Genomic DNA, 57671 nt, shown 5'->3' on the forward strand with positions numbered 1-57671 from the left:
CCAGACCCGCGAACTGGACCCGACCCTGTGGCAGGGCGATTACGAAAACGATCCGGCGTTTCGCGAGAAGGTCCAGAACTGGGTCAACCAGCTCTGGACCCTCAAGGATCAGCGCATCGCCGAACTCAAGGGCGAGCGCCGCTGAGTCAACCGTTGGTGCCGGTGCCCCAGATGCTGCCCAGGCTTTGCAGCAGCGAACCGCCGACACCCTGCTGACCGAGGTATTGCAATAGGATCGGGGCAAACTGGCCGACCATCCCGCTGTCCATGCCCAACGCACCGAAGGCGTTGTTCAGGTCATTGGTGTCCTTGACGTTGCCCAGCGCATTTTCCAGCCCGGCGGACTTGCCGGACGAGCCGAGCAAGCCGCTCAACGCCGCCAGATTGCCGCTGCCGCCCGACAGTTTGTCGATGCCCGGCACTTCCTTGGCCAGCTCGGAATAATCCGTGTTGCTGAGCTGGTTTTTCGCCAACCCCAGCATGGCACTGGTGCCGCCGACCGCTTGCTGCGGCGTGACGTTCAGCGCGCTCAGGGCACTCAACAGACCGGCGGTTTCCGACGTCGGCGCCGCAGCGGCAGCCTTGTCCCCACCCTGCATGCCCGATACCGCACCGGCCACGTCACTCAAACTGAAACCGGCAAACACCGGCCCTGCCGCCAGGGTCAGGAGCGATGCCAGGGCAAAACCGCGTGAAATCTTCATTCAGACATCCTCTTGTGGCGTGAAGACCGCTTGGATACAGGCGATCAAACTGCCGGTTTGACCGAGCAGGCGGCAGCATGTTCCGGCGTGCACTGGATATTCACATCCTGTTTGTGAAGGAAGCGTGAGGCATGGTTACCCACTTCTGCAATCCGTTATTTCTCCCCTTTATAAAAAGTAATTATTTGATGCCGAAGGGATTTAAAAACCTGTCAGATATGACAGTTAACAGCTCCTCGGGACTGGAATACATTGGTGTTGCATTAATGAATCGGAACAGTGAAGGGCAGGCGCCAGCCATTTAAATGGGAGATACGGCGATGGAAAAGCAATGCGTACAGCGCAATGAACTGCTTGATCCGGGCATCCCGTCGATCATCTTCTGCATCAGTCCGGACGATCCGATCATCAAACACATCAAAGCGGGGCAGAAGGTGACTTATGACCTTGTGCGTGGTGATAACGGCCAGTTTTATGCAGTCGACATCAGACTGGCTCAAGAAGAGGAAATACCCAATCCCATCCAAGCTTCTGCTTTTTTACTGTGAAGTTTTAACCAATCAATAGAAACAGGAAGCACGAACATGGCAGGCGAAAGAGAGCCGGGTATAGTCAAATGGTTCAATGATGAAAAAGGATTTGGCTTCATAACCCCAGAAGGTGGAGGCGATGACCTTTTTGTTCATCACAAAGCCATTGATATAGATGGATTCAGAACTTTGAAAGAAGGACAGAAAGTCACTTTCATCGCTGAAAAAGGGCAGAAAGGAATGCAGGCGGCACATGTGAAACCCGAATAAGGTATTTGCCGCACCGCCCCCTTGTCTATCAAAAAAAACGGCGCTCAAGAGCGCCGTTTTTCATTTGGATATGTTTACGCCGCACTAAACAACTTGTGCGTATCAATCACAAACTTCTTCGGCACGCCTGCATCGAACTCGCCGTAACCTTCCGGCGCCTGGTCGAGGCTGATGACCTGCACGCCCACCACTTCGGCAATGTTGATGCGGTCCCACATGATTGCCTGCATCAGTTGGCGGTTGTACTTCATTACCAGTGGTCTGCCCCGTGTGGAAGCTGTGGGACTGGTCCAGGATTGCCTGCGCCGCCCGACCAGGAAAGATGCCAGGGCAAAACCGCGTGAAATCTTCATTCGGACATCCTCTTGTGGCGTGAAGACCGCCCGGATACAGACGATCAAACAGCCGGTTTGACCGGGGGGACTTCCTGCATGTTCCAGACTGCAAAGATCATTTTCCGTCTATAAACATTCAGCTAGCCGTGCGCTTAGATCAGTAACCTCTGAATTATGAAGCAACTATTTCAAATAGAACTTAAAGACTGACATATATGACAGTTGTCGCGAAAACAACGGACAGAGAGTATGGCTACTCCAATAACCGTGTCGGAGTACAACTGATGTTAAAAAAACCATTTGCTGCCGCGCTGCTGAGTATCGCCCTCGCAAGCACCGCTTATGCTGATTGCCCGAACGCCACTTCGATTACAAAAAAGTCCAACGGCGATTTCGTTGTGACTACCCCGGAGGGTACGTTTCCGGTGACGGTCGATCCAGCCACCGCCTCTCAGTTTGATGTTCAAAAAATGTTTTTTACAGCAGCCCGTCTCAAGGACAAAGAGCAAGCCACTGCCAGAGCAGCCTGCCAGTACGAGGATGGAAAGAAACCTTCACTGCTCGGAGCGTCATTGGTCATCAAGACCGGGAACCCGATCCAACCAGCTGGCTCGAACTGGCAGGGTGATGATTGCGTGACCAAAGACAGCGACGTGACGAAGTGCGCGTTCAAGTGATGTGAAAATTATTTACCGCAATGAATCTATACAACGGGAAAGGGCAACCCGACGGGCTGCCCTTTTTCATCTGCGCAACTTACGCCGCACTGAACAACTTATGCGGATCAATCACAAACTTCTTCGGCACACCCGCATCGAACTCGCCGTAACCTTCCGGCGCCTGGTCGAGGCTGATGACCTGCACGCCCACCACTTCGGCGATGTTGATGCGGTCCCACATGATCGCCTGCATCAGTTGGCGGTTGTACTTCATCACCGGGGTCTGGCCGGTGTGGAAGCTGTGGGATTTGGCCCAGCCCAGACCAAAGCGGATGCTCAGGCTGCCCATTTTCGCGGCAGCGTCCACAGCACCCGGATCTTCGGTCACGTACAGGCCCGGAATACCGATCTTGCCAGCTACGCGCACCACGCCCATCAGCGAGTTGAGCACAGTGGCCGGGGCTTCGGATTTGACGCCGTCGTGACCATGACCACGGGCTTCGAAGCCGACGCAGTCCACCGCGCAATCCACTTCAGGCTCGCCCAGCAGCGCGGCGATCTGTTCGTGCAGCGGGGTGTCTTTCGACAGGTCGACGATTTCAAAACCCTGAGCCTTGGCGTGGGCCAGGCGGACGGTGTTGACGTCGCCGACGATCACCACCGCAGCGCCGAGCAAACGGGCGGAGGCGGCAGCGGCGAGGCCGACCGGGCCTGCGCCCGCGATGTAAACGGTGCTGCCCGGACCGACGCCCGCGGTAACGGCGCCGTGGTAACCGGTCGGCAGAATGTCGGAGAGGCAGGTCAGGTCACGGATTTTCTCCATGGCCTTGTCGCGGTCCGGCAGTTTCAGCAGGTTGAAGTCGGCATACGGCACCAGCACGTATTCGGCCTGGCCGCCGGTCCAGTCGCCCATGTCGACGTAACCGTAGGCACCGCCGGCGCGGGCCGGGTTGACGGTCAGGCAGACGCCGGTGTGTTGCTCCTTGCAGGAGCGGCAGCGCCCGCAAGCCACGTTGAACGGAACGGAGACCAGATCGCCGATTTTCAGGCTTTCGACGTCGCTGCCCTTCTCGATCACTTCACCGGTGATCTCGTGTCCCAGCACCAGACCGACCTGAGCGGTGGTACGGCCGCGCACCATGTGCTGGTCGGAGCCGCAAATGTTGGTTGAAACCACACGCAGGATGACACCGTGCTCGATCTTCCTGCCGCGCGGATCCTGCATTTTCGGATAGTCGATTTTCTGTACTTCGACCTTGCCAGCGCCGAGATACACCACACCACGATTGCCAGACATGCTTTCACCTCGCTGTTGTTTTTATGGAACCGCGCCGCCCAGGCAGGCAGCGCGTAAATGCTCGGGTTATTGCTTGTTGGTTTTGCGTTGTCAGTTATGACCCCTTCGCGGGCAAGCCCGCTCCCACATTGGCTCTCTTGGGTGCATGCCATCTTGCTCACACCAAAAATCCCGTGTGGGAGCGAGCCTGCTCGCGATGGCGATCTAAAGAACGACGGTTCTGTTGGCGTTCAAAAAAACCCTTCTTTCAATGTGATACCCAACAGCCCGGGCCAGGGTCAGGCCTTCGATGTCGCGGCCCTTGGCGATCAGGTCTTCGGGGTAATGACTGTGATCCACCGCCTCGACGCCCTGGGCGATGATTGGCCCCTCGTCGAGGTCATTGTTGATGTAGTGCGCGGTTGCGCCCACCAGCTTCACGCCCTTGTTGTAGGCCTGGTGATACGGCTTGGCACCCTTGAAGCCCGGCAGCAGCGAGTGGTGAATGTTGATCGCCTTGCCATCGAGCTTGCGGCACAGCTCCGGCGACAGCACCTGCATGTAACGGGCGAGGATCACCAGTTCGGCGCCGGCCTCCTCGATCACCTGCCACACCTGCCGCTCCTGGGCCGGTTTGTCGTTGGGATCGAGGGGGAAATGGTAGTAGGGAATCTGGTGCCAGTCGGCCAGCGGCTTGAGGTCCGGGTGGTTCGACACCACCGCCGCCACGTCCATCGACAACTGGCCGATGCGCTGGCGGTAGAGCAAGTCGTTGAGGCAGTGATCGGCCTTGGAGACCATGATCACCACTTTTGGCCGGTAGTTCGGCGCAGTCAGCTCGAAGATCATGCCGAACGCCTGACCGCGTTCGGCGAGGCCGGCGCGGAAGGATTGCTCGTCGAAACCGTCGGGCTGACGGAACTCCACCCGAATGAAGAACCGGCCCGAGAGCCGATCATCGAACGAATGGTGTTCAGTGACATAACAGCCCTGCTCGAACAGAAAACGCGTCACCGCGTCCACGGTGCCGAGAACGCTGGGGCAGTCGGCGGTCAGAATCCATGTATCCGGGGCGCGGCTCATCGTTTTCTCCTGATCAGGCCTGAACGCTCAGGCCGTATTCGGCGGACGCATCCTGCAACCACAACCACCAGTAATCCGAGAAGCTGCGACGGATCAGCAGTTCCCAGGTGTCTTCGGCGGTGTGGCGGATCATCAGCTGCGACTTGGCGAACACCGTGCCGACCGCCTTGCCGACCGGGAAGTTGTTCGGGTGCACGTCGTAGCTGGTGGATTTCATCAGCACCTGACGCACGTTCGGGCCGCTCAATTCGAGCACTTGCTGGCCGCCGCTGACGTTGACGATGGCGATGTGCAGATCGCCCAGCGCTTCGCGCAGTTTCTGCTCGGCGGCGAACTCTTCACCGCTCGGCACGATCAGCAGCCACTCATCCGGTCCCATCCATTGCAGGCTGGTTTCGCCTTTGACGATGACGCTCAGGGCGCCCGGCAACTCGATGCCCAGGGCCTTGTGCACGCCGGCAGCGAACGCGGCATCGTGGCCGTCGCCACGAATGGTCAGGTGACCGAGGAGTTTTTTCTCGCGCACGGTCACACCGGCGGTCTTGCGGCCCTTGCCGACCAGGCTGGCGAGGTCGGCGTGGTGCAGCGACGACTCGGCCTTGGCCCCGGTGGTCGGGCGTTGTTGGTAAACGTTGGCTGCGGTCATAAAACACCTTCCTGAATTCTGTTGATTACGGCCCTTGTGGTGGCTGTACCGCCGCCTTCGCGAGCAAGGCGAACGTCGCACCGCCGCTCCCACATTCGACCGCATTCCCCTGTGGGAGCGGGCTTGCTCGCGAATGGGCCGACTCGGTGTCATTGCCCACTCACAAGTCCTGAAGCCACTAGATGTTCTGGCGATCGCCTTTCGGATCGAAGAACACCGAAGAAACGATTTCCGCCTCGATCACGCTGCCATCCGCCAGCGGTGCGAACACCCGCTCGCCCATGCGCTTGAGACCGCCCTTCACCACGCCCATGGCAAACGAATAGCCGAGGGAGTTGTGCGCGTAACTGGAGGTCACGTGGCCGACCATGGTCATCGGGATCGACTGCTTGGTGTTGAACACCAGCTGTGCACCTTCCGGCAGCCAGACGTTCGGATCGATCGGCTTCAGGCCCACCAGCTGTTTACGCTGGTCACGCACGCAGTCTTCACGGTTCATGCCGCGCTGGCCGATCCACGAGAACGGTTTGGTGCGGCCGACGCACCAGCCCATGTTCAGGTCGTCCGGGGTCATCGAGCCGTCGGTGTCCTGGCCGACGATGATGAAGCCCTTCTCGGCCCGCAGAACGTGCATGGTCTCGGTGCCGTACGGCGTCAGGTTGTACTGTTTGCCCGCCTCGACGATTTTTTCCAGCACGCCCATCGCGTAATCGGCCTGAACGTTGACTTCGTACGACAGCTCACCGGTAAACGAGATACGGAACACCCGCGCCGGCACACCGCCGACCAGACCTTCTTTCCAGGTCATGAACGGAAACGCTTCGTTGGCCAGGTCGATGTCGGTCACGGCGCTGAGCAGCTTGCGGCTGTTCGGGCCGGACAGGGTCATGGTCGCCCAGTGGTCGGTGACGGAGGTGAAGTAGACCTTCATCTCTGGCCATTCGGTCTGGTGGTACAGCTCCAGCCACTGCAGGACGCGAGCCGCGCCGCCGGTGGTGGTGGTCATGACGAAATGGTTGTCGGCCAGACACGCCGTCACCCCGTCGTCGAAGACCATGCCGTCTTCCTTGCACATCAGGCCGTAACGGGCCTTGCCCACGTCGAGCTTGGTCCAGGCGTTGGTGTACACGCGGTTGAGGAACTCGCGGGCGTCCGGGCCCTGGATGTCGATCTTGCCCAGGGTCGAAGCGTCCAGCAGACCGACGCTGTCACGCACAGCCTTGCATTCGCGTTTGACGGCCGCATGCATGTCTTCGCCGTTTTTCGGGAAGTACCAAGGACGTTTCCACTGGCCGACGTCTTCGAACTCGGCGCCGTTTTTCAGGTGCCATTGATGCAGTGCGGTGTAACGCACAGGTTCAAAGATGTGCCCGCAGTGACGGCCGGCTACCGCGCCAAACGTCACCGGCGTGTAGTTCGGACGGAACATCGTGGTGCCCATCTGCGGGATGGTCACGTTCAGCGAGCGGGCGGCAATCGCCAGGCCGTTGACGTTGCCGAGCTTGCCCTGATCGGTGCCGAAGCCCAGCGCCGTGTAGCGTTTGACGTGCTCGACCGACTCGAAACCTTCGCGGGTCGCCAGTTCGATGGCGGCGGCGGTCACGTCGTTCTGCAGGTCGACGAATTGCTTCGGTGCCCGCGAAGTGCCCTTCTCGTGCGGCACCTGGAACAGCGCCAGGGTTGGTTCTTCGAGACGGCTCAGGGCTTTCGGCAACACGGCTTCAACGGCCTGGAAACCGGCTTCGGACGCAGCGCGCACGCCGCCTTCAAAACCGTCAGCCAGAGAATCGCCGAGGCCGTAGACACCATTGATGCCACCGACGCACACACGTTTCTGCGGTGCTTCGCCCGGTACGAAACCGAGGATGTCTTCGCGCCAGATCGGCTTGCCGCCCAGGTGCGACGCCAGGTGAACCACCGGGCTGTAACCGCCGGAGCTGGCGATCAGGTCGCAGTCGAGCCATTCGCCCGGGCTGGTGACCTTGTGGCCTTTGACATCGATCGCCGCCACGCGGGCAGCGGTCACGTGCTTGCTGCCACGGGCTTCGATCACGGCGCTGCCGGTGAGGATGCGAATGCCTTTGGCCCGCGCCTCTTCAACCAGTGCGCCACGCGGATTGCTGCGGGCGTCGGCGATGGCGACCACTTGCAGGCTGGCATCGAGCCAATCCAGCGCCACGCGGTAGGCGTGATCGTTGTTGGTCGACAGCACCAGTTTTTTGCCCGGAGCCACGCCGTAACGGCGCACGTAAGTCGACACCGCGCCGGCGAGCATGTTGCCCGGCACATCGTTGTTGCCGTAGACCAGCGGACGCTCGTGAGCGCCGGTCGCCAGCACCACACGCTTGGCGCGGACGCGGTGGATGCGCTGACGCACCTGGCCGATCGGCGCGCGGTCACCGAGGTGATCGGTGAGGCGTTCATGAATGGTCAGGAAGTTGTGGTCGTGGTAGCCGTTGACCGTGGCGCGCGGCAACAGCAGCACGTCCGGAGTACTCTTCAATTCCGCGATGACGCCGGCCACCCATTCCATCGCCGGTTTGCCGTCGAGGCTTTCGCGGGAATCGAGCAGGCTGCCGCCAAACTCTTCCTGCTCATCGGCGATGATCACTCGCGCACCGCTGCGCGCAGCCGCCAGTGCAGCGGCCAGACCGGCCGGGCCGGCGCCGACGATCAGCACGTCGCAGTGCTGGTTCATGTAGTCGTAGGTGTCCGGATCGACTTCGGTCGGCGAACGACCAAGACCTGCGGCCTTGCGAATGTATTTCTCGTAAGTCATCCAGAACGATTGCGGGTACATGAAGGTTTTGTAGTAGAAACCCGGCGGCATCAGCTTGCCGCCGACCTTGCCAAGAATCCCCATCATGTCGTTGTTGACGCTCGGCCAGCCGTTGGTGCTGGTGGCGACCAGGCCCTGGTACAACGCCTGTTGCGTGGCGCGCACGTTAGGGATCTGGGTGGCTTCGGTAGCACCGATCTGCAGCACAGCGTTCGGCTCTTCGGCACCGGCGGCAAAGATGCCGCGCGGACGCGAATACTTGAAGCTGCGGCCAATGATGTCGACGCCGTTGGCCAGCAGGGCGGCGGCCAGCGAGTCGCCTTCAAAACCTTTGTAGGTCTGGCCGTTGAAGGTGAAGCTCAGCACTTTGTTGCGGTCGATCCGTCCACCGTTGGACAGGCGATTGGTCTGGCTCATACCTTCTCTCCCAGCGCCGTCGTGGCTGTTTTCGCAGTGTCAGCCTTGTCGGTGAATTGCGGCTTGGTGCCGATCTTGTAGGTTTCGAGAATTTCGTAGGTCACGGTGTCGCGGGTGACGTTGAAGTACTGGCGGCAACCGGCGACGTGATCCCACAACTCGTGGTGCAGACCGCGCGGGTTGTCGCGGAAGAACATGTAATCGCCCCACTCCTCGTCGGTGCAGCTGTTCGGATCCAGGGGACGCGGGATATGCGCCTGACCGGATGCATGGAATTCCTCTTCGGAGCGCAGTTCGCCGCAGTGAGGACAGAAGATATGCAACATGGGGATTTCTCCTGTTAGTGGGCGACAGCCGCAGCGCCGTGTTCGTCGATCAACGCACCGTTGTGGAAACGGTCGATGGAGAAAGGTGCGGCCAGCGGGTGCATTTCACCCTTGGCCAGGCTTGCGGCAAACACGTTGCCCGAGCCAGGTGTGGCCTTGAAGCCACCGGTGCCCCAACCGCAGTTGAAGAACATGTTCGGGACCGGGGTTTTCGAAATGATCGGGCAGGCGTCCGGCGTGGTGTCGACGATGCCGCCCCACTGACGGTTCATGCGCACCCGCGACAGCACCGGGAACATCTCGACGATGGCCTGGATGGTGTGCTCGATCACCGGGTACGAACCGCGCTGGCCGTAGCCGTTGTAGCCGTCGATACCGGCGCCGATCACCAGGTCGCCCTTGTCGGACTGGCTGATGTAACCGTGCACGGCGTTGGACATGATCACGCTGTCGATGATCGGTTTGATCGGCTCGGACACCAGTGCCTGCAACGGGTGGGACTCGATCGGCAGACGGAAACCGGCGAGCTTGGCCATGTGCCCGGAGTTACCGGCGGTGACCACGCCGACGCGCTTGGCGCCGATGAAGCCCTTGTTGGTTTCAACACCGATGCACACGCCGTTTTCCTTGCGGAAACCGATCACTTCGGTCTGCTGGATCAAGTCCACGCCGAGGGCGTCGGCGGCACGGGCAAAGCCCCAGGCCACGGCATCGTGACGGGCCACGCCGCCGCGACGCTGAACGGTCGCGCCCATCACCGGGTAGCGGGTGTTTTTCGAGCAGTCGAGGTACGGAATTTCGTCCGCGACCTGCTTGGCGTTGAGCAGTTCGCCGTCGACGCCGTTGAGGCGGTTGGCGCTGACCCGACGCTCGGAATCACGGATGTCCTGCAGCGTGTGGCACAGGTTGTAGACGCCGCGCTGGGAGAACATCACGTTGTAGTTCAGGTCCTGAGACAGGCCTTCCCACAGTTTCATCGCGTGTTCGTACAGGTGCGCCGACTCGTCCCACAGGTAGTTGGAGCGAACGATGGTGGTGTTGCGCGCGGTGTTACCGCCGCCCAGCCAGCCCTTCTCGACCACGGCCACGTTGGTGATGCCGTGCTCTTTCGCCAGATAGTAGGCCGTCGCCAGACCGTGCCCGCCGCCGCCGACGATGACCACGTCGTAGACCTTTTTCGGGGTCGGCGTGCGCCACATGCGCTGCCAGTTTTCATGGTGGCTGAGGGAGTGTTTGAAGAGGCCGAAGCCCGAATAGCGTTGCATAGTCATGTACTCCAGAACGCTCAGCGATAAACCGGGAAGTCAGCGCACAGGGCCGAAACCTGCTGGGCGACGTTGGCCTCGACATCGGCATCGCCGAGGTTGTCGAGGATGTCGCAGATCCAGCCGGCCAGCGTCACGCACTGGGTCACCTTGAAGCCGCGAGTGGTCACCGCCGGGGTACCGATGCGCAGGCCGGAGGTCACGAACGGCGACTGCGGGTCGTTCGGTACGGCGTTCTTGTTGACGGTGATGTGCGCGCGACCGAGGGCGGCGTCGGCGTCCTTACCGGTGAGGCCCTGACGGATCAGGCTGACCAGGAACAGGTGGTTGTCGGTGCCGCCGGACACTACATCGTAGCCACGTTTGATAAATACGCTCGCCATCGCCTGGGCGTTGTCGATCACTTGTTGCTGATAGGCCTTGAAGCCTGGCTCCAGCGCTTCTTTGAAGCACACGGCTTTACCGGCGATGACGTGCATCAACGGGCCGCCCTGGGCGCCGGGGAATACCGCCGCGTTGAGCTTCTTCTCGATTTCTTCGTTGGACTTGGCCAGGATCAGGCCGCCACGCGGACCGCGCAGGGTCTTGTGAGTCGTGGTGGTGACCACGTCGGCGTACGGCAGCGGGTTCGGGTACAGACCGGCAGCCACCAGACCGGCGACGTGGGCCATGTCGACGAACAGCAGCGCACCGACCTTGTCGGCGATCTGACGGAAGCGCGGGAAGTCGAGGGTTTTCGAGTAGGCCGAGAAACCGGCGACGATCATTTTCGGTTTGCACTCGACGGCCAGACGCTCGACTTCGTCGTAATCGATCAGACCGGTCTTGGTGTCGATGCCGTACTGCACGGCGTTGTACAGCTTGCCCGAGGACGAGACCTTGGCGCCGTGGGTCAGGTGACCGCCGTGGGCCAGGCTCATGCCGAGAATGGTGTCGCCCGCTTGCAGCAGCGCCAGGTACACGGCGCTGTTGGCCGAGGAACCGGAGTGCGGCTGGACGTTGGCGTAATCGGCGCCGAACAGTTGCTTGGCGCGTTCGATGGCCAGGGCTTCGACCTTGTCGACGTGCTCGCAGCCACCGTAGTAGCGCTTGCCCGGATAGCCTTCGGCGTATTTGTTGGTCAGGCCGCTGCCTTGCGCTTGCATCACGCGTTTGCTGGTGTAGTTCTCCGACGCGATCAGCTCGATGTGATCTTCCTGACGTTGCTCCTCGGCATTCATCGCCGCCAGCAGTGCATCGTCGTAACCCTGGATCTGGTCTTGCTTGCTGAACATCGCGTCTCTCCCAGCGGCATCTGTGCGCCATTCGTCTCGGTAAGGCACGGCGTTCAGCCAATGCCCTTTGATGCGATGGTATGGCCGGCGCAGGGAGGTCAAATGCCTACGGACGCCACGCAAAGGTGCGTTTACGACATGGCGGCGGCGACGGACTCAAACAAGCAGCTGGCGCAAGGCCAGAAGAACCATGAAATGCGCGGGATAGAGCGCATACGCCCAGCGCCGCATGGGTGGCGCGTGGAGGCAAGTGGCGTGTCGCAACAGGAACATTCCGAGCAGTGGCGCGATCAGGCAGGTCGCAATCCCGAGGATGGCGACGAAGTTGCCGAACTGCGCGGATTCGTAGAGCACCCGCCATTGATTAGCGGCCAGACACAGCAGGCCCGGCAACAGGCTGAAAAACCAGGGTTTGCGAAACACCAGCAACATCGCCAGCGGCAGCAGGACACCGAACAAACCGAACATCAGTCGCTCCGGGAACAGCGCGGCCACCAGCAAAGCACTGACGCCCAGCAGTCGCGAAATCAGCGCTCGATCCTGCCAGCCCCGCGCCACCAGCAGGCCCAGCGCCAGCGTCGGCATCACGTTCAACGTGTCGGGCTCTGGAATGTACAAACGGTAGGGAATCTCGCTGAGCAGACTGAACAGCAACAACCAGCCCAGATAACGCCATTCGGTCTTGCGCGCGCCGTCCCGTGCCAGGTTCGCCGCCATCGCCAGACAGAACCACGGGAAGGCCAGCCGTCCCGGCCCATACAGCCAATCGGCGCTGATCCCGACATATCGCAGGTGATCGAGCAGCATGCTCAGCAACGCCAGCCACTTGAGCAGATCGAGTGCGCCGTCACGCTGGCTCAGGTGCATAATCGGCTCGCATCCCTGTAATGTTCTGACAGCGACATCCCGTGTGCTCCCCGGATGATCTTCGGTAAAGTGCGCACCATCATTGACCAACGGAGCGCCACAAGCGCGCCGACCACGGAAGCCGGCCATGACCGACAAGAGCCAACAATTCGCCAGCGACAACTATTCCGGTATCTGCCCTGAAGCCTGGGCTGCCATGGAACAGGCCAACCACGGCCACCAGCGCGCCTATGGCGACGATGAATGGACAGCCCGCGCCTCGGATGATTTCCGCAAGCTGTTCGAGACCGACTGCGAAGTGTTCTTCGCCTTCAACGGCACCGCCGCCAACTCCCTCGCGCTGTCATCGCTGTGCCAGAGTTACCACAGCGTGATCTGCTCGGAAACCGCCCACGTCGAAACCGACGAATGCGGCGCACCGGAATTCTTCTCGAACGGCTCGAAATTGCTGATCGCCGGTACTGAAAACGGCAAGATCACCCCGGCCTCGATCCGCGAAGTCGCCCTCAAGCGCCAGGACATCCACTACCCGAAACCGCGCGTCGTGACCCTGACCCAGGCCACCGAAGTCGGCAGCGTCTACACCCCGGAAGAAGTCCGCGCCATCAGCGACACCTGCAAGGAGCTGGGCCTGAACCTGCACATGGACGGCGCGCGTTTCTCCAACGCCTGCGCCTTCCTCGGCTGCTCGCCGGCAGACCTGACCTGGAAGGCCGGCGTCGACGTGCTGTGCTTCGGCGGCACGAAAAACGGCATGGCGGTGGGTGAGGCAATCCTGTTCTTCAACCACAAACTGGCCGAAGACTTCGACTACCGCTGCAAACAGGCCGGGCAACTGGCCTCGAAAATGCGCTTCCTGTCGGCGCCGTGGGTCGGCATCCTGGAAAACGACGCCTGGCTCAAATACGCCCGCCACGCCAACCACTGCGCGCAACTGCTGGCCGAACTGGTCAGCGACATCCCGGGCGTGGAACTGATGTTCCCGGTCCAGGCCAACGGCGTGTTCCTGCAACTCTCGGAACCGGCGATTGCCGCCCTGACCGCCAGGAACTGGCGCTTCTACACCTTCATCGGCAAGGGCGGCGCCCGCTTCATGTGCTCGTGGGACACCGAAGAAGAACGCGTACGCGAACTGGCGCGCGACATCCGCGAAGTCATGTCGGCCTGATTTATCCCTTCCTCCCCCTTCTCCTGATCGTTCCCACGCTCTGCGTGGGAACGATCAGGCTCCCTCCCGTTTCAGCTCCATCGTCTACATTGTCTGTCGAGCCATCGCTCACATAACAATAAGCAGGAGCTTGCGCATGTCGCTAAAAGGCAAAACCTTGTTCATCACCGGCGCCAGCCGTGGCATCGGGCGTGAGATTGCGCTGCGGGCAGCAAAGGACGGGGCCAATATCGTGATCGCGGCCAAGAGCGCCGAGCCGCACGCCAAGTTGCCCGGCACCATCCATAGCGTCGCCGCGGAAGTCGAAGCGGCCGGCGGCAAGGCACTGGCGCTGCAACTGGATGTGCGTGATGAAGACGCAGTGCGACAAGCGCTGGCCCAGGCCAACGAACACTTCGGCGGAATCGACGCACTGGTGAATAACGCCGGGGCGATCAAACTGACCGGTGTGCAGCACATCGAGCTGAAGCGTTTCGACCTGATGCATCAGATCAACACCCGCGCGGTGTTGCTGTGCAGCCAGGCCGCCCTGCCCTATCTGAAGAAGTCCTCCGGGCACATTCTCAACCTGTCACCGCCGCTGAATCTGGCCAGCAAATGGTTCGCGCAATACAGCCCTTACACCGTGACCAAGTACGGCATGAGCATGCTGACGGTGGGCATGAGCGAGGAATTCGCCAACTACGGGATCAGTGTGAATTCGCTGTGGCCGCAGACCATGATCGCCACGGCGGCCATCGAATTTCAGCTGGGCAATCGCGAGTCGTTCAAGCATGCGCGCACGCCAGCGATCATGGCGGATGCGGCGCATGTGATTTTGAGCAGCAGCGGGCGGCGGATTACCGGGCGGTTGTTGATTGATGAGGATATTTTGCGGGAGAGCGGCGTGACCGAGTTCGATCATTACCGCTTTGAGCCGGGGAGTGATGCGAAGTTGATGACAGACCTGTTTATCGACTGAGCATTTTCAGAAACGACCTACGCCAGGGCCTACATAAACCAAACAGGCCTCGCCATAGACTGCCGACTCCATTTTCGAGGAGCGCAGACTATGGCGAACCCTGCCTACATGACCATCACCGGCAAGACCCAAGGCCTTATTTCAGCCGGATGTTCGACGCCGGAATCGGTCGGCAACAAATACCAGACGGCCCATACCGATGAAATCATGGTGTTCGCCCTGAGCCATGAAATGCGCCGCGACGCCAATCTGGGAAAACCCGTCCACCGGCCGGTCATCATCACCAAAGCGGTCGACAAATCTTCCCCATTGCTGGCTCAGGCGCATTCGAACAGCGAAAAACTGGACTGCACGATCAGCCTCTACCGCACTTCGCCCCAAGGGCAGCAGGAAAAATTCTATTCGATCACCCTCGACGGGGCGGTTCTCGCTGAACTGTCGCAGGATGTGCCGCACGTGATTCTGCAAAATGATGCCCAGCCTCAAGAACAACTGGCCATTCGTTACCGCGGCATCAGTTGGGTACACCACATTGCAGGCACCACTGGCTATACCTCGTGGGGCGAAGCGGGTTGAGTTCACGGCAGCATGATCTGTGCGATGTGCAGGACGCCGCCGGCAACCTGCTTGGACAGGCACTGACCATCGGAAACCGTCATCTGGCATTTGGCATTGCACGTGTGCAATTCCATCAACAAGTCGCGTACTTCGCCAAGCAAATTACCGAGGAGGTAGCGGACGGACGCCTCACGCCGCAGCAAGGGATCAATGCGCTTGCGCAGGAACAACGAAACCTGTTGATCCAGTCCCGAGCCCTGCAGCAGAACAGACACGGCACGCTCACCGGCGCGGCCAGGACACCACGCTTGTCGATGCTTCCACATGCCGCAGCAAACCCCGATCCGCAACGTTTACTACGGGCCGTTCGCCAGCAGAATCTGAGAGTGAAGCGCCTGAACTCAGCCCCGCTCTCATCTGTGCATCCAGTCAACGACTTGCGATTTTTCCCCCGCGAACACTGGCCCCAGGAATTGCCGGCACCGGAGGAGCCTGGGTTCTACATCGTGCCCAAAAGCCTGCCCGCCGAGAAACTGCAGGCGCAACTGTTTCCGTCGCCCAATCCGAATGTCATCGCCAAATTCAAAAGCCTCAATCAGCTGGACGACGTGGTGAAAGCCGGAACGCTGATTGTCCTGAGCGACCCGAACAATCAGCAATGCACCTATGAAGAATCATTGCTGATGGAAACCGCGCACATCGTCAGCATGGCGCTGGAGCCGCTGACGCTGGAAGAAGCTGATTTCATGGCGCAACACCACGGCGTTATTCAGAGTGCACTTTCAGTTGAATCGAAAGTGATAGGCGTCACCACGGCCATGGCGGCCAATTATCTGGATGGAATAAAAAACGCGCTTCAAGAAATCGAAAACTTGCATACCAAAACCCTCAACGCGAATGGCAGCCTGAACTCAAAAGCGTTTAAAAAACAACGTACACAGCTGCTTAACAAGCTGGATAGCCGACTCACCGACTTCACCAAAATAACTATTGGCCTGCCTGATCACCCGAACCTCAAAGCAGCCCTCGGCATTGATCATCCGCACCTGGTGCATCGATGGAGAAAGGCTGGCGGCATCGGCCAGAACCCGGGATATGCCACTCATATTCAAGCCGTCACCAAGGCATCGCGATATGTCAAATATGGAGGTTGGATTGGCACCGCTGTGGGAGGTAGCGCATCGGCAGTGAAGGTTCAGGATGTTTGCTCAAATGGCAGCATTGAAGCGTGTGAAAAGGTGAAGTTCACGGAGACCGGTAGCTTTTTGGGTGGAGTGGGTGGCGGAATGGTTGCCGGCGCGCTCGTGAGCTTAACGGCCTCAACGATCTGCGTAGGAGTTGGTCTCCCGACTGGCGGGCTCGGTACTGCCCTTTGTGCTGCTCTATTGGTAGGAGTCGGAAATTACGCGGGCGGGACTTTGGGCGAAAAAGGCGGCGAGCAGGTCGCGGAGAAAGTATACGAGGCTGCTAAATGATTCTTTGCATTACAGAGAAAATATTGTTGTTGATCGGCATTGTAGATTTCATCGGTATATTTACGCTGATAGGCGTGATGTTGTATGTCGCCAAAACAAAAACCGAAACCATATTAAGCCACCTAACAAACAGTTCAATTTCGAGCAAAATAACAATGCTTTGGCACGGAGGACCTTGGGGCAGAATTTACATGATGGGAGAAGTGTTCGCCATCATGAGAAGTCCTGCGATTTATATTCATACCGGAAAGCTTTGCGCGAAAGACTTTGAAAACTTCCCACGAAAACTTAGAAAAAAATTAATTACCTTATACAGACTCGTATTCATTTTTTACGCAATCATGATATGCCTGGGGTTAGTCGCATACATAGAAGATATGCAAGACATCGCAATAAACCCAATAGTAATTATGACAATAGTGAGCTTCACAGGTCTGTTATTAGTAAATGGAATTTTGCTTTATGTCGCCAAAAGAAGACTAGAAATAATCCTTACCAGCCTTAAACACAGCTCGATCACCTCGTCTCTGTTCATGCTATGGCAAGCGGGCTTGGGGGGGCGAATTTATATGTTGGGAGAGATTTCTGGCATCCTAAAAAACCCTTCACGGTATATTTCCCAAGGCAAAGTAAGCGCAAGAGACGTTAAGAATTTCCCACCGAAACTCAAACGCGACTTGCTTAAACTGAATAAATGCCAGCAAATATTTGGCTTTACGTTCGTGGGCTTTGCCTTGCTCGCCATGTCCGGACTGATTTGAAATCGCATTTTCCAGGCGATTTCCTCAAAGAGGAGATCGCCCTAAGTGCAAACCTACTCAAAACTCGATACGAACATCCCCCTTCGGCACACTGCAGCAAGAAAGAATGTACCCCTCCGCCTCGTCGTCCTCGGTGATCCCGCCGTTGTGATCCATCTCCACCTCGCCGCCCAGCTTGAGTACCTTGCACGTCCCGCAGATCCCCATGCCGCAGGCTTTCGGGATCATCAGGCCGACCTTCGCAGCCGCCGCATGCACGGTCTCGCCCGGCGCAACGCGGATGCTCTTGTCTGAAGAAGTGAATTCCACCAGGTGCAGATCCGCCGCCGGGACTTCCGGTGCTTCCGCTGCCTGCTCGGCCTGCTCCACCGCATCCGCGCGGGCTTCCGGCGGCGTGGCGCCGAAGGATTCCTCGTGATAGCGCTTCATGTCATAGCCGGCGTTTTCCAGCAGGCGCTTGACCGCGGTCATGTACGGCGTCGGGCCGCAGCAGAAGACTTCGCGCTCGAGGAAGTCCGGCACCATCAGTTCCAGCATCTTGTGGTTGAGGTAGCCGCGATAGCCGGCCCACGGCTCGCCCAGCCCATGCTTTTCGCAGATCAGGTGCAGGCTGAAGTTGTCGATCCGCGACGCCATGTGTTCCAGCTCGCGGTGGTAAATGATGTCTTTCGGTGAGCGGGCGCTGTGGATAAACGTCATGTCGACGTTGCCGTTGGTGTCGTAGAACCAGCGCGCCATCGACATCACTGGGGTGATACCGACGCCACCGCTCAGGTACAGCACTTTCGGGCTCGGGAAATCGATGGCGTTGAACAGTCCGACCGGCCCGTGCACCGCCAGCTCCTGGCCCTCATGCAGCGTGTCGTGCAGCCAGTTGGAGACCTTGCCCCCCGGCACGCGTTTGATGGTCACCGAAAAGCTGTACGGCACCGATGGCGAGCTGGAGATGGTGTACGAACGCATGATCGGCTGGCCTTCGATCTCCAGCTCCAGGGTCACGAACTGCCCGGGCTTGAAGAAGAACAGGATCGGCTGGTCGGCCATGAAGCAGAAGGTGCGCACATCCCAGGTTTCCTGGATGACTTTGACGCAACGGACGATGTGTCGGCCATTGGCCCAGGTCTGGGTAGTGACCGGATTCAGGAAGCTGTTCGACATGCTGTTCTCCACGGCCGACTGTCGGCCTTCATGTGGCGATTCTGCGTATAGCGCGAACGCCCCGTTTACCTATCCGCGACATTCACATACTTATCGCGACCAGCCCCCAACCACCGGGGGTTGCGCGTCGGGAACAGATTGCACCATGTCGCCCATGGATAAGGTTCACGCCTGCGCCGGCCCCACACTCGCCCCCAACACAAACAGATTCTTTACACCTTGCGTAGCACCCCTTAGCCGCACACCCGATCAGCCACTTTCGCGGCCACGCAGATGGCCTTGAGGATTACATCGATGGACACCGCAAAAATCAGCCTGGGCGACCCGCTGGAACCCGCACGCAAGGCCACCGCACAAATGCTGCAGGAACGTGAGCGCACCTATTCGCTGCCGCAGCCGTTCTACAGTGACGAGCGCCTGTTCGATATCGACATGCAGGAGATCTTCCAGAAGGAGTGGTTGATCGCCGGCATGACCTGCGAAATCCCGGCCAAGGGCAACTACATCACCCTGCAGATTGGCAAGAACCCGATCATCGTCATTCGTGGCGCCGAGGGCGTGGTGCATGCGTTCCACAACGTCTGCCGCCACCGTGGCTCGCGCCTGTGCACCAGCGACAAGGGCAAGGTCGCCAAACTGGTCTGCCATTACCACCAGTGGACGTATGAGCTGGACGGCCGCCTGCTGTTCGCCGGCACCGAGATGGGCGCCGACTTCGACATGAAGCAGTACGGCCTCAAACCGGTGAACGTGAAGACTGCCGGCGGCTACATCTTCATCAGCCTGGCGGAGAACCCGCCGGCCATCGATGACTTCCTGTCGACGCTGAACCACTACATGGAACCGTACGACATGGAAAACACCAAGGTGGCGGTGCAAACCACCTTGATGGAAAAGGCCAACTGGAAACTGGTGCTGGAAAACAACCGCGAGTGCTACCACTGCAACGGCTCCCACCCTGAATTGCTGAAAACCCTGCTGGAATGGGACGACGTCACCGACCCGCGCGCCGATCAGGCGTTCAAGGATCACGTCGCCGCCTCCGCCGCTGCCTGGGAAGCCGAGAAAATCCCTTACGCCCACGCCAGTTTCGGCCTGCGCAACCGCATCGTGCGCATGCCGCTGCTCAAGGGCACCGTATCGATGACCATGGACGGCAAACAGGGCTGCGCCAAGCTGATGGGCCGGATCAAGAACCCCGATCTGGGCTCGATGCGCATCCTGCACCTGCCGCACTCGTGGAACCACTGCATGGGCGACCACATCATCGTGTTCACCGTGTGGCCGATCAGCGCCCAGGAAACCATGGTCACCACCAAGTGGCTGGTGCACAAGGATGCCGTCGAAGGCGTGGACTACGACGTCGAACGCATGCGCCAGGTGTGGGATGCGACCAACGATCAGGACCGTCGTCTGGCCGAAGAGAACCAGCGCGGGATCAACTCCACGGCGTACCAGCCGGGCCCGTACTCCAAGACCTATGAGTTCGGCGTGGTCAACTTCGTGGACTGGTACAGCGAGCGGATGCTGAGCAACCTCGGCGCCGAGCCTGCGCCGTACCTCAAAGGCGTGCCGGTACAGGGCTAAAAAGCATCGCTGGCAAGCCAGCTCCCACAGTTTTCATGGTGCTCACAACATTTGTGTACACCGAAGAACCCTGTGGGAGCGGCGGTGCGACGATTCGACTTGCTCGCGATAGCGTCCTTACAGACACCGCCTCACTTCGATGACCACCTCACACTGCCATCCTCACCAATAAACTCCTCGAAAATCTCCTCCCCCACCAACCTGATCTTCGCGTACCCATTCAACACCCGCAGCGGATAGTCCGGATCGTTGGCATCCTGCGTCTCCGAAAACAGCACCCGCGAATGCCCGTTCAGCTCGCTGGTGGTGCCGTAGGGAATCGCTCCATGCCCGGCACAGCGCGCGTGCAGCCCACCCTGCGGCGCATAGACGATGCCATTGTGCAGATGCCCCCAGTACCAATAATCCGGCTCGCGCCCCAGTGCATCGCACACCGGTTGATACAGCGCGGTCTTGTTGTGCCCGGTGATGTCCAAGCCCTGATGGTGGCTGAGCACCATGAGTTTCTTGCGTTTGGGCAGGCTTTTCATCCACTCGATCTGCGGTTTGTTGAGTGTGCCGTCCATGTACAGGTTCATGACATCCGAGGCGTACGCCGTGTCCAGACCGACAATCAGCCAGTCGTCATTGATCAGGGCAAAGTAGCTGGTGCCCTGCTGCCCCGGAAAACGCGCGGCCAGTTCCTTGAAATAACCATGGGCGCCGCTGTACATCTCGTGATTGGAGTTGAGGGTGAACGAACCGTGGGTGCCCATCGGCCAGCCGGCCATGTCGGTGTCTTCCTGGGAGTGGGTGCCGGCGTAATAGACATCCCCCAGGTGAATGGTGAAATCGGCATTGGCCAGTTGCATCTGGTTGGCTACCGACACCGCCGGCGCATGGCTGTTGAACGGCCCGGTGCCCCAGTCGCCGGCAATCGCCAGCGTCACCTCGCGCTCCATGGTCACCAGCGCCGGATCGGTGCCGAAGGTCGCGTGATGGCGCAGGTTCTCGATCCACTTCAGCAGCGCCTCGCTCCACAGCAGATCCAGCAGCTCCCATTTGCGGCAGCCCAGCAGCGTGCCGTCCTTGAGCACCTTGGTCTGCAGTTGATCGGGCGATTGCGGCAACGGCGTCGCATTGCCGATGCGCAGGATCGACAGGCCGTGGGACAACTCCCAAGGCACCGCCGGTTCGTCGTCCGGCAGCTCGCCGTGCTTGAGCACGTATTGCGCCTGATCGTGACCGCGCTGGAGCAACTTGATGATGGCTTGAAACTCCTGCGGCTCCAGCTCGCTGATGAGCTTCATCCAGGCCATTTCGATGCGCGTGAACAACCCGTGCAGGCGCAGCTTGACCTTGTCGTATTCGTGTTTCAGATGACCGACCGCTGACATGGCGTAATCCTCTATCCGTAGGGGTTCACAGGGTTTTCATGAATTCGATCAGCGCACGCTTGTCGTCGTCCGACAGCGTCGTGCCGTACAGGTGACCGCTGTTGTGGTTGCCCTCCAGGCGCGTGTCGTAGGTGAAATCCGCCGAGGCCTTGGCCTGGGCGCCACTGGTCACGAAGCCGACGTTGACCGGGTCGTAGACATCGGAGCCGGTGATGAACACCTGCGGACGTTTTTCCGGCGGTTGCAGCAAGTCCCACAGGGTCGGCACCGAACCGTTGTGCAGGTACGGCGCGCGCAGCCAGATGCCGTCGGTGGGCGTGTTGCTGTAGCTCTGGGTCTTGCGATAGGCGCCGAAATCGAACGGCGGTTTCTTGAAGGTGTGGAACGCGGCCACCAGCCCGGTGGTGAACGAGTTCAGCCGGTGCGGATCGGTGCCGAGCTGGTCGATATTGGTGGTCACCTGCCCGGTGTCGACGCGACCGAAATCGTGACAACCCGCGCAGTTAGCCTCCCACACCGGTTTGCCCTGAGCGACCCTGGCCTGATCCAATGCCCACGGCCACGCCGGCGCCTTGTGCCCGAGCAGCCAGTTGGTCACCCGGTTGAAACTCGGCGGCAGCACCGATTCCGGCGTCGCGCCCACGGCCATCGCGGCGGCGTAGTTGCGCTCGTGGATCTTGTTGTTATTGCCGTCCCAGTGCAGGTACATCGATTCCCGGGGTTTCTGGTTCCACACTTGCGGCAGGTCGACGGTGCCGATGGTCGAGTCATCCGGGAAACCGAACACCACCATTTTCGTCGGGTTGAAGGTGTCGGTTCTCCCCGGTCCCTGTTGCGGGCGCAGCTTCTGCCAGGCGTAGGCCTGCTTCTGTTTGAGCAACGCGCTCTTGGCCATCGGGATGATCAGGTAGCGGTTGTAGAGCTTCTCGAAAAAGCCGAGCTGGAACTTGCTGTTGATCGCCGCCATCACCGCGTCGGTGGTGAATTTCGGATCGCTGGCGCAATCGTAGGCGAACCACTGGAAGGCTTGCAGTTGCAGGGTGTTGGCCGGTGCGCTCGGCACATTCACCGCGACGTCGCTGGCATTCGCCCGGTAGGAACCGGTGTGGCACAGCGCGCAGTTCGGCTCGACGGTCGGGTAGCCGATCTGTCGCTTGGCCATACCGATCGGCAGGTCCTTGCCGTTCTCGAACAGGAAACCGAAGACTTCCCAGCCACCGGGTTTCGGCAGCTTTTCCGGGCACATCTGCGGCAGCACCGAGAACAGGTAATACGGAATCCGCGCTTCGATGCCCAGGCCAATCGCGGCGTATTTGTAGTGATCTTCGTCGGAGGCGTAGTCCTGCTCCGGCACCACGCGCAGCATCTGATACCAGGTCTGGTAACCGATGAACGCCAGCAGCGCCACCACGACCAGCGTGCCGACCTTGAACCCGTGGCTCTGCCAGCGCCGCGCCCACGCCGCCCGCCATTCGCGCCAGCCGTCACAGAGCAGCGCAAGCGGCCGGTTTTCAGGGGGGGGGCCGAGGTACAGCAGAATGCCGAGGATCAGGAAAAAGCTCAGATCGCCCATCAGCATCGGCACGAACACCGAGCCCTGGCTGCTGGTGTTGATCAGGTAGATCCAGAACACCACGGCGATCAGCCGCGTCAGCACGCACAGCCAGGAGTGCACCACATAGCGCGGCGCGTTGAAGCCCGACGGCATGTAGAACACGCTGATACCCACCAGCAGCATCCCGGCGTTTTCCAGCCACGGGTCGGAGAGTTGCGGCGGCAGGCCGACCACCGATGTCAGCAACCCCGGCGCGAACAGCGCCGGGATCGCGAACACCATGTTCATCGCAATGCCGAGCCAGATGAAGCGTTGAAACCAGCGGATGTAGCTGTCCATGTCATCCATTTCCTTGTGCAGACCCGAGAGATGTATTGCCTGACCTACCGCCTTCGCGAGCAGCCCGCTCCCACATTGGGCTGGGGTGTCTGCTGATTTTGTGTCTGGCACAAAACCCTGTGGGAGCGGGCTTGCCCGCGAAGCGGTCGACTCGGTCTGAGATCAACCGAGGGCCGTTTTCTCCAGGTGTTCAAGGATGATCGGATACACATCGACCACCGCGTTCTTGCCGAACATGCAGTCGATGTGGCCGTAACCCGGCACCACATGCCGGCTGTAGCGTTCCGGCCCGTGCTTCTCGCAAACCCGCTGATAGGTCTTGAGCGTGCTTTCCGGCAGATAACACTGGTTGTCGGCACCGCTGATAAAGCAGATCGGCATGGTCAGCCGATCAAAGTGCGGCATGTACACGTCGTGCCCTTTGAAATCCACCAGATGCCCTTTGCGCACGATCAGCGCCAGGTGCTCGAAGGTCTCGATGTTCGACTCGCCGAACAGCTCGTGCAGGTTGTCGTGCAGCGTCTCGTTGAGGGTGTCGTGGCGATACAGCGAGGCGTACATGAAGGTGATGCGGTGGCACACCGGATTGGTGCAATAGCCTTGAGCTTCGATCCGCGCGTAGCCGTTGAGCGCCTTGTCGTAGAGCCGGTTGAACCAGTTCTCCTTGCTGTCGGCGTAGGCGGTCATGGATTTGATGCCGATCGCGTCGAGCACTCCCGGCAAGTGCAGACCGGCCTTCAACCCCGTTGCGGTTGCGACCACCGTGTCGGCGGCAATCTGCGAGCAGACCACCGAACGCACGCCCTGCAAGCCGGCGAGCAATGACATGAAGAACGTGGTCGCGCCATAGCAATGCACCACGCACTGCACGTCCTTGGCTTTGGTTTCCTGCTGGATCTGCGCGATGGCGGCCTTGAAGTCGTACTGGGCGATCTGGTCGCCGTTCCATTCTTTCTTGCTCGCCGGCAGCAGGATGCTCACCCGGAAATCCAGCAGCCACACGTCGTAGTCGTGCTTGCAGAGAAACTCCAAAAGGTTGGTCTGGATCGTATCGGTGGAAAAGATATTCGAGCCCACACCCAGGCCATGCACCAACATCACCGGGCCTTTGCTGCCGGCCTGATAACGGGTCAGGCGCAACTGCACGCCATCTTCGGTGGAGAAGAAATGCACGGCCGGCGTCGGCGCATCCAGTGGTCGTTTCAGCCGTGGCGGCGCGTCGGGGTTGAAGTATTTGTCACCGGCGAACACCCCGCCGTAACTCTCCCAGAGAATCCCGGCGAAGAACTTGCCGAACCGCGCCAGCCCTTCGATGCGCTCACGCTCGTTGCGCGCATTGAGGACTTTCATGGTGGTCATCTGCTTGGCGAAATCGGTCGGTTTGATGTGCATCACCCCGGAGCCGATCACCTCGCCGGTCTTGTCCGGCCCGCGATACAGCGTGACGTAGAGGGTGCTGGTGTCGTGCCAGATATTCAGCACGCCGTTGTCTTCCGGCACGGTCTTGAAGGCACTGAAGAAGTAGTCGTTGCCGTCCTCGGCGGACAGTTTCATGTCGTACTTCATGTGGCGCGTATCGACCTGCTGCTCGAACTGCTCGAACAGGTTGAACACACCGTTGCTGGCGGTCAGCGGTTCTGGCGACAGCGCCGGAGCGATCACCGTGCCGACGATGGTCGCGGCGTGTTCCGGCTCCTTGATCATCCGGTTGAGGTCGTTGGCGGTGATGGTCAGGGTGAAGTCGATCGGCGAGTTGTCCGCCTCGCCGCGTTTGGCAGCCGCCTCGTAAACCTTCAGGTCGGTGCTTTGCGCGGCGGTGAAGGCGCGGGAGAAGTAGCCTTTCATGGTTTCAGTGAACTGCACGCCAAGGGTCGGCGGCGCGGTCTGTTTGCGCGGCGCCGACGGCAGCGTGTAGTCGATCGTCCAGCCTCGGTCTGCCGCCAGCAGGCCCATGTTGCGCTCGCTCACGGCGGAGATGGTCAGCAGCGGATTGACCGCCAGTGACGTCGGGATCACCGCGCCGTCGGTCACGTACAGGTTGGCGTAGACATCGGTGCCACTGGCACCGCTGAACACCTGGCCCTTGTGGTTGACCACGCCTTGCGCGGCGTCTTCACCCATCACGCAACCGCCCAGCGGATGCACCGAGACGATGCTGTGCTTGAGCAGCTTGGTCCAGATCGGATTCTCGACCCAGATCCCGCCCAGGGCCTTGGTGCTCTGGTACAGGCGTTGGTTGCCGATCTTGAAGTTTTCCTGCTCGCCGACGCCCGGCCAGTCGATGCGCAGTTGATCCTTGCTGTCGAGAACCATGCGTCCCTGGCCGCTGTCGTGGCTCATGATCAGGTAGGTCTGCATGTTGTGCAGCGCGCCGTGGTACGGGCCGCGCAGGAAGCTTTCGGCTTCGCGCTCCTTGTACTTCACCTTGCCACTGAAGCTGTCGTCGGTGGGCTTGCCGATCATCTCGGCGAACCCGGCCATCGCCGGCACCATCGGCCGGCCTAGAGCGCCGGGGATCGAGCCTTCCTCGATGACCATGCGACTGCTGCGGTCACCCTCGGTGCGCATGTCGATGATCGAGGTGATGCATGGGCCGACCGGTTGCAGTTCCTTGGCCGAATGCGCGCCGAAACCGATGCCGTTGATGGTCTGCTCGCAGTTGTGGCCGAAGCCGAGGATGTCGCCGTTGCCGCTCATGTTCTCGCCGAGCTGGCCGGACATCACCAGACCTTTGTCCCGTGAGCGCAGCAGAATTTCGGTAGAGCCGAGGGTGCCGGCGGAGACCACGACGATGTCGGCTTTCACAAACAGCGTCGGCGCGTCGAATTTCTCGCGACCGCTGTCCAGATACTGGAAGTGCACGATCCAGCCATTGCCGTCGCGCTCCAGATGCCGCACCTGGGCCTGGCAGAAAATCTCTGCGCCGTGGTTAGTGGCGTCCGGCAGGTAGTTCATCAGCGTGGTGTTCTTGGCCTTGTTGTTACAGCCCGAAACGCAGTCGCCACAGTGGTTGCACGGCAGTTGCTCGACGCCGACGTGGTTGAGGTTGTTCGGCAGTTTGTCGAAGGTCACGTTGATCGGCGGCTTGTAGAAGTGCGCGCCTTGCTTGAGGAAATCTGCGGATTTTTTGTTCGCATCGAGCTTCGGCAGGTTCGGCGCGGTGCTCGGGTAGGGATTGGGTTTGAGCATCTCCCGGGCTTTTTCGTAACCCGCCTTGAGCAAGCCGTCGTGGTCCTCGCGCACAGCCAATGGCCAACGCGGATCCTGGAATACCTCATCGGTCGGCTCGAGGGAAACGTTGGCATTGATCAGCGACGTGCCACCGAGGCCACAACCGACCACCACGTTCTGCTGCGCGTTGACGTGCAGATCGAACAGCCCGGTGCGCGAGCCGATGTGGCCGTCCGGGTCGTGCACCTGCAATTCTTCGGTCGCGGCGATCATGGTGTTGGGGTATTCGCCGGGCTGGATCTCCCGACCGCGTTCCAGCAGACAGACCCTTTTACCGGCCCGGGACAGGCGCGACGCGGCAATGCCGCCGCCGTACCCGGAGCCGATGACGATCACGTCGTAGTGTTCCTTGATTTCGCTGATGGGCGTTGCGATCCGTGTCATGAGGTGGTTCCTCTCTCAGGCAGATGGGGCAACTCTGCGGTTGCCTGCAATCGATGGGCGAACGGGCACCTGGCCTTCGGGTAATCCCGACGGCAGTACAGCGGTTTGGGCAGGAATCAGGCGCTACAGACGGGCGTGCTGATTGGCGGCACGACGCAACGTGCGCTTGCGCGGCGAAGGTGCCGGCAGAGCACGAAGCATGCAGGGATTGAGGGGTAAGCGGTGGGGCCGGGTATCCATCACGCGTTCTCCCTGAACCAGATGTGGATAAGTGACAGCTGTCCTTGTGCCATTGCAGTGAAGACAGGCACCGGATCGAAGTCAAGGAAGCCTCTTAGAACTGTATGAAATCTGATCAATCGCCTTTTGGACTAAGCCCGCCGGGGGTTGCAGGGTTTGGCGAACAAGTTATCCACATAGCCACCCACAGCTATTGGGGACAACTGTGGATGACCTGGAAAAATAATCGAGTTTTGTGAAGAAAAACCGTGACTTATCCAGAAGCAGGGTTTCCATAAGCGATTGAGTGTTTTTTGATCAAGTCGCTACATGGCACGGATTACGTGGCTTGCAGAGGACGGCGAACACCTTATCCACAGAAGCGCCAACAGAGTTCGGGGGTAACTTGGCGGGTGCTGTGGAAAAGCGCTGGAGGCGTTGATAAATCGGGGTTTGCGTTGGGTTTGGTGGATTAAAAGGGTGGATTGATCGTTTTTTGATCAGGTCGTTGTAAGCCACGGTTTATAGGGCTCTCAGCGGATAGCGAACATCTTATCCACAGAAGCGCCAACAGAGATTGGGGGCAAGTCCGGGAGTTGTTCTGGAGAAAAACTCAGAAAAAACCGCTAGTTAGACTGGTTGTTTTTTGATCTGGGGGCTGGAGAGCTTGATTGGCGTGGGGTGCAGGGAGGGGCGAACACGTTATCCACAGATCCGCCAACAGGGATTGTGGGTAAAGCGCCCTCTCCCAAAGGGAGAGGGTCAGCAAAGGTCTCAGCGGACAACACCTTCTTCGATCAGCAGTTTGAGAATGGCTTCAGCACCGGCCTGCGCCGTCACGCCTTTCAGGACTTGCCCACCACCGCCACTGGCCTTGGCCGTCGCCGCCTTCATCCGGTCCGCCCCGCTCTTGGCCTTGATCACCTTCAACCGTTTCGGCCGGGGCTTGGCCGGTTGCAGGGTCGCCACCGCGAGCAGTTCGTCATCCACCACTTCCACGTCCTCAGCCTGTAGAACCCCACGCCGCGCCGGACCGTAAGCACTCTGCCGAGGCTTGGGTGCAGCGTTATCCACAGTCGCCAGAAACGGCAGGCGAACCTTCAACCGGCGCCGCTGCCCGCGAGGCAACGCTTGCAGCACCAGCGCTGAACCGTCGTTGATCGACTCGACCTGCGCCAGACCCACCACCAATGGCCAACCCAGCCCTTCGGCCAGCAGAAACGGCAGCATCCCCGAACCTTCTCCGGTTTCCGCCTGACTGCCGGTCAGTACGACTTGCGCGCCAGCATCACGCAGATACTCGGTCAATGCCGGCAACGCATCGGCGCCGGCCGGTTGTTCCAGCACGTGCAACTGTTCCAGTCCCATGCCCAGATAGGCGCGCAGCGCCGGTTCCGCGATGTCGCCGGCGTGCAGCACTTGCAGGTTATCCCCCGCCAGTTGCAGGCCGAGCTCCACCGCACGGGCGTCCTGATCGGCGCGGCGCGGGCGGCCGGAAGTCGGGTGGGCGCCGATTGAAACCAGACTGATGATCTTTGTGCTCATAACCGTTCCTTAAGCCGCATCGCGCTTGGCTTCGTTGCGGTAAGCCTCTACCGCCGCGATCAAGGCCTGAAGAATTTCCGCGCTCTCGCCGATCACCGACAGGTCGGCACGCTTGATCATGTCGCAACCCGGATCGAGGTTGATCGCCACCACTTTGTCGCAGGCACCGATGCCCTGCAGGTGCTGGATCGCCCCGGAAATCCCCACGGCCACGTAAACCCGCGCCGTAACCCAGGTGCCGGACGCGCCGACCTGACGGTCGCGGGCCATGAAGCCGTCGTCCACTGCCACCCGCGAGGCGCCTTCGGTGGCGCCGAGAGCGGCGGCGGTCCTGTGGAAAAGCTCCCAGTCCTTGACCCCGTTGCCGCCGGAGAAGATGAACTCGGCCTCGGCCATCGGAATAGCTGCCGGATCCACCGCCACCGCGCCCAGATCCTCGATCCGCGACAAGCTGCGCGCGACGGGTGTGGATAACTCCACCGGCAGCGCTTCGTGACGGGTTTCGCTGACCGGTTCGGCACATTCGGCGGACGCCAGAATCAACCGCGCCACCGGGCGGGCCAGATCCTGCAGACCGGCACCGGCGCGGCCGATGCACTCCTGATCCTTGACCTGCCACACCCGTGTCGCCGGGCGTTCACCCAGTGCAGCGGCAAAGCGCCGCCCGAGTTCGCCGCCACCGCTGCGGCTGTCCGGCAGCAGCCAGTGACGCGGGTTGAACTGGTTATCCACAGCCCGCAGGCCCTGGATCCGTTGCTCCGGTGCATAACCGCTGAATTCTTCGCCTTCCAGCACCAGCAAGCGGTCAACGCCTGCGGTGGCGAAAGCGTTCTCCTTGTGCTCGCCGAACACCACGGCCAGCACCGCGCCGTCGCTGCCGGCCAGCTGATGAGCCAGACCGAGCAGGTCACGGTCGTGGCTGCTCAAGCGGCCGCCGACCATGTCCGGCACCACGCTGATATAGAACGCCGGGGCCGGCACCTGATGCAGCGGCAATTGCACTTCGACCGCGGCCGAGCGTTTGACCGCCCCGCCCTGTTGAGCGCCGCTGCGGTCGATGCGCTTGATGCCGTTCGGTCCGATAAAGCCGATGCCATGCAGGTTCTTGCGGATGATCCCGTTGGGGCCCATCCAGCTGTGTTGCGCCGGTTGCATGGCCGCGTGCAGCGGGTGCAGGCGGTTGCGTGCGATCCATTCGGCGCGGGGGTCGCGGCGGATAATGTCGCTCATCAGTGGGCCTCCGCGGGTTCACGTTTGGCCGGGGTGGCAGGCTTGTTCGGCGCGGCGTCTTCGAGCAGCGCGTCGGCCACCAGTTCGGCGATGTCCTTGATCAGCGGACGCGGTTCGACCACGCCTTCGAGCATCGCCGTACACTGTGGACAACCCACGGCCACCAGCTCGGCGCCGGTCTCGCGAATGTCTTCCATGCGCATGTCGGGGATCCGCTGCTTGCCCGGAATGTCAGTGATCGGCGCCCCGCCACCGCCGCCGCAGCAGCGTGAACGGAAGCCGGAACGTTGCATTTCCTTGATCTCGATGCCGAGGGCGCGCAGCACTTCGCGCGGCGCTTCGTACTCGCCGTTGTAGCGGCCGAGGTAGCACGGATCGTGATAGGTCACGCTGTTGCCTTTGTGCTGACCGAGGTTCAGCGCGCCGGCCTGAATGATTTCCGCCAGATAAGTGCTGTGGTGCTGCACGAGGTAGTTGCCATCGAACGCGCTGTACTCGTTTTTCAACACGTGGAAGCTGTGCGGATCGCAGGTGACGATGCGGTTGAAGCTGTATTTGGCCAGGGTCTGGATATTGCGTTTGGCGAGCAACTGGAAAGTCGCTTCATCACCCAGACGTCGAGCCACGTCGCCGCTGTCGCGTTCCTCCAGACCGAGCACCGCGAAGTCGACCTTGGCCGCTTTCAGCACTTTGACGAACGCCCGCAGAGTGCGCTGGTTGCGCATGTCGAAGGCACCGTCGCCAACCCAGAACAGCACGTCGGTGGACTTCTTCTCGCTGAGCAGGTTGAGGTTCAGGTCGGCCGCCCAGTTCATCCGCCCGCCCGGGGCAAAACCGCCAGGGTTGTCGGTGGCAATCAGGTTTTCCAGGACTTCGGCGCCCTTGTTCGGGGTCGCGCCTTTTTCCAGGGTCAGGTGGCGGCGCATGTCGACGATGGCATCGACGTGCTCGATCATCATCGGGCATTCCTCGACGCAGGCGCGGCAGGTGGTGCACGACCACAGGGTTTCGGCATCGACCAGACCGTTGACGATCGGTTGATGCGGATTGCCGCTGTGTTCGCCCACCGGTTTGCCCGGATAAGGGCTGCCGGCGAACTTGGCATCGGTGCCGCCGGCGAGGCCGACGACCATGTCCTGAATCAGCTTTTTCGGGTTCAACGGCTGGCCGGCGGCGAATGCCGGGCACGCCGCTTCGCACTTGCCGCACTGCACGCAGGCGTCGAAACCGAGCAACTGGTTCCAGGTAAAATCCTTGGGTTTTTCCACGCCCAGCGGCGCGGTCGGATCATTCAGGTCCAGCGGTTTCAAACCGGTGGAACGGCCGCCACCAAAACGTTCGGCGCGGCGGTGCCAGGCCAGGTGCAACGCACCGGCGAAGGCGTGTTTCATCGGGCCGCCCCAGGTCATGCCGAAGAACAGCTCGGACACGCCCCACAGCACACCGATCCCGAGAATTGCTGCGAGCACCCAGCCGCCGAAGTTCTCCGGCAGGATCCCGGCCACGGGCAAGGTCACCAGGAAAAACGACGCCGAGAACGCCAGCAGGCTTTTCGGCAGGCGCATCCACGGGCCTTTCGACAGCCGCGCCGGCGGGTTGAGCCGGCGCCGATAAACGAAGACTGCCCCGACGAACATCACCGCCGTCATCAGCAGCAACGCGTAGCCGAGAATGCGGTTATGCAGGCCGAAACCGTGCACCAGAATCGCCAGCACGATCGACGCCACCGCACCGCCCGCCGTGGCGACGTGGGTGTTGGCGATGTATTTGTCCCGCGCCACCACGTGGTGCAGATCGACCATGTAACGCTTGGGCATGGCGAACAGGCCGCCGATCAGATCGACCTTCGAGGCCCGGCCCCGGCGCCACATGGCCACCCGCCGCAACGCCCCCAGCACCGCGAGGGCCAGGGCTGCGAACAACAGGATTGGAAGAAGGGTGTTCAACATGGTGAAGCTCCCACCAGTACAGCCTGGAGAAACACGTTCGGCGTGTTCCTGTGGGAGCGAGCTTGCTCGCGAAAGCGCCGGGTCAGTCGATGCAGCGGTGACTGACAGAATGCATTCGCGGGCAAGCCCGCTCCCACAGGGTCTTGTGCAAGCTTTTAGAAATCCTTGCAGAGGCGCAGGGCGTCGTAGATCGCAGCATGGGTATTACGCTGCGCCACGCAGTCACCGATGCGGAACAGCAAGTAACCGTCGCCGGTGCTGCTCAACGAAGGTTGCGGCTGGATCGCGAACAGCGCCTCGACGTCGATCTGGCCCTTGTTGCGCGAGCCGTCCTTGAGGGCGTAGTAGATTTCCTCGTCCGGGCGCACGCCGTTCTCGACGACCACCTGATCCACCACCCGCTCCTCTTTGGCGCCGGTGTATTCGTTCTCCAGCACGGCGACGAGTTTGTCACCTTCGCGGTAGACCTTTTCCAGCATCATGTCGCCGGTCATGATCACTTCTTTCGGGTACATGCTGCGGTAGTAGGTCGGGAACGACGTACCACCGATGGCCACGCCCGGCTTGATGTCGTCGGTGACGATCTCGACCTGGCTGCCCTTGTCGGCGAGAAAGTCGGCCACCGACATCCCGGTGAACTCGCAAATGGTGTCGTAGACCAGCACGTTCTTGCCCGGCGCCACTTTGCCGTCGAGCACGTCCCAGCTGCTGACCACCAGCCCTTCGGCGGCGCCCCAGTGTTCGTTCTGTTCCAGGTACGGATGACCGCCGACAGCCAGCACCACGATGTCCGGACGCAGGTCCATGATGGTGTCGGCGTCCGCCGCAGTGCCCAGACGCAGGTCGACTTTCAGCCGCGCCAGCTCCAGTTGGAACCAGCGAGTGATGCCGGCAATCTGGTCACGCTGCGGCGCTTTCGAGGCGGTGGTGATCTGGCCGCCGATGAATTCTTTCTTCTCGAACAGGGTCACGTCGTGGCCACGCTCGGCCGCCACACGGGCAGCTTCCATCCCCGCCGGACCGGCACCGACGATCACCACCTTGCGTTTCGGCCCGGTGGATTTCTCGATGATGTGCGGCACGCCCATGTATTCACGGGAGGTCGCGGCGTTCTGGATGCACAGCACGTCCAGACCTTGATACTGACGGTCGATGCAGTAGTTGGCGCCGACGCACTGCTTGATCTGGTCGATCTGGCCCATCTTGATCTTGGCGATCAGGTGCGGGTCGGCGATGTGGGCGCGGGTCATGCCGACCATGTCGACGTAACCGCCCTCCAGAATCCGCGTGGCCTGGTTCGGGTCCTTGATGTTCTGCGCGTGGAGCACCGGAACCTTGACCACTTCCTTGATCCCGGCCGCCAGGTGCAGGAACGGCTCCGGCGGATAACTCATGTTCGGAATCACGTTGGCCAGGGTGTTGTGGGTGTCGCAACCCGAGCCGACGACGCCGATGAAATCGAGCATGCCGGTGTCGTCGTAATACTTGGCGATCTGCTTCATGTCTTCGTGGGACAGACCGTCCGGGTGGAACTCGTCACCGCAGATTCGCATGCCGACGCAGAAATCGTCACCGACCTCGGCGCGTACGGCTTTCAGGACTTCCAGACCGAATTTCATCCGGCCTTCGAAAGTGCCGCCCCATTCGTCGGTCCGCTTGTTGACGCGCGGGCTCCAGAACTGGTCGATCATGTGCTGGTGCACGGCCGACAGTTCGACGCCGTCCAGACCGCCGGCCTTGGCGCGGCGCGCGGCTTGCGCGTAGTTGCCGATCACCCGCCAGATCTCTTCCGGCTCGATGGTCTTGCAGGTGGCGCGGTGCACCGGTTCGCGGATGCCCGACGGCGACATCAGGGTCGGCCAGTGGAAACCGTCCCAACGGGAGCGACGGCCCATGTGGGTAATCTGGATCATGATCTTGGCGCCATGCTTGTGCATGGCGTCGGCGAGATTCTGGAAGTGCGGGATGATCCGGTCGGTGGACAGGTTCACCGAACTCCACCATTGCTGCGGGCTGTCGATCGCCACCACGGACGAACCGCCACAGATCGCCAGGCCGATGCCGCCCTTGGCTTTCTCTTCGTAATACTTGACGTACCGCTCGGTGGTCATGCCGCCGTCGGTCGCGTAGACCTCGGCGTGCGCGGTGCTGAGCACGCGGTTGCGGATGGTCAGTTTGCCAATTTGAATTGGCTGGAACATTGCTTCGAAAGCCATGGCGGGTTCCTCGACTTACAACGGCTTGACGGTGAACAGGCCGTCGTCGTGGCCTTCTTCGGAGCCACCGTAAACCTGCTCGGCCACGGTGCGGATCTGGCTGCCGCGCGCGGCGAGGATCTGGTCCATGGCACCGGCAAACCAGCCAGTGAACATGTAGTCGACCTTGCGCCCGACCTTGCCGTAGACGTAGACGAATGCGGAGTGTTCGAGCTTGACGCTGGCGGTGCCTTTGTCGAGGTCGATGTCCTGGATCTTGAACAGGCCCCAGCCGCGCTGCGACAGGCGCTTCATGTAGTGTTCGAACACCGCGACGCCTTCCAGGCCGTGGCACTCGGCTTCTTTTTCACACCAATGCCAGGCGGACTTGTAGCCAGCCTTGTAGAGGATTTCGGCATAGGCGTCAGCGCCCAGCACTTCCTCGATGCCCATGTGGTTGTTGACGAAGAAATGGCGCGGCACGTACAGCATCGGCAGGGCGTCGGAGGTCCAGACACCGGTCTCGCTGTCGACTTCGATTGGCAATTGCGGGGCGATCTTGGCCATGGAAACTTAACTCCAGAAAAATTTTGGTGTTGCCCCCGGCGCGGACGGCCGGGGGAAAGTATTCGGGAAGCGGCGGCTTATTCGCCCCAGACGTCTTTGAGGACGTTCACCCAGTTTTCGCCCATGATCTTGCGTACCACGCGCTCGGAGTGGCCGCGCTTGAGCAGGGTTTCGGTCAGGTTCGGGAACTCGCCGACGGTGCGGATGCCCAGCGGGTTGATGATCTTGCCGAAGTTGGTCAGACGGCGGGCGTAGCCCTTGTCGTGGGTCAGGTATTCGAAGAAGTCCTGGCCGTGACCCTGGGTGAAGTCGGTGCCGATGCCGATGGCGTCTTCGCCGACCAGGTTCATGGTGTATTCGATGGCTTCGGCGTAGTCGTCGATGGTCGAATCGATGCCCTTGGCCAGGAACGGCGCGAACATGGTCACGCCGACGAAACCGCCGTGGTCAGCAATAAACTTAAGCTCTTCATCGGATTTGTTGCGCGGGTGCTCTTTCAGCCCCGACGGCAGGCAGTGGGAATAGCAGACCGGTTTTTTCGATTCGAGGATGACTTCCTCGGAGGTCTTGGAGCCGACGTGGGACAGGTCGCACATGACACCGACACGGTTCATCTCGGCGACGATTTCGCGACCGAAACCCGACAGGCCGCCGTCACGTTCGTAGCAACCGGTGCCCACCAGATTCTGGGTGTTGTAGCACATCTGCACGATGCCGACGCCGAGCTGCTTGAACACCTCGACATAGCCGATCTGGTCTTCGAACGCGTGGGCGTTCTGGAAGCCGAAGAGGATGCCGGTCTTGCCCTGCTCCTTGGCCTTGCGGATGTCGGCGGTGGTGCGGACGGGGATCACCAGGTCGCTGTTTTCGCGAATCAGTTTCTGGCTGGCAGCGATGTTGTTGACCGTGGCCTGAAAGCCCTCCCACACCGACACAGTGCAGTTGGCCGCCGTCAGACCGCCCTTGCGCATGTCTTCGAACAGCTCGCGGTTCCATTTGGCAATGATCAGACCGTCGATAACGATGCTGTCGGCGTGTAATTCGGCTGGGCTCATCAGGCGTCCCCTTATTGGCGATTCATGCGCCGAATCGTCTGCCGGCGCTTTGGGGCCAGCATATGCCTCGGTGCGCGACCAGCCGGGTGCAAAAACGACAGGGGAATTGCCGAAAGCGTCAATCCGCGACAAAGGGTCGCCAACCGGTCCGACCGGCCACCTGTTCAAGCCCGCGAGCTTGAGCCAGAATCTGCCGCATCCCGGAAACACCACTGGATTAGAGCGGCGACATCAATGAAATCGATCTTCCTGGCCCTGGCCCTGATTGCGACCGGCGTACACGCCGCCGAAGAGTCCGACAACAACCCGTGCGACGCGGTGGAAAACGACATCCAGACCCTGGAATGCTCGGCCTACAGTCGCACCACCGCCGAAGACCTGCTCAAGGACAACTACGCCAGCCTCAACGAACGCATGCAGACCGCCTACGGCAAGAACCCGGCGCAACTGGCGGACATCACCGCCAAACTCAAGACCGCCCAGCAACAATGGCTGAAAACCCGCGACGCCGACTGCGCCGTCGAAGCCTTCCCGGCGACGGACGGCAGCAAGGCGTTCAAGATTGCGCAGAATGATTGCGTGGCGCGGATGAGTGACGAGCGGTCGGAGTTTTTGGAGTCGATTGGGCAGGAGTGAGTCGAAGATGGAAAGCATGATTCCCCACGAAGTCGTTAGCCGCATCGTTGACGGCGCCCTCCCGGTTCGCGCTTGGCGCGAACATCTCAACCTGACTCAGGAAGAAGTGGCGAAACGCATGGGTATTTCGCAGCCAGCCTTTGCCCAACAGGAAACCGTTGCAAAGCCGCGCAAGGCCACTCGCGAGAAGATTGCAGCGGCGTTTGGTATCACCGCCAACCAGCTTGAGCTGTAAGCTGCACCTCTTCAGCCAATCAAGGGATTCACATGAATATCTGCGGTATCGAAATCAAAGGCAGTGAAGCGATCATCGCCGTGGCGTCCCTCGATGGTTCGGGGCTGAGCCATGTGGCTCTGAGCATCAAGAAAATCGCCCTGGACGATGACGACGAGGCGGCCAACGTGAAGCTGTTCGCCGCTCAAGTGGCGTCGTTCGTGCGCGAGAACTCCATCGATCGCATCGCGATCAAGAAGCGCAGCAAGAAGGGCGAGTTTGCCGGTGGGCCGACCACGTTCAAGATCGAGGGTGTGTTTCAGTTGCTGGACGGTTGCGAGGTGACGCTGCTGTCGCCGCAGACGATCAATGCGCAGGCCAAGAAGCACAACTTTGAGCTGCCGGGCACGCTGAACAAGTATCAGCATGAAGCCTACAAGGCAGCGTGTTCGGCTTTGGTGAAGAAGTAACTAGCGCGCTTTACGTGCGCTCAGCCAGTCGCCGAAGGACTTGTCTTCCAGCGCATAACCACCACGGCTCGACTTCCACACCAGTTCCTTGTCGCGCAGGGCATCGATGCAGGCCTGAATGGTCTGGGTGCCCGGCACCACGTCGCTGCCCATGTTTTCCAGTGCCTTGCCGACTGCCATGAGTGTGCTGTCGGTGAAAGGGGCAAAAGGCTCGTTGTTCTGTGAGCGCTCCACCATCACCTCCAGCACGGCGCGCTGAGGGATGGTAAGAGCGTTCCAGGCGCTCTCGAACTCGGTCCACACGCCTGCGCGCAACAATTCGGCACGGCTCTGCAGCAACTGCCCCAGATTGCTGGCCTCGCCCAGCTCCAGCGCGACTTCGCCGATAATGGTGCGCAACATTTCCGGGCGCCGCCCCACCAACTCGAAGGCGTCGTCGATATCGGCAGCGCTGAACTGGTTGGTCTCGGCCAGATGGGCGTTGAGGTGCGAGGTGTACGCCTGGGTGAACTCTTTTCCCAACAATGGAAAGGGCGTGATGCTCGAGCCGAAAAACGGTTGGCTCTTGCCCAGCACCAGATGGGCGAGTTTGTCGCGATTGGAACCAGTGAACACCAGATGCAACCCGCTGCCCTCGCCTTCACGCCCCTGATTGAGCTGGTCCCGTGCGGCCTTCAGGGCAAACATTGCGTTAATGCCCGCTGCTGTGGTGAGTGCGTGCTGAGCCTCGTCGATCACCAGCACTACGGTTTTTTCGGCGGCGCTGTGGAGCAGTTCCAGCGCTTGCGTCAGGGTCGCGCCAGTCGGCAGTTGCGGCTTGGTGAAATCCCAGGACAAGGTGCGCAGAAAGCTGAGTTTTTCGATGCCGATATTCTTCGCCAGTTTGCGGATGCCCTTTTCAAAGGGAACCAAAGCACCTGCAATGGCACTGGCGATCAGGTCAGCAGGGTCTTTTTCCTTGTCGGCCCACAGGTCGACGTAAACCGTCAGCCAGCCTCGGGCCTGGCATTCCGGGATCAGGTCCTCGCGCAGAAAGGTGCTTTTGCCGGTGCGGCGCGGCGCTGCCAGAAAAAGACCGGAGGTGAAATCCTGCAGACCTGCACCCACCAGACCATCGGCAACGCTGCGGGCCAGAGCGGGGCGGCGGAAAACGAAGCCGTTGTTTCGGGACATGGTTTTACACTCAATTATTTCAAACGACTGTAATTTATACCTGAAAGTATAATTAACTATAATCGTCCGTCAAACGGCCTCCCGTCGCCGATCCTCCCGCGGACACCGAGCAAACTTCGCCCGGTAGCTGCGGGTGAAATACGACGGGGATTCAAACCCGCAGGCGATGCTCACTTCCAGCACGCTCATGTCGGTCTGGCGCAACAACTGCCGGGCCTTTTCCAGTCTTAAGCGCAGATAGAAATTGCTCGGTGTGTCGTTCAGGTGCAAGCGAAACAGGCGCTCCAGTTGCCGCCGCGTCACCTTGATCGATTCCGCCAGTTCCAAAGTCGTCAGCGGCGGTTCGCTGTGCTGTTCCATCTCGCCGATGACATGCACCAGTTTCTTGTTGCTGATGCCATAGCGCGTGGCGACTTCCATGCGCTGGTGGTCCTTGCGCGGACGAATCCGCCCCAATACAAACTGCTCGCTGACCTGGATCGCCAGCTGCGGGCCGTGGGCCTGGGCGATCAGGTCGAGCATCAGGTCGATGGACGCGGTGCCGCCGGCGGATGTGATGCGCCGACGGTCAATCTCGAACAGCTCCTGGGTGACGCTGAGCTGTGGATAAGATTCCTTGAAGGCGTCGATGGCCTCCCAGTGCAGAGTCAGGCGATGACCATCGAGCAGGCCGGCCTCGGCAAGGACGAAGCTGCCGGTGTCGATGGCGCCGAGGGTCACGCCTTCGTTGTCCAGCCGTCGCAGCCAGTGCTCCAGCGCCGGGGTGGCGAACTTCAGCGGTTCGAACCCGGCGACCACCAGCAGCGTCGCCCCTTTCTTCAGCGGCTCCAGCGCCGCATCGGCGTTGACCGACATCCCGTTGCTCGCCAGCACCGCCCCGCCATCGGCGCTCAACACGTGCCAGCGGTACAGCTCGCCGCGAAAGCGGTTAGCCACCCGCAGCGGTTCGATCGCAGAGATGAACCCGATGGCGGAAAAACCCGGCATCAACAGAAAGTAGAAATCCTGGGACATGGCGCGCACTCGGTCAGCGGGTAGCGTGCAACGTTGATACGCCAGTTGTCGGCGGCATTCAAGAGCACAGGTCGCTGCAGTGCAAGAGCTGGTCGCCGCAGTGCGTTTTTACAGGGGCATTGCTGCGTAATTTGAGCATCACCGGCGCATCAGACACCGGAACCCACAATAACGACCTGCCGAGGAACCCGACATGAAACGACTGATCAGCAGCTGTGTTCTCGCACTCAGCGGTACCGCGTTTTTAAGCGCCAGCGTCATGGCAGCCGATTCCGCATCGTGTCAGAACGTGCGCATGGGCGTGGTGAACTGGACCGACGTGATCGCCACCAGCGCCATGGCCCAGGTTCTGCTCGACGGCCTCGGCTACAGCACCAAACAGACCAGCGCCTCCCAGCAGATCGTCTTCGCCGGCATCCGCGACCAGCGTCTGGACCTGTTCCTCGGCTACTGGAACCCGCTGATGACCCAGACCATCACCCCGTTCGTCGACGCCAACCAGGTCAAGGTGCTTGAAGCGCCGAGCCTCAAGGACGCCCGCGCCACCCTCGCCGTGCCGACCTATCTGGCGGACAAGGGCCTGAAAACCTTCGCCGACATCGCCAAGTTCGAGAAAGAGCTGGGCGGCAAGATCTACGGCATCGAGCCTGGCTCGGGCGCCAACACCCAGATCAAGGCGATGATCGCCAAGAACCAGTTCGGCCTCGGCAAGTTCCAGCTCGTGGAGTCGAGCGAGGCCGGCATGCTCGCCGCCGTCGATCGCGCCGTGCGCCGCAAGGAAGCCGTGGTGTTCTTCGGATGGGCGCCGCACCCGATGAACGTCAACGTGCAGATGACCTATCTGACCGGCAGCGACGACGCCCTCGGCCCGAACGAAGGCATGGCCACCGTGTGGACCGTCACCGCGCCGAAATACGCCGAACAATGCCCGAACGTCAGCCGCCTGCTGAGCAACCTGACGTTCACCGCCGAAGACGAGAGCCGGATGATGCAGCCGCTGCTTGATCACAAGGACGCTTTCGAATCGGCCAGGCAGTGGCTCAAGGATCACCCGCAGGACAAACAGCGCTGGCTCGAAGGCGTTACCACTTTCGATGGCAAACCGGCGGCTGAAAACCTCCAGCTCACCAGCAAGTAAACCGCAACGAATGAACCACTTCGCAGCCCGCCACGGGCTGCGAACAGACCCATCACGCCTGAAGGAAAACGCACCATGAATCACGACGTCATCATCACCTGCGCACTCACCGGTGCTGGCGACACGACCGCCAAAAGCCCACACGTGCCGGTCACCCCGAAACAGATCGCCGCTGCCGCAGTAGAAGCGGCCAAAGCCGGCGCCACGGTCGTGCACTGCCACGTCCGTGACCCGCAGACCGGCAAGTTCAGCCGTGACGTGGCGCTGTACCGCGAAGTCATGGAGCGCATCCGCGAAGCCGACGTCGACATCATCGTCAACCTCACCGCCGGCATGGGCGGTGACCTGGAAATCGGCCCTGGCGAGAGCCCGATGGAGTTCGGTGCGAATACCGATCTGGTCGGCCCGCTGACCCGTCTGGCCCACGTCGAAGAACTGCTGCCGGAAATCTGCACCCTGGATTGCGGCACCCTGAACTTCGGCGACGGCGACACCATTTACGTCTCGACCCCGGCCCAACTGCGGGCTGGCGCCAAACGCATCACCGAGCTGGGCGTGAAGGCGGAGCTGGAGATTTTCGACACTGGCCACCTGTGGTTCGCCAAACAGATGATCAAGGAAGGCCTGCTCGACAACCCGCTGTTCCAGCTGTGCCTGGGCATCCCGTGGGGCGCGCCGGCCGACACCACCACCATGAAAGCCATGGTCGACAACCTGCCCGCCGACGCGGTGTGGGCCGGGTTCGGCATCGGCCGGATGCAGATGCCGATGGCGGCGCAAGCGGTACTGCTCGGCGGCAACGTGCGGGTCGGCCTGGAAGACAACCTGTGGCTGGACAAAGGCGTGCTGGCGACCAACGGCCAACTGGTCGAACGTGCCAGCGAGATCCTCAGCCGCCTCGGCGCCCGCGTGCTGACCCCGGCTGAAGGTCGCAAGAAGATGGGCCTGACCCAGCGCGGCTGATTCGAATTCACCTCTGACCCTGTGGGAGCGGGCTTGCTCGCGAAGAGGCCGGTACATCCGAAGCATCTTCATCAGCAGTGCCGCCGCATTCGCGAGCAAGCCCGCTCCCACAGGGAATCACCGAATTTTCCTAGGAAATCACCATGAGCTTTATCACCGAAATCAAAACCTTCGCAGCACTGGGCAGCGGCGTCATCGGCAGCGGCTGGGTCGCCCGCGCCCTCGCCCACGGCCTCGACGTGGTGGCCTGGGACCCGGCGCCGGGTGCCGAAGCGACGCTGCGCAAACGCGTGGCCAATGCCTGGGGCGCGCTGGAGAAAAACGGTCTGGCGCCGGGCGCTTCGCAGGATCGCCTGCGCTTTGTGGCGACCATTGAAGAGTGCGTGCGCGATGCGGATTTCATCCAGGAAAGCGCCCCGGAACGCCTCGAACTGAAACTGGATCTGCACAGCAAAATCAGCGCGGTGGCCAAGCCGAATGCGTTGATCGGTTCCAGCACTTCCGGCCTGTTGCCAAGCGAGTTCTACGAGAGCTCGACCCACCCGGAACGCTGCGTGGTCGGTCACCCGTTCAACCCGGTTTACCTGCTGCCGCTGGTGGAAGTCGTCGGCGGCAAGAACACCGCGCCGGAAGCCGTGCAGGCCGCGATGAAAGTCTACGAATCCCTCGGCATGCGCCCGCTGCATGTGCGCAAGGAAGTCCCGGGCTTCATCGCCGACCGCCTGCTCGAAGCGCTGTGGCGCGAGGCGCTGCATCTGGTCAACGACGGGGTGGCAACCACCGGTGAAATCGACGACGCGATCCGCTTTGGTGCCGGTCTGCGCTGGTCGTTCATGGGCACGTTCTTGACCTACACCCTGGCCGGGGGCGATGCCGGTATGCGCCACTTCATGTCGCAGTTCGGCCCGGCGTTGCAGTTGCCGTGGACATACCTGCCGGCGCCGGAGCTGACCGACAAGTTGATCGACGATGTGGTGGACGGCACCAGCGATCAACTGGGCCGGCACAGTATTTCGGCACTGGAGCGCTATCGTGATGATTGCCTGCTGGCGGTGCTTGAGGCGGTGAAGACCACCAAAGAGAAGCATGGGATGAGTTTCAGCGAGTAACCAGCCAGCAGGACTGGCCCCATCGCGAGCAGGCTCGCTCCCACATTTGGAATGCAGTCACCTGTGGGAGCGAGCCTGCTCGCGATGACGATAGCCCAATCACCCATTGCTCTGGATCAGCCACCATGCCCACCCTCACCACCTACCAAACCCGCATCATCCCCGACTGGGTCGACTACAACGGCCACCTGCGCGACGCCTTCTACCTGCTGATTTTCAGCTACGCCACCGACGCCCTGATGGATCGCCTCGGCATGGACAGCAACAACCGCGAAGCCAGCGGTCACTCGCTGTTCACCCTCGAACTGCACCTCAATTACCTGCACGAAGTGAAGCTCGATGCCGAAGTCGAAGTGCGCACGCAGATCATCGGCCACGACCAGAAACGCCTGCACCTCTATCACAGCCTGCATCTGGCCGGCGGTGACAAGGAGCTGGCCGGCAACGAACAGATGCTGCTGCACGTCGACCTGGCCGGGCCGCGTTCCGCGCCGTTTACCCCGGACACCCTGGGCCGCCTGCAAGCCATCGTCGCCGAGCAGGCCGATCTGCCCACTCCCGCTTACATCGGCCGGGTCATCGCCCTGCCCCCAGGCCGGTAAACCATCCATCACAAGGAGCCGCCATGCAAACCGCCGTTGCCGTTGCCGATTTCCGTACTTATCCGTTGATCAGCGCGCTGAACGGCGTGCAGAACCTGGCGGATCGCGTCCTGATTGAATGGGCCGACGGGCGCGTCAGCCCCTTCCACCACGTGTGGCTGCGGGACAACTGTCCGTGTCCGCACTGCGTCTACAGCGTCACCCGTGAGCAGGTGTTCGAGATCATCGATGCGGCTCCCGACCTGATGCCATCCGCGGTGCACATCGACACCGATGGCTGCCTGCGTATCGACTGGCAGGACGGCCACCTCAGCCGCTTTGATGCCGGCTGGTTGCGCGCCCATGCCTACGATAATGAATCGCGCACCGAACGCCTCGCCGCCAGGCCGAAACCCTTCCTGTGGCGCAGCGATTTGCAGTTGCCGGTGTTCGACTATGCAGCCCTGATGAACGACAACGCCGCACTGCTGCAATGGTTGCTGGCGGTACGCGACATCGGCCTGACCCAAGTGCGAGGCGTACCCACCGAACCCGGTTCGCTGAAGCTGATCGCCCAGCGCATTTCGTTCATCCGCGAGAGCAACTTCGGCGTGCTGTTCAACGTGCAATCCAAGGCCGACGCCGACAGCAACGCCTACACCGCTTTCAACCTGCCATTACACACCGACCTGCCGACCCGCGAGCTGCAACCGGGCCTGCAATTTCTGCATTGCCTGGTGAACGACGCCGAGGGTGGCGAGAGCATTTTCGTCGACGGTTTTGCGATTGCCGAAGCCTTGCGTCAGGAAGACCCCGCGTCGTTTCAGGCGCTGTGCGAGATCCCGGTGGAGTTTCGCAACAAGGACCGCCACAGCGACTATCGCTGCCTCGCACCGATCATCGCCCTGGATGCGTTGGGCCGGGTCGCGGAAATCCGCATGGCCAACTTTTTGCGCGGGGCGTTCGACACGTCCGTGGAGCAGATGCCCCTGCTGTATCGCGCTTATCGGCGCTTCATCGCCATGACCCGCGAGCCACGCTTTCGGGTGATGCAGCGGCTCAATCCGGGCGAGCTGTGGTGCTTCGACAACGGCCGCACCCTGCACGCGCGCAATGCGTTCGACCCGGCCACCGGGGCCCGGCATTTTCAGGGCTGCTACATCGATCGGGATGAGTTGCTGTCGCGGATTCTGGTGTTGCAACGCTAGACCGCGTCAGCCTTATTCGCGAGCAAGCCCGCTCCCACATTTCACCGCGTTCCCATGAATGAACGCGGTCACCTGTGGGAGCGGGCTTGCTCCGGGCGGCGTTCCGACGAAAGCGTCAGATCCGGCAACACACCTCTCCCGGATTCGCAGGCAAAAAAACCCCCGATACAAGCCGTGACAGGATCGGGGCGAGGGTACTGTTGAGGAGCTGCCGTGGCGAGGGTGACCAAACCTTCGTGAAGCGAGCTGAGGCCAGTGTGCCCACTCCCCTTGACGGCGAGTTAGCCGAAAACGACCTGTTCATAGCCGTCGCGGCCACTGCGACAAATCGCCCTTGCCGTGCCTGGGCAGGCCTACCAGAATCGAGCCACGACCTCCGTTGCCGAAGAAGGATTCGCGTCATGATGTATGCCGATTTGATCGATCAGGAAGACCTGTTGGGCCAACTCAAGTCGTTGGGTTTTCAAGTGCCGAGCGGTTCAACTGCCGAGCAGGCCTGTGAGTATGCGGTGCGCGGTCTGGATAACGTTCGCGCCTTTGAACTGCGCAAGATGGTCAAGGACATGTACACCAGCGGCGCCAGCATCCAGCCTGCAGTGCGTCAGGCCATCGACAAACAATTGTTGCCGGCATTGGCGCAATACCAACAAACCCATAGCGCCTGAAAAATTCATTCGCGAGCAGGCTCGCTCCCACATTGGAATGCATTCCCGTGTGGGAGCGAGCCTGCTCGCGAAAAACGATGACCCGGTCTACAGCCTTACACTGGCGAATGTGGATTCGTTGCGTGCCTGACTCAGCGCCGACATCGGCCCGGACAGCGGCGACATCACGATGGCCTGCGGCAGCGGCATCATCGCCACCTGCTGGGTGGTGTTGGAGCCGACGCGCTCGTCACGCGGCGGAATGCCGAAGTATTCGCGGTAGCACTTGGAGAAGTGCGGCGTCGACACAAACCCGCAGACCGACGCCACTTCGATGATCGACATCGGCGTCTGCTTGAGCAGTTGCCGCGCGCGGATCAGGCGCAGCTTGAGGTAGTAGCGCGACGGCGAGCAGTGCAGGTATTTCTGGAACAGACGCTCGAGCTGGCGACGGGACACGGCGACGTACACCGCCAGTTCGTCAAGGTCGATCGGCTCTTCCAGGTTGGCTTCCATCAGCGCGACGATTTCCTGCAGTTTCGGCTGGTTGGTGCCGAGCATGTGCTTGAGCGGCACACGCTGGTGATCCTGCTCGTTGCGGATGCGCTCGTAGACGAACATCTCGGAGATCGCGGCTGACAGTTCACGACCGTGATCGCGGCTGATCAGGTGCAGCATCATGTCCAGCGGCGCGGTGCCGCCGGAGCTGGTGAAACGGTTGCGGTCGAGGGTGAACAGACGGGTGCTCATCGCAACGCGCGGGAAAGCTTCCTGCATCGCCGCCAGACATTCCCAGTGCACGCTGCAATCGAAACCGTCGAGCAGGCCGGCGCAAGCCAGGGCCCAACTGCCGGTGCACACGGCACCGAGGCGGCGGGACTGGCGCGCCTGGCTTTGCAGCCACGACACGTGTTCACGGGTAACGGTGCGTTGAATGCCGATCCCGCCGCACACGATGACGGTGTCGAGGGCCGGGGCTTTGTGCATGGAAGCGTCGGGGGTGATCTGCAGACCGTCACTGGCCCAGACCTGGCCGCCGTCGACGGTGAGGGTGGTCCAGCGATACAGCTCGCGACCGGACAACTGGTTGGCCATGCGCAGCGGTTCGACTGCGGAAGCCAGGGAAATCAGCGTGAAATTGTCCAGCAGCAGAAAGCCGATGGATTGAGGCGCACGGTTCTGGGGTTGAGCCCCGGAGTTGAACGACGTCATCGCGGTATCTCCTCACACAAAGCGGGTGATGGCCTCAGGCGGAGGCTCTTGTTATTGCCATCGTTCTCTTGCGTGAGACGGGCTTTGTTATGACAGAGCAATTGCCATGCCTAAAATTGAATGGCTGTTCAATAACTCCTGAAAACGACGTCGCGACGCGTCTATACAAGCGCTCCGCCGGAGGGTAATTCGAAGTGCCATCAGCGGCCGCGGAAGCCCTGCCCCGGAGCGTGTGAGCAAATCGGTAGCACTTGTGGGAACTGGCCTGCGCGCGATTGTCCTACAGTGTCACCGCAGGCACGGGTGACGGACGGTAGCGCCTGCGAATCAGGCGCTGGAGGCAGGAAAGACTCTTATCCGATAGCGACGCGCCAAAAGGTGGCGCGTTTGATATCCGGTGCTCACTTGGTGCGCAGTTTTGACTGGTCCGGCCTCATCGCTGGCGAGCCAGCTCCCACAATTGAGCGGGTTCCTCTGCCGGAATGCGATCGAATGTGGGAGCGGGCTTGCTCGCGAAGGCCACACCTCGGATTTACTGACTCAACATTCAACCGCGCTGACCGCCAACCCGCCTCGCGAAGTCTCTTTATATTTGTCATGCATATCCGCGCCAGTATCGCGCATGGTCCGGATCACCCGGTCCAGCGAGATGAAGTGCTGACCGTCCCCGCGCAAGGCCATCTGCGCGGCATTGATCGCCTTCACCGCCGCAATCGCATTGCGCTCGATGCACGGCACTTGCACCAGGCCGCCCACCGGATCGCAGGTCAGACCCAGGTTGTGTTCCAGTCCGATTTCCGCCGCGTTGCACAATTGCTCCGGACTTGCGCCGAGAATTTCCGCCAGCCCTGCCGCCGCCATCGCACAGGCCGATCCAACCTCTCCCTGGCAACCCACTTCAGCACCGGAGATCGAGGCGTTCTTCTTGCACAGAATCCCCACCGCCGCCGCCCCGAGGAAGTAGTCGACCACGTTGGCGTCGGTCACCGCCTCGCTGAATTTCATGAAGTAGTGCAACACCGCCGGAATGATCCCCGCCGCGCCGTTGGTGGGTGCCGTGACCATGCGCCCGCCGGCGGCGTTTTCCTCGTTCACCGCCAGGGCGAACAGGTTGACCCACTCCATCGCGCTGAGGGTCGAGCCGATCACGTTGGGCTTGTTCAGTTCCTGAAGGCTGCGGTGCAACTTCGCCGCGCGGCGGCGCACGTTGAGGCCGCCCGGCAGGATGCCTTCGTGCTTGAGGCCCTGCTCGACGCAATCCTGCATCGCCCGCCAGAGCTTCATCAGGCCGGCGCGGATTTCTTCTTCGCTGCGCCAGACCTTCTCGTTGGCCATCATCAATTCGGCCACGCGCAGGTTATGGGTCTTGCACAGCTCCAGCAGCTCCACCGCGCTGGAAAAGTCGTAAGGCAACTCGGTGCGATCCAGATCCACCACGCCGCTGGAGGCCTGCGCCTCGTCCACCACAAAACCGCCGCCGACCGAATAGTAGGTGTCGCGATGCAACTCGCCGTGATCGCCTTCGGCAACCAGGGTCATGGCGTTGGGATGGAACGGCAGGTTCTCGTCGATCAGGCGCATGTCCCGGCCCCATATAAAGGGCACCGACAAACGACCGTCGAGCAACAGCGTATGGGTTTCGCGCAGGGCCTGGATCCACGGGCCGATCTGCGACGGGTCGATCGCGTCCGGCCACTCGCCCATCAGCCCCATGATCACCGCGTTGTCGCTGCCGTGACCGACCCCGGTGGCCGACAGCGAACCGAACAGCTGCACCTCGATGCGGCGCACCTGCTCCAGTAGATGTTTGTCGCGCAACGACTCGACGAACAGGGCGGCGGCGCGCATGGGCCCGACGGTGTGGGAACTGGAAGGGCCAATGCCGATTTTGAACAGGTCGAAAACGCTGATAGCCATTGCTGCAGAGCTCCTGAAAGTGCCGGTCCGGGGCGTGAAACGCCCGCTGGCGGAGCTGCTACGCTCAAGCTGCGATCCGCCGGAATGCCCGCATCATCGGGCTTTTCCCGGGTCGTTCGGCGTCTGACACCGACGTACTCATGCCCACTAACGCCGTGCCGGTTTCAGCCCGTGTTTTCGCCGTTTTTATGCGGTTCAGATGGCCAGAAAGGGCAGAAAAAAGCTGTAAACGACGTCACTGACACTGGATGCGACCATCCCTGTACTGGATACGACGCACCCTGTAGGCGTCAGATTTTCACTGGTACATGATCGTATCGACTCGATTGCAAGGCGCTGCGGTAGAGCTGTCTCCAGAACGCCATCCAACCGCAACCCATAAGTGCGGTGGTCCAATCGGAACACTGCCAAAAAAAACACCAAGGAGTCCATTCATGAAAGGTTCCCCGTCGTTGTTGTTGGCCGCCATGCTGAGTCTGCCGTTACTGGCTCAAGCCGCAGAACCGGCGCAGTGCAGTACCGTGAACTTCTCCGATGTCGGCTGGACCGACATCACCGCAACCACCGCCACCACCTCCGTCGTGCTTCAGGCCCTCGGCTACAAGACCAAGACCACCATGATTTCCGTACCCGTGACCTACAAGTCGCTGGCCGACGGCAAGAACATGGACGTGTTCCTCGGCAACTGGATGCCGACCATGGAAAACGACATCAAGGCCTACCGCGACGCCGGCACCGTGGAAACCGTGCGCACCAACCTCAAGGGCGCCAAGTACACCCTCGCCGTTCCCCAGGCTTTGTATGACAAAGGCCTGCACGACTTCGCCGACATCGCCAAATTCAAGAAAGAACTCGACGGCAAGATCTACGGGATCGAGCCGGGCAACGACGGCAACCGCCTGATCCAGAGCATGATCGACAAGGACGCCTTCGGCCTCAAGACCGCCGGCTTCAAGGTCGTCGAGTCCAGCGAAGCGGGCATGCTGTCGCAGGTCGACCGCGCGCAGAAACGCGACACCGCCGTGGTGTTCCTCGGCTGGGCGCCGCACCCGATGAACAAGCGCTTCAAGATTCAGTACCTGACCGGCGGCGATGACTTCTTCGGCCCGGATTTCGGCGCCGCCACCGTGGCGACCAACACCCGCAAGGGCTACGCCGAGGAATGCAGCAACGTTGGCCAGCTGCTGAAAAACCTGGAGTTCACCGTCGACATGGAAAGCGAACTGATGGGCAACATCCTGGACGACAAGATGAAGCCTGACGCGGCCGCCAAGGCCTGGCTGAAAAAGAATCCACAGGTGCTCGATACCTGGCTCGCTGGCGTGACCACCATTGACGGTAAACCTGGCCTGGAGGCCGTGAAAGCCAAGATTGCCCAGCCTTGAATTGAGGAGCATCGCTTATGCCGGGCGGCGTACGCCGTCCGGGCTGTTTATTTCCTTGCATGCGGACGTTCACTACCATGCTGATTGATCAGAAAATCCCTTTAGGCCAGTACATCGCGGGCTTCGTTGAATGGTTGACGCAACACGGCGCCAACACCTTCGACGCGATCGCCGTGACACTGGAAACGATGATCCACGGCGTGACGTTTGCGCTGACCTGGTTCAACCCGCTGGTGCTGATCGGCCTCATCGCCCTGCTGGCCCACTTCATTCAACGCAAATGGGGCCTGACCGCGTTCGTGGTCGCCTCCTTCCTGCTGATCCTCAACCTGGGGTACTGGCAGGAAACCATGGAAACCCTCGCCCAGGTCATGTTCGCGACCCTGGTCTGCGTGGTCATCGGCGTGCCGCTGGGCATCGTCGCCGCGCACAAACCGATGTTCTACACTTTGATGAGGCCGGTACTCGATCTGATGCAGACCGTACCGACCTTCGTTTACCTCATTCCTACCCTGACCCTCTTCGGGCTGGGCGTGGTGCCGGGCCTGATCTCGACGGTGGTGTTCGCCATCGCCGCGCCGATCCGCCTGACCTACCTGGGCATCCGTGATGTCCCGCAAGAACTGATGGACGCCGGCAAGGCCTTCGGCTGCTCGCGTCGCCAACTGCTTTCACGGATCGAACTGCCTCACGCCATGCCGAGCATCGCGGCCGGCATCACCCAGTGCATCATGCTGTCGCTGTCGATGGTGGTGATCGCGGCACTGGTGGGCGCCGACGGACTCGGCAAACCGGTGGTCAACGCACTGAACACTGCTGATATCGCCCTGGGCTTCGAAGCGGGCCTGGCGATCGTACTGCTGGCGATCATGCTCGACCGTATCTGCAAACAACCCGACGCCAAAGTAGGGGGTGACGCATGAGCATAATTCGCTTCGATAACGTTGACGTGATCTTCACCAAGGATCCGCGCGAAGCACTGAAACTTCTCGATCAGGGCCTGACCCGCAGTGAGATCCTGAAAAAGACCGGGCAGATCGTCGGCGTTGAAAAGGCCAGCCTGGACATCAACAAAGGCGAGATCTGCGTGCTGATGGGCCTGTCCGGTTCCGGCAAGTCGAGCCTGTTGCGCTGCATCAACGGCCTCAACACCGTGAGCCGCGGCAAGCTGTTCGTCGAACACGAGGGCAAGCAGATCGACATCGCCTCCTGCACCCCGGCCGAGCTGAAAATGATGCGCACCAAACGCATCGCCATGGTGTTCCAGAAATTCGCCCTGATGCCCTGGCTGACGGTGCGCGAGAACATCAGTTTCGGTCTGGAAATGCAGGGCCGTCCGGAGAAGGAACGGCGCAAACTGGTCGATGACAAACTCGAACTGGTGGGCCTGACCCAATGGCGCAACAAGAAGCCCGACGAACTGTCCGGCGGCATGCAGCAGCGTGTCGGCCTGGCCCGCGCGCTGGCGATGGACGCCGACATTCTGTTGATGGACGAACCGTTCTCGGCCCTCGACCCGCTGATCCGTCAGGGCCTGCAGGATGAACTGCTGGAACTGCAACGCAAGCTGAGCAAGACCATCGTATTCGTGAGCCACGATCTCGACGAAGCGCTGAAACTCGGTAGCCGCATCGCGATCATGAAGGACGGCCGGATCATCCAGTACAGCGTGCCGGAAGAGATCGTGCTCAACCCTGCGGACGATTACGTGCGCACCTTCGTCGCCCACACCAATCCGCTGAACGTGCTGTGCGGTCGCAGCCTGATGCGCACCCTCGACAACTGCAAACGCATCAACGGTTCGGTGTGCCTGGATCCGGGCGGCGATTCGTGGCTGGACCTGGCCGAGGGCAACACCATCAAGGGTGCGCGGCAGAACGGTTCGGTGCTGAACCTGCAGAACTGGGCACCAGGGCAAGCCGTGGAAGGTCTGGAGCGCAAGCCGACGCTGGTGGACTCGAACATCGGCATGCGCGACGCGTTGCAGATCCGTTACCAGACCGGCAACAAACTGGTGCTGCACGACAACAACCATGTGGTGGGGATTCTTGGGGACAGCGAGCTGTATCACGCGCTGCTCGGCAAGAACCTGGGGTAAAGAGAGCAGACACAAAAACGCCGCGAGAGGATCGCGGCGTTTTTGTTTTCATCAATCCCACGCATCGCGTGGGATTGATCACTTCACAACTCAGCTATAAACCCGGCCGAGGAGCTGCCGATGGCTTTCAAACTGATCGAGCACATCACGCGTGATCTGATCCTGTGTGAAGCCCATCAGGTCGTAGTCCTGGCTGCCGTTGTGCAGGTACACCTCGGCGCGGTAGAAACGCTGGCGCGCTTCATCGGACTGGACCGACTCGCTCGGGGTCGCCAGGTAGCCGTCCAGGCTCACTTCGTAGACAAAAGGGTTGCCCTCTTCCATCTCGACCCGCACGCCCATGCAGCGCTTGGATTTGCCCAGCAGCGTCTGCACTTCCAGACCCTGTGCACGCATTTGCGCCGCGGCATCTTCCAGCGCCGGGCTGACGTGTTTGTCCATGAAGCGCTGAACCACCGACTGACTCGGTTGCAGGTCCAGCTGGGTCAGGCGCTCGCTGAAACCACGACGACCGCGTTCAGCCAGTTGCGCCTGCTCCTGTTCGATCTGCATGTCCTGGCGCATCGCCTTGTGCAGGCCGAACATGAAGCACACCAGCACCACCGAGAACGGCAGACCGGCCAGCACCACCATGGTCTGCATGGCTTCGAAGTTACCGGCGAACAGCAGGCCGATGGTCACCAGGGTGATCACGACCGACCAGAAGATTCGCAGCCAGTGCGGAGCGTCTTCGTCGACGTTGCCGCCCTTGCAGGACAGGTTCGCCATCATCACCGCGCCGGAGTCCGCCGGGGTCAGGAACAGCACGAAACCAACGAAGATCGACACGCCGATCACGACTTTCGACGCCGGGTAGTGTTCCAGCAACTGATAGATCGCCATGGACGGCTGTTCCAGCGCCGTCTTGCCGAGTTCCACCGCGCCCTGGTTCATTACCAGATCCAGCGCCGAGTTACCGAAAATCGACAGCCACGCCAGGGTGAAACCCAGCGGAATCAGCAGCACGCCCGCCACCAGCTCACGCACGGTACGACCACGGGAAATACGCGCGATGAACATGCCGACAAATGGGGCCCAGGAAATCCACCAGGCCCAGTAGAACAGCGTCCACAGACCCAGCCAGCGGTCGGACTTCTCGCTGTCGCCTTCATAGACGTACAGGTCGAAAGTCTTCAGTACCACGCCGTTAAGGTAGTCCCCGATGTTCTGCACGAAGCCGTTGAGCAAGTGCAGGGTCGGGCCGAACAGCAGGACGAAAATCAGCAGGCCGCTGAACAGGATGATGTTGAGGTTGGACAGACGACGGATGCCGTTTTCTACACCGGACACGGCGGCGATGGTGGCCACGGTGCTCATCACGATGATCACGATCAGCAGGTTGGTGTTGCTGTGTTCCATGCCGAACAGGTTTTCCAGACCCGAAGACACTTGCAGCGAGCCGATCCCCAGGTTGGTCACCAGACCCAGCAGGGTCACGAACATGCCGAAACCGTCTACCGCATGACCGGCAGCGCCCTTGACCCAACGCTCGCCCACCAGCGGGTACAGTGCCGAACGCAGGGCCAGCGGCTGGTTATGACGGTAAGCGAAATAGGCCACGGCCAGACCGACCAGTGCGTAGATCGCCCAGCCGTGCAGGCCCCAGTGCAGGAAAGTCAGCTGAACAGCCTGACGTGCCGCCATGTTGGTAGCGGACGCGCCTTCCGGCGGATTGAAGTAGTGATCCAGCGGCTCGGAGGCGCCAAAGTACAACAGCGAAATACCGATACCCGACGAGAACAGCATCCCCGCCCAGGCGCCGTAACTGAAATCCGGGGTGTCGTCCTTGCTGCCCAGTTTGAGTTTGCCGTACGAGGAAAACGCCAGGCCCACCACAAATACCAGGTAAGCGGCGATCACCACCATGTAGTACCAGCCGAAGCTGCGGGACAACCAGGCCTGAGCCACTCCCAGCATTCTGCCGGCCTCTTGCGGGGCGATGATCAGAATGGCGGTCAACAACAGAATCAGCGCGGTAGAGGTGTAAAACACCCAACCGTTGACCGTCACCTTCTCGGGCGGGGTCTTTATAAGCGAGGCAGAACTCATGGCACAAATGCTCCAGGCAGTGCGAGAGAAGAACACAAGGCAACACGGAACCCGACCAATCGGTTAGTTGGCAGCCGACCGGCGGGTGATATAAAGACACCCCGAAAAAAGCCCGAACCTGCAGAGATGGCACCGCGAATCGCCGTCGTGGCCGAGGCATGGACGTTCATCCGAAACCTGGCCTTGAGCGTCTTGCCCATTCAACACGTCCATCGAACGTCGAACCGCGCCTTGCCCCGCGCAGGTTTCGAGCCTTTTCGGATGTCGGTTTTATCGCCACTTACACGTAAGAAAATTCTGTAGGCAGCGACGATTTGTCGCAGATCTTATTCTTTGTTGATTGAACGTTCAATCAAAACAAAATAGACTGGCCCTCAATCCGATAGGCGTCATTCGCCCGTCGGAAGGCCTAAGGAGATGTGCAAGATGCCCAAGGTCGGTATGCAACCCATCCGCCGCCAACAACTGATCGAAGCCACTTTGCAGGCGGTTGATCAGGTCGGAATGGGGGACGCCAGCATTGCGCTGATCGCCCGTTTGGCCGGTGTCTCGAATGGCATCATCAGTCATTACTTTCAGGACAAGAACGGCCTGATTGCCGCCACGATGCGGTATCTGATGAGCGTCCTCAGCGAGAACGTCACCGCGCGCCGTCAGGCGCTGGCAGACAGCAGCCCCCGGGCGCATCTGCAGGTGATCATCGAAGGCAACTTCGACGCCAGCCAGGTCAATGGCCCGGCAATGAAAACCTGGCTGGCCTTCTGGGCCACCAGCATGCACCAGCCGTCTTTGCACAGGTTGCAGCGGATCAACGATCACCGTCTGTATTCCAACCTGTGCTGCGAGTTCCGCCGTGTGTTGCCGCTCGAAGATGCGCGCACCGCCGCCCGTGGACTGGCAGCTCTGATCGACGGCTTGTGGTTGCGCGGCGCGCTGTCGGGAGACGCTTTCGACACTGCGCAGGCGCAACAGATCGCTTACGAATACATGGATTTCCAATTGGCCAAGCAGGTGAGCTAGAGCACAGAGAAAACGCTCGGCCCCTGAACTGTCACCGACCCGCGATGCCACAGCTATATGGCTCACCCGGTGACCAACGCCAACCACTAATGCACTTGCGAGGACACTATGGCCCGTTTCGAACTGCAAAAACTCTACATCGATGGCGCGTACTCCGACGCCGGCAGCGATGCCACCTTCGAAGCCATCAACCCGGCTAACGGTGAAGTCCTCGCACTGGTGCAACGTGCGACCAAGGAAGACGTCGAGCGTGCTGTGGTCAGCGCCGAAAAGGGCCAGAAAATCTGGGCCGCGATGACCGCCATGGAGCGTTCGCGCATCCTGCGTCGCGCCGTCGACATCCTGCGCGAGCGCAACGATGAACTGGCAGCCCTGGAAACCCTGGACACCGGTAAAGCCTTCTCCGAAACCAAGTATGTCGACATCGTCACCGGCGCCGACGTGCTGGAATACTACGCAGGCCTGGTACCCGCCATCGAAGGCGAGCAGATCCCGCTGCGTGACACTTCCTTCGTCTACACCCGTCGCGAGCCGCTGGGCGTTGTCGCCGGTATCGGCGCATGGAACTACCCGATCCAGATCGCCCTGTGGAAATCCGCGCCAGCCCTGGCGGCCGGTAACGCGATGATCTTCAAGCCAAGCGAAGTCACCTCGCTGACCACCCTGAAACTGGCCGAGATCTACACCGAAGCCGGCGTTCCGAACGGTGTGTTCAACGTGCTGACCGGCAGCGGCCGTGAAGTCGGCACCTGGCTGACCGAGCACCCGCGCATCGAGAAGATCTCCTTCACCGGCGGCACCGACACTGGCAAGAAGGTCATGGCCAGCGCTTCGGCTTCGTCGCTCAAAGACGTGACCATGGAACTGGGCGGCAAGTCCCCGCTGATCATCTGCGACGACGCCGACCTGGATCGCGCCGCCGACACCGCCATGATGGCCAACTTCTACAGCTCCGGTCAGGTCTGCACCAACGGCACCCGCGTGTTCGTGCCGAGCCACCTGAAAGCCGCTTTCGAAGCCAAGATCGTCGAGCGCGTTGCGCGCATCCGCATCGGCAACCCGGAAGACGAAAACACCAACTTCGGCCCGCTGGTCAGCTTCCCGCACATGGAAAGCGTGCTGGGCTACATCGCCAAGGGTAAAGAAGAAGGCGCCCGCGTTCTGTGCGGCGGCGAGCGTCTGACCGACGGCGAATTCGCCAAGGGCGCGTTCGTGGCTCCAACCGTGTTCACCGACTGCACCGACGACATGACCATCGTCCGTGAAGAAATCTTCGGCCCGGTGATGGCGATCCTGAGCTACGAAACCGAAGAAGAAGTGATCCGTCGCGCCAACGACACCGACTTCGGCCTGGCCGCCGGCATCGTCACCCGCGACCTGAACCGCGCGCACCGCGTGATTCATCAACTGGAAGCCGGTATCTGCTGGATCAACGCCTGGGGCGAGTCCGACGCAAAAATGCCGGTTGGCGGTTACAAACAGTCGGGCGTCGGCCGTGAGAACGGCATCAGCTCGCTGAACAACTTCACTCGCATCAAATCGGTACAGGTCGAGCTGGGCGATTACGTCTCGGTGTTCTAAGACCCGCCATTGTGTGCTGCCCGCGAAGCCGCCTTCGCGGGCAAGCCCGCTCCCACAAGGGAAGCGCTGGCTGTCTGACCTGACCAACTTCAAAGAGGGTGCATCCAATGTCCCAAGAATTCGATTACATCATCGTCGGTGCCGGCTCTGCCGGTAACACCCTGGCGACCCGTCTGACTGAAGACGAAGGCGTCACCGTCCTGCTGCTCGAAGCCGGCGGCCCGGACTACCGTCTCGACTTCCGCACGCAGATGCCGGCAGCCCTGGCATTCCCGCTGCAAGGTCGTCGCTACAACTGGGCCTATGAAACCGATCCGGAGCCACACATGGACGGCCGCCGGATGGAATGCGGTCGCGGCAAGGGCCTCGGCGGTTCCTCGCTGATCAACGGCATGTGCTACATCCGCGGCAACGCAATGGACTACGACGGCTGGGCGAAACTGCCAGGTCTGGAAGACTGGTCGTACCTCGATTGCCTGCCGTATTTCCGCAAAGCGGAAACCCGCGACATCGGCCCGAACGACTACCACGGTGGCGACGGCCCGGTCAGCGTGACCACGCCGAAAGCGGGCAACAACCCGCTGTTCCACGCCATGGTTGAAGCCGGCGTGCAGGCCGGTTACCCGCGCACCGAAGACTTGAACGGCTACCAGCAGGAAGGCTTCGGCCCGATGGACCGCACCGTGACGCCGAACGGCCGTCGTGCTTCCACCGCCCGTGGTTACCTGGACGTGGCCAAGAAGCGTTCGACCCTGACCATCGTCACTCACGCCCTCACCGACAAGGTTCTGTTCGAAGGCAAGCGTGCCGTTGGCGTGCGTTACCTGGTCGGCGCGGCTGAAGAGCGCGTTGAAGCCCGCGCCCGCAAGGAAGTCATCGTCTGCTCCGGCGCGATCGCCTCGCCGCAACTGCTGCAACGCTCCGGCGTCGGCCCGGCGAAACTGCTGGAAAGCCTCGACATCCCGGTGGTACACGATCTGCCGGGCGTCGGTGAAAACCTGCAGGATCACCTTGAGCTGTACCTGCAATACGCCTGCACCCAACCCGTTTCGCTGTACCCGTCGCTGCTCTGGTACAACCAGCCGGCCATCGGTGCCGAGTGGCTGTTCAACGGCACCGGCATTGGCGCCAGCAACCAGTTCGAAGCCGGCGGTTTCATCCGCACCCGTCCGGAATTCGAGTGGCCGAACATCCAGTACCACTTCCTGCCAGTGGCGATTAACTACAACGGCAGCAACGGTGTGAAAGAGCACGGCTTCCAGGCGCACATGGGTTCCATGCGTTCGCCGAGCCGCGGTCGCATCCAGGTCAAATCCAAGGATCCGCGCCAGCACCCGAGCATCCTGTTCAACTACATGGCCACCGAGCAGGACTGGCAGGAATTCCGCGACGGCATCCGCCTGACCCGTGAAATCATGCAACAGCCTGCACTGGACGCGTTCCGTGGCCGTGAAATCAGCCCGGGCATCGAAGTGC

48 protein-coding genes and 2 pseudogenes (2 of these 50 running past the window's edge) are annotated in these 57671 nt (G+C 60.9%); 25 read left to right on the forward strand and 25 right to left on the reverse strand.

Annotation, left to right across the window (positions count from 1 at the left end; all coding sequences use genetic code 11):
* Positions 1 to 145, forward strand: partial view of an acyltransferase gene (locus CAG25_RS22325; RefSeq protein WP_085612973.1) — the 3' portion only. It extends 743 nt beyond the left edge of the window; the window shows 145 of its 888 coding nt (coding positions 744-888); its start codon lies beyond the left edge, outside the window; its stop codon occupies positions 143 to 145.
* Position 146: 1 nt separating this feature from the next.
* Here CAG25_RS22325 and CAG25_RS22330 read toward each other — a convergent pair whose 3' ends face one another.
* Positions 147 to 704: a DUF2780 domain-containing protein gene (locus CAG25_RS22330; RefSeq protein ID WP_085612974.1), complete on the reverse strand. Its 558-nt coding sequence runs from the start codon at positions 702 to 704 to the stop codon at positions 147 to 149.
* A 320-nt stretch (positions 705 to 1024) separates the two neighbouring features.
* Between CAG25_RS22330 and CAG25_RS22335 the strand changes: the two genes are divergently transcribed.
* Together CAG25_RS22335 and CAG25_RS22340 are read left to right on the forward strand one after the other, a co-directional pair.
* The gene (locus CAG25_RS22335; protein WP_085612975.1) at positions 1025 to 1252 is read left to right on the forward strand and encodes a hypothetical protein; all 228 of its coding nucleotides are present in this window, start codon (positions 1025 to 1027) and stop codon (positions 1250 to 1252) included.
* 36 nt (positions 1253 to 1288) lie between these two features.
* Positions 1289 to 1504 (forward strand): cold-shock protein, encoded by a 216-nt coding sequence (locus tag CAG25_RS22340; RefSeq protein ID WP_085612976.1) that lies wholly within the window; start codon positions 1289 to 1291, stop codon positions 1502 to 1504.
* 74 nt (positions 1505 to 1578) lie between these two features.
* Here the strand turns inward: CAG25_RS22340 and CAG25_RS22345 are convergent.
* Positions 1579 to 1792, reverse strand: a pseudogene (locus CAG25_RS22345) (formaldehyde dehydrogenase, glutathione-independent); the annotation flags it as partial.
* A 262-nt stretch (positions 1793 to 2054) separates the two neighbouring features.
* Between CAG25_RS22345 and CAG25_RS22350 the strand changes: the two are divergent.
* Positions 2055 to 2516, forward strand: a complete 462-nt coding sequence (locus tag CAG25_RS22350) for a hypothetical protein (RefSeq protein ID WP_256575406.1) — start codon at positions 2055 to 2057, stop codon at positions 2514 to 2516.
* 79 nt (positions 2517 to 2595) lie between these two features.
* Here CAG25_RS22350 and fdhA read toward each other — a convergent pair whose 3' ends face one another.
* From fdhA to CAG25_RS22390, 8 genes are all read right to left on the reverse strand, one after another.
* Positions 2596 to 3795: a formaldehyde dehydrogenase, glutathione-independent gene (fdhA, locus tag CAG25_RS22355; RefSeq protein ID WP_085612977.1), complete on the reverse strand. Its 1200-nt coding sequence runs from the start codon at positions 3793 to 3795 to the stop codon at positions 2596 to 2598.
* A gap of 204 nt (positions 3796 to 3999) precedes the next feature.
* Entirely contained in the window at positions 4000 to 4857 is an 858-nt protein-coding gene (purU, locus tag CAG25_RS22360) for a formyltetrahydrofolate deformylase (protein WP_007959808.1), read from the reverse strand.
* Positions 4858 to 4870: 13 nt separating this feature from the next.
* The gene (locus tag CAG25_RS22365) at positions 4871 to 5503 is read right to left on the reverse strand and encodes a sarcosine oxidase subunit gamma (protein ID WP_064599941.1); all 633 of its coding nucleotides are present in this window, start codon (positions 5501 to 5503) and stop codon (positions 4871 to 4873) included.
* Between the two features lie 178 nt (positions 5504 to 5681).
* Positions 5682 to 8699 (reverse strand): sarcosine oxidase subunit alpha, encoded by a 3018-nt coding sequence (locus CAG25_RS22370; RefSeq protein ID WP_039768017.1) that lies wholly within the window; start codon positions 8697 to 8699, stop codon positions 5682 to 5684.
* Positions 8696 to 9025 (reverse strand): sarcosine oxidase subunit delta, encoded by a 330-nt coding sequence (locus CAG25_RS22375; protein ID WP_011336273.1) that lies wholly within the window; start codon positions 9023 to 9025, stop codon positions 8696 to 8698. Before CAG25_RS22375 ends, CAG25_RS22370 begins: the two co-directional genes overlap by 4 nt.
* Positions 9026 to 9039: 14 nt before the next feature.
* A complete protein-coding gene (locus CAG25_RS22380) occupies positions 9040 to 10290 on the reverse strand; it encodes a sarcosine oxidase subunit beta (RefSeq protein ID WP_003206307.1) in 1251 nt (416 codons plus the stop codon).
* 20 nt (positions 10291 to 10310) lie between these two features.
* On the reverse strand, positions 10311 to 11564 hold the full coding sequence (glyA, locus tag CAG25_RS22385) for a serine hydroxymethyltransferase (RefSeq protein WP_064599942.1): 1254 nt from the start codon (positions 11562 to 11564) through the stop codon (positions 10311 to 10313).
* 156 nt (positions 11565 to 11720) lie between these two features.
* Positions 11721 to 12431, reverse strand: a complete 711-nt coding sequence (locus CAG25_RS22390) for a TraX family protein (protein ID WP_085612978.1) — start codon at positions 12429 to 12431, stop codon at positions 11721 to 11723.
* 127 nt (positions 12432 to 12558) lie between these two features.
* On the opposite strand from CAG25_RS22390, the gene CAG25_RS22395 reads away from it, so the two are divergent.
* The 5 genes from CAG25_RS22395 to CAG25_RS22415 all read left to right on the forward strand — a co-directional run bounded on the left by CAG25_RS22395 (position 12559) and on the right by CAG25_RS22415 (position 17354).
* Entirely contained in the window at positions 12559 to 13599 is a 1041-nt protein-coding gene (locus CAG25_RS22395; RefSeq protein ID WP_039768015.1) for a low specificity L-threonine aldolase, read from the forward strand.
* A gap of 136 nt (positions 13600 to 13735) precedes the next feature.
* Entirely contained in the window at positions 13736 to 14560 is an 825-nt protein-coding gene (locus CAG25_RS22400; protein ID WP_085612979.1) for an NAD(P)-dependent oxidoreductase, read from the forward strand.
* Between the two features lie 90 nt (positions 14561 to 14650).
* Positions 14651 to 15136, forward strand: a complete 486-nt coding sequence (locus tag CAG25_RS22405) for an Hcp family type VI secretion system effector (protein ID WP_085612980.1) — start codon at positions 14651 to 14653, stop codon at positions 15134 to 15136.
* Positions 15133 to 16593, forward strand: coding sequence for a hypothetical protein (locus CAG25_RS22410; RefSeq protein WP_085613002.1), 1461 nt, complete (start codon positions 15133 to 15135; stop codon positions 16591 to 16593). The genes CAG25_RS22405 and CAG25_RS22410 overlap by 4 nt, the downstream gene beginning before the upstream one ends.
* Complete coding sequence (locus CAG25_RS22415) at positions 16590 to 17354, forward strand: hypothetical protein (protein WP_085612981.1); 765 nt, start codon at positions 16590 to 16592, stop codon at positions 17352 to 17354. The genes CAG25_RS22410 and CAG25_RS22415 overlap by 4 nt, the downstream gene beginning before the upstream one ends.
* Positions 17355 to 17411: 57 nt before the next feature.
* Here the strand turns inward: CAG25_RS22415 and gbcB are convergent, their stop codons facing one another.
* A complete protein-coding gene (gbcB, locus tag CAG25_RS22420; protein WP_085612982.1) occupies positions 17412 to 18512 on the reverse strand; it encodes a glycine-betaine demethylase subunit GbcB in 1101 nt (366 codons plus the stop codon).
* 294 nt (positions 18513 to 18806) lie between these two features.
* Between gbcB and gbcA the strand changes: the two genes are divergently transcribed.
* Positions 18807 to 20099: a glycine-betaine demethylase subunit GbcA gene (gbcA, locus tag CAG25_RS22430; protein WP_039768012.1), complete on the forward strand. Its 1293-nt coding sequence runs from the start codon at positions 18807 to 18809 to the stop codon at positions 20097 to 20099.
* Between the two features lie 131 nt (positions 20100 to 20230).
* Here the strand turns inward: gbcA and CAG25_RS22435 are convergent, their stop codons facing one another.
* From CAG25_RS22435 to CAG25_RS22475, 9 genes are all read right to left on the reverse strand, one after another.
* The gene (locus CAG25_RS22435) at positions 20231 to 21475 is read right to left on the reverse strand and encodes a metallophosphoesterase (RefSeq protein WP_085612983.1); all 1245 of its coding nucleotides are present in this window, start codon (positions 21473 to 21475) and stop codon (positions 20231 to 20233) included.
* 25 nt (positions 21476 to 21500) lie between these two features.
* Positions 21501 to 23369 carry a hypothetical protein gene (locus CAG25_RS22440; protein WP_085612984.1) on the reverse strand — a complete coding sequence of 623 codons (1869 nt, stop codon included), beginning with the start codon at positions 23367 to 23369 and terminating at the stop codon, positions 21501 to 21503.
* A 162-nt stretch (positions 23370 to 23531) separates the two neighbouring features.
* On the reverse strand, positions 23532 to 26984 hold the full coding sequence (locus tag CAG25_RS22445; RefSeq protein WP_085612985.1) for a GMC family oxidoreductase N-terminal domain-containing protein: 3453 nt from the start codon (positions 26982 to 26984) through the stop codon (positions 23532 to 23534).
* Between the two features lie 993 nt (positions 26985 to 27977).
* Positions 27978 to 28748: an electron transfer flavoprotein subunit beta gene (locus tag CAG25_RS22450; protein WP_085612986.1), complete on the reverse strand. Its 771-nt coding sequence runs from the start codon at positions 28746 to 28748 to the stop codon at positions 27978 to 27980.
* A gap of 9 nt (positions 28749 to 28757) precedes the next feature.
* Positions 28758 to 29978 (reverse strand): electron transfer flavoprotein subunit alpha/FixB family protein, encoded by a 1221-nt coding sequence (locus CAG25_RS22455; protein WP_007959785.1) that lies wholly within the window; start codon positions 29976 to 29978, stop codon positions 28758 to 28760.
* Positions 29978 to 31927 carry a dimethylglycine demethylation protein DgcB gene (gene dgcB, locus CAG25_RS22460; RefSeq protein ID WP_085612987.1) on the reverse strand — a complete coding sequence of 650 codons (1950 nt, stop codon included), beginning with the start codon at positions 31925 to 31927 and terminating at the stop codon, positions 29978 to 29980. The genes CAG25_RS22455 and dgcB overlap by 1 nt, the downstream gene beginning before the upstream one ends.
* A 155-nt stretch (positions 31928 to 32082) precedes the next feature.
* Positions 32083 to 34143 carry a dimethylglycine demethylation protein DgcA gene (gene dgcA, locus CAG25_RS22465; protein WP_011336289.1) on the reverse strand — a complete coding sequence of 687 codons (2061 nt, stop codon included), beginning with the start codon at positions 34141 to 34143 and terminating at the stop codon, positions 32083 to 32085.
* Positions 34144 to 34158: 15 nt separating this feature from the next.
* Positions 34159 to 34689: a DUF5943 domain-containing protein gene (locus CAG25_RS22470; RefSeq protein ID WP_011336290.1), complete on the reverse strand. Its 531-nt coding sequence runs from the start codon at positions 34687 to 34689 to the stop codon at positions 34159 to 34161.
* Between the two features lie 77 nt (positions 34690 to 34766).
* Positions 34767 to 35744, reverse strand: coding sequence for a dipeptidase (locus CAG25_RS22475; protein WP_039768004.1), 978 nt, complete (start codon positions 35742 to 35744; stop codon positions 34767 to 34769).
* 234 nt (positions 35745 to 35978) lie between these two features.
* Between CAG25_RS22475 and CAG25_RS22480 the strand changes: the two genes are divergently transcribed.
* The 3 genes and pseudogenes from CAG25_RS22480 (at position 35979) to CAG25_RS22490 (ending at position 37064) form a co-directional block, all read left to right on the forward strand.
* On the forward strand, positions 35979 to 36380 hold the full coding sequence (locus CAG25_RS22480; RefSeq protein ID WP_064599962.1) for a lysozyme inhibitor LprI family protein: 402 nt from the start codon (positions 35979 to 35981) through the stop codon (positions 36378 to 36380).
* 16 nt (positions 36381 to 36396) lie between these two features.
* Positions 36397 to 36615, forward strand: a pseudogene (locus tag CAG25_RS22485) (helix-turn-helix domain-containing protein); the annotation flags it as partial.
* A 32-nt stretch (positions 36616 to 36647) separates the two neighbouring features.
* A complete protein-coding gene (locus CAG25_RS22490; protein WP_085612989.1) occupies positions 36648 to 37064 on the forward strand; it encodes a DUF3010 family protein in 417 nt (138 codons plus the stop codon).
* On the opposite strand, the gene CAG25_RS22495 is transcribed toward CAG25_RS22490, so the two are convergent.
* Both CAG25_RS22495 and CAG25_RS22500 read right to left on the reverse strand, forming a co-directional pair.
* Complete coding sequence (locus CAG25_RS22495; protein ID WP_085612990.1) at positions 37065 to 38237, reverse strand: AAA family ATPase; 1173 nt, start codon at positions 38235 to 38237, stop codon at positions 37065 to 37067.
* 69 nt (positions 38238 to 38306) lie between these two features.
* Positions 38307 to 39251 carry a GlxA family transcriptional regulator gene (locus CAG25_RS22500; RefSeq protein ID WP_011336294.1) on the reverse strand — a complete coding sequence of 315 codons (945 nt, stop codon included), beginning with the start codon at positions 39249 to 39251 and terminating at the stop codon, positions 38307 to 38309.
* A gap of 193 nt (positions 39252 to 39444) precedes the next feature.
* On the opposite strand from CAG25_RS22500, the gene CAG25_RS22505 reads away from it, so the two are divergent.
* The 6 genes from CAG25_RS22505 to CAG25_RS22530 all read left to right on the forward strand — a co-directional run bounded on the left by CAG25_RS22505 (position 39445) and on the right by CAG25_RS22530 (position 44915).
* The gene (locus CAG25_RS22505) at positions 39445 to 40389 is read left to right on the forward strand and encodes a choline ABC transporter substrate-binding protein (protein WP_085612991.1); all 945 of its coding nucleotides are present in this window, start codon (positions 39445 to 39447) and stop codon (positions 40387 to 40389) included.
* 75 nt (positions 40390 to 40464) lie between these two features.
* Positions 40465 to 41352 (forward strand): 3-keto-5-aminohexanoate cleavage protein, encoded by an 888-nt coding sequence (locus tag CAG25_RS22510; protein WP_085612992.1) that lies wholly within the window; start codon positions 40465 to 40467, stop codon positions 41350 to 41352.
* Between the two features lie 143 nt (positions 41353 to 41495).
* Positions 41496 to 42461 (forward strand): L-carnitine dehydrogenase, encoded by a 966-nt coding sequence (locus CAG25_RS22515; protein WP_085612993.1) that lies wholly within the window; start codon positions 41496 to 41498, stop codon positions 42459 to 42461.
* A gap of 125 nt (positions 42462 to 42586) precedes the next feature.
* Complete coding sequence (locus tag CAG25_RS22520) at positions 42587 to 43063, forward strand: thioesterase family protein (protein WP_085612994.1); 477 nt, start codon at positions 42587 to 42589, stop codon at positions 43061 to 43063.
* A 23-nt stretch (positions 43064 to 43086) separates the two neighbouring features.
* Positions 43087 to 44250 (forward strand): gamma-butyrobetaine dioxygenase, encoded by a 1164-nt coding sequence (locus tag CAG25_RS22525; RefSeq protein ID WP_085612995.1) that lies wholly within the window; start codon positions 43087 to 43089, stop codon positions 44248 to 44250.
* A gap of 401 nt (positions 44251 to 44651) precedes the next feature.
* The gene (locus CAG25_RS22530) at positions 44652 to 44915 is read left to right on the forward strand and encodes a hypothetical protein (protein WP_039767996.1); all 264 of its coding nucleotides are present in this window, start codon (positions 44652 to 44654) and stop codon (positions 44913 to 44915) included.
* Positions 44916 to 45002: 87 nt separating this feature from the next.
* Here the strand turns inward: CAG25_RS22530 and CAG25_RS22535 are convergent, their stop codons facing one another.
* Both CAG25_RS22535 and CAG25_RS22540 read right to left on the reverse strand, forming a co-directional pair.
* Positions 45003 to 46106 carry a GlxA family transcriptional regulator gene (locus tag CAG25_RS22535; protein ID WP_011336300.1) on the reverse strand — a complete coding sequence of 368 codons (1104 nt, stop codon included), beginning with the start codon at positions 46104 to 46106 and terminating at the stop codon, positions 45003 to 45005.
* A gap of 540 nt (positions 46107 to 46646) precedes the next feature.
* Positions 46647 to 48023, reverse strand: coding sequence for an L-serine ammonia-lyase (locus tag CAG25_RS22540; protein WP_085612996.1), 1377 nt, complete (start codon positions 48021 to 48023; stop codon positions 46647 to 46649).
* Positions 48024 to 48457: 434 nt separating this feature from the next.
* On the opposite strand from CAG25_RS22540, the gene CAG25_RS22545 reads away from it, so the two are divergent.
* The 3 genes from CAG25_RS22545 to choV all read left to right on the forward strand — a co-directional run bounded on the left by CAG25_RS22545 (position 48458) and on the right by choV (position 51506).
* A complete protein-coding gene (locus CAG25_RS22545) occupies positions 48458 to 49408 on the forward strand; it encodes a choline ABC transporter substrate-binding protein (RefSeq protein WP_085612997.1) in 951 nt (316 codons plus the stop codon).
* A 77-nt stretch (positions 49409 to 49485) separates the two neighbouring features.
* Entirely contained in the window at positions 49486 to 50331 is an 846-nt protein-coding gene (choW, locus tag CAG25_RS22550) for a choline ABC transporter permease subunit (protein ID WP_007959749.1), read from the forward strand.
* Positions 50328 to 51506, forward strand: a complete 1179-nt coding sequence (gene choV, locus CAG25_RS22555; protein ID WP_041063385.1) for a choline ABC transporter ATP-binding protein — start codon at positions 50328 to 50330, stop codon at positions 51504 to 51506. The genes choW and choV overlap by 4 nt, the downstream gene beginning before the upstream one ends.
* Positions 51507 to 51596: 90 nt before the next feature.
* Here choV and CAG25_RS22560 read toward each other — a convergent pair whose 3' ends face one another.
* A complete protein-coding gene (locus tag CAG25_RS22560) occupies positions 51597 to 53537 on the reverse strand; it encodes a BCCT family transporter (protein WP_223290698.1) in 1941 nt (646 codons plus the stop codon).
* A 483-nt stretch (positions 53538 to 54020) separates the two neighbouring features.
* On the opposite strand from CAG25_RS22560, the gene betI reads away from it, so the two are divergent.
* From betI to betA, 3 genes are all read left to right on the forward strand, one after another.
* Positions 54021 to 54614 (forward strand): transcriptional regulator BetI, encoded by a 594-nt coding sequence (gene betI / locus CAG25_RS22565; RefSeq protein ID WP_011336305.1) that lies wholly within the window; start codon positions 54021 to 54023, stop codon positions 54612 to 54614.
* Between the two features lie 108 nt (positions 54615 to 54722).
* Positions 54723 to 56195 carry a betaine-aldehyde dehydrogenase gene (gene betB / locus CAG25_RS22570; RefSeq protein WP_064599979.1) on the forward strand — a complete coding sequence of 491 codons (1473 nt, stop codon included), beginning with the start codon at positions 54723 to 54725 and terminating at the stop codon, positions 56193 to 56195.
* Positions 56196 to 56302: 107 nt separating this feature from the next.
* Positions 56303 to 57671, forward strand: partial view of a choline dehydrogenase gene (gene betA, locus CAG25_RS22575; protein ID WP_064599981.1) — the 5' portion only. The gene runs 335 nt beyond the window's last position; 1369 of the gene's 1704 nt are visible here — the first part of the coding sequence; the start codon lies at positions 56303 to 56305; its stop codon lies off the right edge, out of view.

Origin of the sequence: Pseudomonas sp. B16(2017), from assembly GCF_002113205.1 — a bacterium.
Classification (GTDB): Bacteria; Pseudomonadota; Gammaproteobacteria; order Pseudomonadales; family Pseudomonadaceae; genus Aquipseudomonas; species Aquipseudomonas pharyngis.

Coding starts and splice junctions, on each gene's coding strand:
- CAG25_RS22330 (WP_085612974.1), bottom strand. CDS start 704: ATGAAGATTTCACGCGGTTTTGCCCTGGCATCGCTCCTGACCCTGGCG.
- CAG25_RS22335 (WP_085612975.1), top strand. CDS start 1,025: ATGGAAAAGCAATGCGTACAGCGCAATGAACTGCTTGATCCGGGCATC.
- CAG25_RS22340 (WP_085612976.1), top strand. CDS start 1,289: ATGGCAGGCGAAAGAGAGCCGGGTATAGTCAAATGGTTCAATGATGAA.
- CAG25_RS22350 (WP_256575406.1), top strand. CDS start 2,055: ATGACAGTTGTCGCGAAAACAACGGACAGAGAGTATGGCTACTCCAAT.
- fdhA (WP_085612977.1), bottom strand. CDS start 3,795: ATGTCTGGCAATCGTGGTGTGGTGTATCTCGGCGCTGGCAAGGTCGAA.
- purU (WP_007959808.1), bottom strand. CDS start 4,857: ATGAGCCGCGCCCCGGATACATGGATTCTGACCGCCGACTGCCCCAGC.
- CAG25_RS22365 (WP_064599941.1), bottom strand. CDS start 5,503: ATGACCGCAGCCAACGTTTACCAACAACGCCCGACCACCGGGGCCAAG.
- CAG25_RS22370 (WP_039768017.1), bottom strand. CDS start 8,699: ATGAGCCAGACCAATCGCCTGTCCAACGGTGGACGGATCGACCGCAAC.
- CAG25_RS22375 (WP_011336273.1), bottom strand. CDS start 9,025: ATGTTGCATATCTTCTGTCCTCACTGCGGCGAACTGCGCTCCGAAGAG.
- CAG25_RS22380 (WP_003206307.1), bottom strand. CDS start 10,290: ATGCAACGCTATTCGGGCTTCGGCCTCTTCAAACACTCCCTCAGCCAC.
- glyA (WP_064599942.1), bottom strand. CDS start 11,564: ATGTTCAGCAAGCAAGACCAGATCCAGGGTTACGACGATGCACTGCTG.
- CAG25_RS22390 (WP_085612978.1), bottom strand. CDS start 12,431: ATGCACCTGAGCCAGCGTGACGGCGCACTCGATCTGCTCAAGTGGCTG.
- CAG25_RS22395 (WP_039768015.1), top strand. CDS start 12,559: ATGACCGACAAGAGCCAACAATTCGCCAGCGACAACTATTCCGGTATC.
- CAG25_RS22400 (WP_085612979.1), top strand. CDS start 13,736: ATGTCGCTAAAAGGCAAAACCTTGTTCATCACCGGCGCCAGCCGTGGC.
- CAG25_RS22405 (WP_085612980.1), top strand. CDS start 14,651: ATGGCGAACCCTGCCTACATGACCATCACCGGCAAGACCCAAGGCCTT.
- CAG25_RS22415 (WP_085612981.1), top strand. CDS start 16,590: ATGATTCTTTGCATTACAGAGAAAATATTGTTGTTGATCGGCATTGTA.
- gbcB (WP_085612982.1), bottom strand. CDS start 18,512: ATGTCGAACAGCTTCCTGAATCCGGTCACTACCCAGACCTGGGCCAAT.
- gbcA (WP_039768012.1), top strand. CDS start 18,807: ATGGACACCGCAAAAATCAGCCTGGGCGACCCGCTGGAACCCGCACGC.
- CAG25_RS22435 (WP_085612983.1), bottom strand. CDS start 21,475: ATGTCAGCGGTCGGTCATCTGAAACACGAATACGACAAGGTCAAGCTG.
- CAG25_RS22440 (WP_085612984.1), bottom strand. CDS start 23,369: ATGGACAGCTACATCCGCTGGTTTCAACGCTTCATCTGGCTCGGCATT.
- CAG25_RS22445 (WP_085612985.1), bottom strand. CDS start 26,984: ATGACACGGATCGCAACGCCCATCAGCGAAATCAAGGAACACTACGAC.
- CAG25_RS22450 (WP_085612986.1), bottom strand. CDS start 28,748: ATGAGCACAAAGATCATCAGTCTGGTTTCAATCGGCGCCCACCCGACT.
- CAG25_RS22455 (WP_007959785.1), bottom strand. CDS start 29,978: ATGAGCGACATTATCCGCCGCGACCCCCGCGCCGAATGGATCGCACGC.
- dgcB (WP_085612987.1), bottom strand. CDS start 31,927: ATGTTGAACACCCTTCTTCCAATCCTGTTGTTCGCAGCCCTGGCCCTC.
- dgcA (WP_011336289.1), bottom strand. CDS start 34,143: ATGGCTTTCGAAGCAATGTTCCAGCCAATTCAAATTGGCAAACTGACC.
- CAG25_RS22470 (WP_011336290.1), bottom strand. CDS start 34,689: ATGGCCAAGATCGCCCCGCAATTGCCAATCGAAGTCGACAGCGAGACC.
- CAG25_RS22475 (WP_039768004.1), bottom strand. CDS start 35,744: ATGAGCCCAGCCGAATTACACGCCGACAGCATCGTTATCGACGGTCTG.
- CAG25_RS22480 (WP_064599962.1), top strand. CDS start 35,979: ATGAAATCGATCTTCCTGGCCCTGGCCCTGATTGCGACCGGCGTACAC.
- CAG25_RS22490 (WP_085612989.1), top strand. CDS start 36,648: ATGAATATCTGCGGTATCGAAATCAAAGGCAGTGAAGCGATCATCGCC.
- CAG25_RS22495 (WP_085612990.1), bottom strand. CDS start 38,237: ATGTCCCGAAACAACGGCTTCGTTTTCCGCCGCCCCGCTCTGGCCCGC.
- CAG25_RS22500 (WP_011336294.1), bottom strand. CDS start 39,251: ATGTCCCAGGATTTCTACTTTCTGTTGATGCCGGGTTTTTCCGCCATC.
- CAG25_RS22505 (WP_085612991.1), top strand. CDS start 39,445: ATGAAACGACTGATCAGCAGCTGTGTTCTCGCACTCAGCGGTACCGCG.
- CAG25_RS22510 (WP_085612992.1), top strand. CDS start 40,465: ATGAATCACGACGTCATCATCACCTGCGCACTCACCGGTGCTGGCGAC.
- CAG25_RS22515 (WP_085612993.1), top strand. CDS start 41,496: ATGAGCTTTATCACCGAAATCAAAACCTTCGCAGCACTGGGCAGCGGC.
- CAG25_RS22520 (WP_085612994.1), top strand. CDS start 42,587: ATGCCCACCCTCACCACCTACCAAACCCGCATCATCCCCGACTGGGTC.
- CAG25_RS22525 (WP_085612995.1), top strand. CDS start 43,087: ATGCAAACCGCCGTTGCCGTTGCCGATTTCCGTACTTATCCGTTGATC.
- CAG25_RS22530 (WP_039767996.1), top strand. CDS start 44,652: ATGATGTATGCCGATTTGATCGATCAGGAAGACCTGTTGGGCCAACTC.
- CAG25_RS22535 (WP_011336300.1), bottom strand. CDS start 46,106: ATGACGTCGTTCAACTCCGGGGCTCAACCCCAGAACCGTGCGCCTCAA.
- CAG25_RS22540 (WP_085612996.1), bottom strand. CDS start 48,023: ATGGCTATCAGCGTTTTCGACCTGTTCAAAATCGGCATTGGCCCTTCC.
- CAG25_RS22545 (WP_085612997.1), top strand. CDS start 48,458: ATGAAAGGTTCCCCGTCGTTGTTGTTGGCCGCCATGCTGAGTCTGCCG.
- choW (WP_007959749.1), top strand. CDS start 49,486: ATGCTGATTGATCAGAAAATCCCTTTAGGCCAGTACATCGCGGGCTTC.
- choV (WP_041063385.1), top strand. CDS start 50,328: ATGAGCATAATTCGCTTCGATAACGTTGACGTGATCTTCACCAAGGAT.
- betI (WP_011336305.1), top strand. CDS start 54,021: ATGCCCAAGGTCGGTATGCAACCCATCCGCCGCCAACAACTGATCGAA.
- betB (WP_064599979.1), top strand. CDS start 54,723: ATGGCCCGTTTCGAACTGCAAAAACTCTACATCGATGGCGCGTACTCC.